Annotated in this window: 35 protein-coding genes and 2 tRNA genes; 24 read left to right on the top strand and 13 right to left on the bottom strand. The window is 50.0% G+C overall.

Annotation, left to right across the window (positions count from 1 at the left end):
• Positions 1-111 precede the first annotated feature (111 nt).
• From GX135_01680 to GX135_01640, 9 genes are all read right to left on the bottom strand, one after another.
• Positions 112-1,062, bottom strand: a complete 951-nt coding sequence (locus GX135_01680) for a glycoside hydrolase family 16 protein (protein ID NLN84797.1) — start codon at positions 1,060-1,062, stop codon at positions 112-114.
• 85 nt (positions 1,063-1,147) lie between these two features.
• Positions 1,148-3,991 (bottom strand): hypothetical protein, encoded by a 2,844-nt coding sequence (locus GX135_01675; GenBank protein NLN84796.1) that lies wholly within the window; start codon positions 3,989-3,991, stop codon positions 1,148-1,150.
• Between the two features lie 81 nt (positions 3,992-4,072).
• A complete protein-coding gene (locus tag GX135_01670; GenBank protein NLN84795.1) occupies positions 4,073-4,687 on the bottom strand; it encodes a hypothetical protein in 615 nt (204 codons plus the stop codon).
• 12 nt (positions 4,688-4,699) lie between these two features.
• Positions 4,700-5,893, bottom strand: a complete 1,194-nt coding sequence (locus GX135_01665) for a hypothetical protein (GenBank protein NLN84794.1) — start codon at positions 5,891-5,893, stop codon at positions 4,700-4,702.
• A 2-nt stretch (positions 5,894-5,895) separates the two neighbouring features.
• Positions 5,896-6,522, bottom strand: coding sequence for a hypothetical protein (locus GX135_01660; GenBank protein ID NLN84793.1), 627 nt, complete (start codon positions 6,520-6,522; stop codon positions 5,896-5,898).
• Between the two features lie 12 nt (positions 6,523-6,534).
• Positions 6,535-9,528 (bottom strand): hypothetical protein, encoded by a 2,994-nt coding sequence (locus GX135_01655; GenBank protein ID NLN84792.1) that lies wholly within the window; start codon positions 9,526-9,528, stop codon positions 6,535-6,537.
• A gap of 253 nt (positions 9,529-9,781) precedes the next feature.
• Positions 9,782-9,858 (bottom strand) — tRNA-Val (locus tag GX135_01650).
• A gap of 12 nt (positions 9,859-9,870) precedes the next feature.
• Positions 9,871-9,948 (bottom strand) — tRNA-Val (locus GX135_01645).
• Between the two features lie 532 nt (positions 9,949-10,480).
• Positions 10,481-10,813: a hypothetical protein gene (locus tag GX135_01640; protein ID NLN84791.1), complete on the bottom strand. Its 333-nt coding sequence runs from the start codon at positions 10,811-10,813 to the stop codon at positions 10,481-10,483.
• A gap of 375 nt (positions 10,814-11,188) precedes the next feature.
• Here GX135_01640 and GX135_01635 point away from each other — a divergent pair, with 375 nt between their 5' ends.
• The 11 genes from GX135_01635 to GX135_01585 all read left to right on the top strand — a co-directional run bounded on the left by GX135_01635 (position 11,189) and on the right by GX135_01585 (position 24,012).
• Complete coding sequence (locus GX135_01635; protein NLN84790.1) at positions 11,189-11,842, top strand: FHA domain-containing protein; 654 nt, start codon at positions 11,189-11,191, stop codon at positions 11,840-11,842.
• Positions 11,843-11,850: 8 nt separating this feature from the next.
• Positions 11,851-13,404 carry a VWA domain-containing protein gene (locus GX135_01630; GenBank protein NLN84789.1) on the top strand — a complete coding sequence of 518 codons (1,554 nt, stop codon included), beginning with the start codon at positions 11,851-11,853 and terminating at the stop codon, positions 13,402-13,404.
• 8 nt (positions 13,405-13,412) lie between these two features.
• Positions 13,413-14,477, top strand: a complete 1,065-nt coding sequence (locus GX135_01625) for a Stp1/IreP family PP2C-type Ser/Thr phosphatase (GenBank protein NLN84788.1) — start codon at positions 13,413-13,415, stop codon at positions 14,475-14,477.
• Complete coding sequence (locus GX135_01620; GenBank protein NLN84787.1) at positions 14,474-15,529, top strand: M48 family metalloprotease; 1,056 nt, start codon at positions 14,474-14,476, stop codon at positions 15,527-15,529. Before GX135_01625 ends, GX135_01620 begins: the two co-directional genes overlap by 4 nt.
• Before the next feature lie 20 nt (positions 15,530-15,549).
• Complete coding sequence (locus GX135_01615; protein NLN84786.1) at positions 15,550-16,086, top strand: hypothetical protein; 537 nt, start codon at positions 15,550-15,552, stop codon at positions 16,084-16,086.
• Positions 16,031-18,043: an ATP-binding cassette domain-containing protein gene (locus tag GX135_01610; GenBank protein NLN84785.1), complete on the top strand. Its 2,013-nt coding sequence runs from the start codon at positions 16,031-16,033 to the stop codon at positions 18,041-18,043. Before GX135_01615 ends, GX135_01610 begins: the two co-directional genes overlap by 56 nt.
• Positions 18,044-18,689: 646 nt before the next feature.
• A complete protein-coding gene (locus tag GX135_01605) occupies positions 18,690-19,820 on the top strand; it encodes a CapA family protein (protein ID NLN84784.1) in 1,131 nt (376 codons plus the stop codon).
• A gap of 150 nt (positions 19,821-19,970) precedes the next feature.
• A complete protein-coding gene (locus GX135_01600) occupies positions 19,971-20,885 on the top strand; it encodes a hypothetical protein (GenBank protein ID NLN84783.1) in 915 nt (304 codons plus the stop codon).
• A 68-nt stretch (positions 20,886-20,953) separates the two neighbouring features.
• Positions 20,954-22,210: an ABC transporter permease gene (locus GX135_01595; GenBank protein ID NLN84782.1), complete on the top strand. Its 1,257-nt coding sequence runs from the start codon at positions 20,954-20,956 to the stop codon at positions 22,208-22,210.
• 12 nt (positions 22,211-22,222) lie between these two features.
• Positions 22,223-22,690, top strand: a complete 468-nt coding sequence (locus GX135_01590) for a hypothetical protein (protein NLN84781.1) — start codon at positions 22,223-22,225, stop codon at positions 22,688-22,690.
• 8 nt (positions 22,691-22,698) lie between these two features.
• Complete coding sequence (locus GX135_01585) at positions 22,699-24,012, top strand: replication-associated recombination protein A (protein ID NLN84780.1); 1,314 nt, start codon at positions 22,699-22,701, stop codon at positions 24,010-24,012.
• Positions 24,013-24,023: 11 nt separating this feature from the next.
• Here the strand turns inward: GX135_01585 and mgtE are convergent, their stop codons facing one another.
• Complete coding sequence (gene mgtE, locus GX135_01580; GenBank protein NLN84779.1) at positions 24,024-25,376, bottom strand: magnesium transporter; 1,353 nt, start codon at positions 25,374-25,376, stop codon at positions 24,024-24,026.
• A gap of 534 nt (positions 25,377-25,910) precedes the next feature.
• On the opposite strand from mgtE, the gene GX135_01575 reads away from it, so the two are divergent.
• Genes GX135_01575 through GX135_01560 form a run of 4 tightly spaced genes read left to right on the top strand, consistent with a single transcriptional unit; the run spans position 25,911 to position 32,078 of the window.
• Positions 25,911-26,552: a TetR/AcrR family transcriptional regulator gene (locus GX135_01575; GenBank protein NLN84778.1), complete on the top strand. Its 642-nt coding sequence runs from the start codon at positions 25,911-25,913 to the stop codon at positions 26,550-26,552.
• A 3-nt stretch (positions 26,553-26,555) separates the two neighbouring features.
• Complete coding sequence (locus GX135_01570; protein NLN84777.1) at positions 26,556-27,953, top strand: TolC family protein; 1,398 nt, start codon at positions 26,556-26,558, stop codon at positions 27,951-27,953.
• Positions 27,950-28,975: an efflux RND transporter periplasmic adaptor subunit gene (locus GX135_01565; protein NLN84776.1), complete on the top strand. Its 1,026-nt coding sequence runs from the start codon at positions 27,950-27,952 to the stop codon at positions 28,973-28,975. Before GX135_01570 ends, GX135_01565 begins: the two co-directional genes overlap by 4 nt.
• A 10-nt stretch (positions 28,976-28,985) precedes the next feature.
• Positions 28,986-32,078 (top strand): efflux RND transporter permease subunit, encoded by a 3,093-nt coding sequence (locus tag GX135_01560; protein NLN84775.1) that lies wholly within the window; start codon positions 28,986-28,988, stop codon positions 32,076-32,078.
• 70 nt (positions 32,079-32,148) lie between these two features.
• Here GX135_01560 and GX135_01555 read toward each other — a convergent pair whose 3' ends face one another.
• The gene (locus GX135_01555) at positions 32,149-32,997 is read right to left on the bottom strand and encodes a DUF3078 domain-containing protein (protein NLN84774.1); all 849 of its coding nucleotides are present in this window, start codon (positions 32,995-32,997) and stop codon (positions 32,149-32,151) included.
• Positions 32,998-33,015: 18 nt separating this feature from the next.
• The gene (locus GX135_01550; protein NLN84773.1) at positions 33,016-33,804 is read right to left on the bottom strand and encodes a mechanosensitive ion channel; all 789 of its coding nucleotides are present in this window, start codon (positions 33,802-33,804) and stop codon (positions 33,016-33,018) included.
• A 185-nt stretch (positions 33,805-33,989) separates the two neighbouring features.
• Here GX135_01550 and GX135_01545 point away from each other — a divergent pair, with 185 nt between their 5' ends.
• The 9 genes from GX135_01545 (at position 33,990) to mnmE (ending at position 44,388) form a co-directional block, all read left to right on the top strand.
• Positions 33,990-34,685 (top strand): ATP-binding cassette domain-containing protein, encoded by a 696-nt coding sequence (locus GX135_01545; GenBank protein NLN84772.1) that lies wholly within the window; start codon positions 33,990-33,992, stop codon positions 34,683-34,685.
• 1 nt (position 34,686) lies between these two features.
• Positions 34,687-35,502, top strand: coding sequence for an ABC transporter permease (locus tag GX135_01540; protein NLN84771.1), 816 nt, complete (start codon positions 34,687-34,689; stop codon positions 35,500-35,502).
• Positions 35,503-35,852: 350 nt separating this feature from the next.
• Positions 35,853-36,554 carry a YggS family pyridoxal phosphate-dependent enzyme gene (locus GX135_01535; GenBank protein NLN84770.1) on the top strand — a complete coding sequence of 234 codons (702 nt, stop codon included), beginning with the start codon at positions 35,853-35,855 and terminating at the stop codon, positions 36,552-36,554.
• Positions 36,555-36,558: 4 nt separating this feature from the next.
• Positions 36,559-37,203: a glycerol-3-phosphate acyltransferase gene (locus GX135_01530; protein ID NLN84769.1), complete on the top strand. Its 645-nt coding sequence runs from the start codon at positions 36,559-36,561 to the stop codon at positions 37,201-37,203.
• Positions 37,204-38,139: a hypothetical protein gene (locus tag GX135_01525; GenBank protein NLN84768.1), complete on the top strand. Its 936-nt coding sequence runs from the start codon at positions 37,204-37,206 to the stop codon at positions 38,137-38,139.
• The gene (locus tag GX135_01520) at positions 38,136-39,185 is read left to right on the top strand and encodes a hypothetical protein (protein NLN84767.1); all 1,050 of its coding nucleotides are present in this window, start codon (positions 38,136-38,138) and stop codon (positions 39,183-39,185) included. Before GX135_01525 ends, GX135_01520 begins: the two co-directional genes overlap by 4 nt.
• A 3-nt stretch (positions 39,186-39,188) precedes the next feature.
• A complete protein-coding gene (locus tag GX135_01515; GenBank protein NLN84766.1) occupies positions 39,189-41,159 on the top strand; it encodes a VWA domain-containing protein in 1,971 nt (656 codons plus the stop codon).
• Entirely contained in the window at positions 41,156-43,018 is a 1,863-nt protein-coding gene (locus tag GX135_01510; protein ID NLN84765.1) for a 1-deoxy-D-xylulose-5-phosphate synthase, read from the top strand. The genes GX135_01515 and GX135_01510 overlap by 4 nt, the downstream gene beginning before the upstream one ends.
• Complete coding sequence (gene mnmE, locus GX135_01505) at positions 43,015-44,388, top strand: tRNA uridine-5-carboxymethylaminomethyl(34) synthesis GTPase MnmE (GenBank protein NLN84764.1); 1,374 nt, start codon at positions 43,015-43,017, stop codon at positions 44,386-44,388. Before GX135_01510 ends, mnmE begins: the two co-directional genes overlap by 4 nt.
• 15 nt (positions 44,389-44,403) lie before the next feature.
• On the opposite strand, the gene GX135_01500 is transcribed toward mnmE, so the two are convergent.
• A complete protein-coding gene (locus GX135_01500) occupies positions 44,404-44,847 on the bottom strand; it encodes a hypothetical protein (GenBank protein NLN84763.1) in 444 nt (147 codons plus the stop codon).
• Positions 44,848-44,903 lie beyond the last annotated feature (56 nt).

Below are 44,903 nucleotides of genomic sequence, written 5' to 3'. Positions count from 1 at the left end.
TTCGCGGAGGTCGGGAAGGAATATTATTGTGGAATCTTTAGTGAGTATCGGCTTAAATGGCGGGTTGGAGCCTGTTTTTTGGGCTTGAATCAAGCGCGGTTTTATAAAATGCTATTCCCTGAGAGCGCGGACGTAAAAGAATTTGTTTCTTGCTTGGGAACTGAGTTCGAGGCTGGTGGCGGAAGTGGCAGTCAGTTCCGTCCAACCAAGGCTGGCAGGATTGAGCGGGATATCGGATTGGAAAACCTGGTAGGACAGGGCGTTGGGCACAGGGTCCCAGCTCAGAAGAACGCTTTCGGGATGAAGCTGCTGGATGCGGAGAGCGGGTGGAGTAATCACAACTCCCGGTGTTATAACGAGATGAGAGACAATGAGTTCCGCTTCACTGGCGTCTGTGGGAGACAAGCCGCTCATCAGCCAAAGATTGATGTGCAGAAGCATTTCGGGAGATTCGGCAGGGTTATCCGCTCCGGTGTAGTGCCATTGGTCGATGATGAAGCCGTCATCTGAGGCTTCGGAATAGTGCCCGTGCAGGCTTTGAAAGTCGATATAATCCGGCTGCCAATTGAAGGAATGTGAGGTCCAGGAGCCTTGCAAGTCCATTGCAAAGGCGCGGTTATTTCCTTGATGGTAATAGGGTTGGATGCTGTAGCTGCCGCAGGGATAATCGGGGTCTCCCCAGCGTGAGAATTCGATGTCGATTTCGTGGTCGTCATCCTGATAGAGAAAAAGCCCTGCCACCACGTTGGGGTCATAGAGGTCAACCTGGCTTTCCAGCCAGAAAAGATAGTTTCCCCAGCCGGCGGGCGCGAGGGTCCAAACTTCGGCGCAATGCCACAAACCATCAATCTGACGGATTTTCAGGTGAAGCTTGCCATTTTCATCCACCCAAACGCTTTCGGCGGAGTCTGAAAAATGGTTCGGCCCGGGACCGTAATGGCCGGATTTGACCCACCAATCCATACCCGCGAAGCTGATTACACGCCGGTTTGCAGCGCCAAGCGCCACCGAGAGCAACATTAAAACCAGCAGGAGGCAGAAACCTTTGTCCAAAACTCTCATTTTTCGTTCCTTTGAAACAAGGCCGGAGCTTTGAGGGCTCCGGCCACGCTTCGGGCTTTTTGCCCAGTTTATATTGGTTTTGTTTTTATTCCACAGGCAGGAAATTCAGCAGGAAGTTTACCCCCAGGCTGGAGAGGAGGGTTCCAACCAGCACGCAGACCACGATGAGCAGCTTGAAATAGTCCTGCGCCTTCAGCATGCTCACCAGTTCGATATTTCGGGAGAGGTAGGCCGACGCGGCGTAGAATTCTTCACCGATGAGAGTGTAGTCGCAGGTGGTGATGAAGAAGGGAATCTGGGTGATGGCGTCGGAGGCGGCGATTTGGATGGCGCCGGATTGGTTTCCGGTTTCGGTCATCAGCAGGGCTTCTGCGTTGAAATAGCCCATGTAGAAGATGGTTGCCACCTTTTCGCGCACGGTGATTCCATTCACCGCGGCGCTGAACGCGAACTGGGAATCGGAGACGAAATAGATGTCATCAGGGTTGTAGGCGTCGGAGCGGCCGGCTTCGTTGTAGGCAGTGAGAACCATTTCCTGAGCCAGGGGCAGAACAAGGTAGTCCACATGCGGGGAGATGATGCGGATGTCATATTCAGCGGTCTTTTTGGCAACCTGGTTCAGAATCATCATCGCGGAAATGGTGCAAGGGTCACCCAAAGTTCCCCAGCCGGGCACAAACATCACGGGACGTCCCATCTCGGTGGCGCGGCCAATGGCGTTGTCCAACTCTTCCAAACCCGCGATGGGGCGAATGTAGAGGTCAAAGCGGCGGGCACGGTAAAGCGCCACAACCACCATGATGCCCATCACGATGGAGGCAATGAGGGTTGCCCATTTGCTGGTGTCGAACCATTCGTTTTGGGGGTATAGAAATTCGGGTTTTTTGTTGGGGTCGTGGTCTGGCAGGTCTTCCTCATCGCTCCAAACTCCCTGACCATCGGTCACCAGAAGTTTGTAGGCATAAGAGCGGGAGTTTACATCCAATTCTTTACGCATGATTTTGCGCCAGGCGCGGTCGGATTTGGCATCTTTTCCCGCCAGGTAGGAGGGGTTGGAAAGCACGAATTTCTGTTGTGCCAAAAGAGCTTGAAGTTGCTGAGCGGCTTCCTGGGTTTTGGAGCCTTCACCCTGAGCGTCTTTTTTCAAGGCTTTGATTTGGTCGTTCAACTCAGCCATTTCGGTTTCGGTATCTTCTTTGAAGAGGGAAGGTGCAAACATGGCGCCGGTTTCTTCATCGATTGCCACCAGGAAACTGGGGTCCACCAAAATGAGATTGGTTTTAGGGTCAATCGTGATGAGCTGTAGGGTTTCGGAATTGAGGTAGGAAATGGTGTGGTCATAGGACCTGGAAAGCGCGCCAATGCGCATTCCGGGGCTGAAATCGCCGAGACGGTCGCGGCTGAAGATGTCGTAGTAGATATTATTTAACACCTGACCATGATTGCTGAGATCGCCACCCATAAAGCGGCTGGAAGAGCTGTCCCAAGAGACAATCTGGGATACCGCCACATCGGAGAACTTCTTTTCCCCAACCAGGAGGGCGCTGATTTCAACGCGGAAATCCTTGTGAGGGTCCCGGTCTTTGGGGAAATAAACCCAAATGGTTTTATCCGGATGGGTTTCAATCACTTCCTTGAGCAGAGTGTCATCCGTGTCGAAAAAGCGGAAACGCAGTTTGGAAATGCTTTGGTGTCCGTTTTCGGAGATGTCATAGTTCAGGCGCAGCTTGGTGTTGGCTTTATTTTTCCAAGCGGCTTGGGACACAAAGGCGAAAGGTCTGCCAAAAGAGATGATGATATTGTCGCCCTTGTCGTTGGTTTTATCCAAAATCTGATAGTGGGGAAGCTGGGGCAGTTCAGTGCTTTTTGTTTGCACGAGTTCGTGTCCCACAGCGGCATTCTTAAATCCCATGTTGTCCATGTAAGTGATTACCGGGATGTAGTTTGCCAGGTTTGTTTCCGAGGGAATCTGTCCCAAAAGCTCCTGGGGCCCGGCTTTGGCGTAAATCACCTGTCCGCGGTATGGGTTGGGGATTTGCGCGATGGGGATGGAGGCAGCCTGCCAGGAAGCGTGGAAAACCTCGTCCGGTGCGCTGGCATTGGCTTCTTGGTCCGCGTTGAAATTGGGTAATAATGATTTGGGCATCAGCCAGGTTTGCCAAACAACGATGTCCGTTCCGCCCTGAGGTGGAATCCATTCGAAGCGGAATTCGTTTTTATCCGTCAGATATGAGGAATAGAAAATGGCGGTGGAATCCGGACGATTATTTTTAGCTTTGGCGTGCTTCACCTGGGTGGCGGGCAGGTATTTTCCTGTTTCGGTTACGGGAACCACGCAATAGTAATAGGGTTTTTCGTCCTGGAGGCGGGCAACAATCACATCGAAAGAGGAAAGTCTGTAACCGGCAAAAACCTCGTTTTCATCCTTGCCTTTCATCTCAATCCGCTTGGCTTGATTGTAAAATTTATTGCTGGGGATGGAGCCCAAGACCAGGTAATGGGGCAGAATCTGAGCCAAAAACTTCGGGTCGCGGGGGATGGATTTGAAGAGCGTGGTTTTGTCTGCAACCTGCTGTTTTTCGGCTTTCAGCTTAGCGGGAGCTGTTTCAAATTCGATTAGCAGGCCAAAACCTTGATCTGTGTAGTTCAACGAGCCGCCAACCACGCCCACATCGGGGTCCACTTCGATTTTGCTGAGATAAAAGAGGCTGTCCGGGCTGTGGCCACGATAGATGTTATATTGAATCACGCGCTGGGATTTGTCCAGAGGCGTCCATTTCAATTGTATCCCAGCACCTTCGTCGTTTGGAATGTCCTCCACGGTAAACTCTTGGATTTGGGCTACTTTTTTAGCGTCGTTGCCGCATCCGGATAGGAGCAGCAGCGTTGCCAAAGTGGCCAAAATCAGTGCGAATATATTTCTGCGCATCAGAAGGCTCTCAATATTTTATTGGTTTGAAAAAACTAAAGGGGGGAAGCCATGCTGGTCTTCCCCCAAAAGAGGAAATCATCAGAACCAGGCCTGTTTTATGGCCATGAAAACGTCGTTTACCAGGAACTGGATTCGCCCGATTAACAGCGAAATACGCGCCATCACGGTGAGTCCGAAGGAGGCTCCGAAGCCCACCATCATGAACCATTTTCCGATGTCCACAAACTTTCCATAAACCCCGGTGTGGGCCTTGGAAAAGAAGAAATAGAGCAGCACGGCGATGGTTCCGATGAAGATGAGCGCCAGGTTCACACTTTCCAGCGGCACCATGGCTTGGCGCATCTGCACCAGGATGCTGTTGTGCATCGCCAAAGCCACAGAGGCGCCAACTCCCATCATCGAAAAGGCAATGGGATAGCGCGACAGCCAGCTCAGTTTGCGGGAAAAGCGCAGCAGATAGAACATTCCAATGATGCTGGGAATGATGAGAATCCATTCATGCTTCAGGAAAATGGGCTGCACAAAGAAGGGGATGAAGGTGCGTTCGTAAACCAACACCAGCGAATATCCCAGGGAAATTCCCACCAAAAGCTGTTCGGACATCTGATAGAGCGGGTTATCCTTGTAGAGGAACGAGAAGATGCAGAGGGTGAAAAATGCACCCACCAGATTGCTAAAGAGTTCAAAGGTCATGATATGCTCCCTTTATTTCTTGCCTGTGCGGGCGCGTTGTATGAAGTAGCCGATGTTTCCGATCAGGATGAACGCGATAATCATCATGTGGGCAACTGATTGGGCGTTCATGCCGATGCGGGCGACCTTGAATTTATATGGCGTGTTGCGCGTCATACGGTTCAGCGCGCTCCAGGTGCCGGACTCAAAATCGTCCTCTTTCAGCTTGCTGACATCGATTAATATTTTGCCGTCGGATTCTGTTTTAGCCTGGCGAATCTTTGCCTGGTCGGTCAATGATTGTGTGGTGACGAAGCTTTCAAACTCCGCGGAGGTGAATTTGGCTTCGGTTTGGGTGGTAATCTTAATCAAATCCTGAATATCGGATTTTTCCAGAAGGTCTTCGCTGAAGGGGCGGCCTGGCACGTGTTTTTTACCGCTGGCATCCACGTAGGGGATAAGTGGTTGACCCGGTTCACGGTAGGCGGCAAAGACATCCACCAGTTTTTCATATTCAGCGGCGCCCTTGAGGCCTGCCAGCATGCCAATGAATTGGCCGGTTTGCAGATAGGGATATTCATCCGCTGCCATCACAGCAGTGACGCCCACGGCGATGTTTGTGCCAAATTTGGGACGGGCGTAGGCAAGCCAATAACCACCTGCAACCGAGCCGGAGAATTCAATCACCAAGTTCATCTCGGTGTAGTTTGTGATTCCTTTCATGATGGGCAGGTTTTCCACTTTGCGCCCTTCGGCGTCGGTGGGAACCGCGGTGGCGATGTTATCACCCATTCCAATCACGGTGGCCATAATCAGCGAAGCCGGGATATAGCCAAAGTTGCAATAGTCCGTTCCGCTTTTGATGTGGGGATATTCTTCCTTGACTGTGTTGATGGCCATGTCAATGATGGGCGCACCTTGAGGAAGGAAGGACAGAAAAAAGACCTTCACGTTGCGTTCAAAACAGTGGCGGATGATGGCAACCTGCATGGGATAAAGTTCCGACATGGTGGAAGCATCGTGATAGAAGCTCATCAGGATGGCGCGGTCTTCACGTCCCGCGAAGGAATCAATCATTTGATAGACATTTTCCGTGGGCGGCGAGGTGACGTTGTCGGAGTTGTAGGGAAGCATCAGCGGAATGATAATCGCCAGCGCCACAACGATATAAACCCAGCGGCGGTCAAGCTTTTGGATGCGTTCAAACAGGGTGAGTTTTTCTTCCATGATCAATCTCCTCCCAGATACGAGCGTTCAATTCCCAACAGGATTTTCAGGGTGGTGGCAACGCTGCCAAGACCCACGCCCAACATGATGCCACGTTTTGAGGCAAGGTTTGGAACGTCCAAAATCCACTGCGAAATATCAGGCAGATGGCGGCTAATTTTCACGCCGAGGGGAACCTGGGCCAGCATCACGATGATGGCGGCAATCAGCAGCACTGTGGCTTCAGCCGAGCGGGCTCGGAAAGCCTTGTAGGCCGCTGATGCCATGTAAAACGCCAGAAGCGAGAACATCGTGGAACTCATCGGCATTTGCAGGTTTTCAAACAGCCACATGTACAGGCCGCCTTTTTGGGTGCCTCCGATGAACCCGGCCAGTGAGGTGGCAATGAATCCGGCAAAGAAAAAGAAGCTGTATTGCCATTTTGGAGCCTTGCGGCGGATTTTGCCATAGTGCATCATGGAGAGGCTCATCACGCCCAAAAGCATTCCAAAAGGAGCCATGGCACGAGCCCAGGGCAGGTAGAAATCATAGTAGAAAACATCCTGGAGCAATCTGTGGGGCACAAACACCCAAGCCAACCAGATGAACCCTCCAAGGATTACGACCAATAGCGGTATGGTTTTCTTCATTAGGGACCTCTTTTATTTTAAAGGGAAAAATTGCATCAATCCGGTCATCTGGAAGCTGGCCAGAACGGCACCGGCAATAATGAAAACAAGGATCAGGAACTTGAAATAGTCCTGAGCTTTCAGAGTGCCCAAAAGCATGGGCTCGCGGTTCAGGTATGCCGAAGCGGCATAAAGCTCTTCGCCGATGAGAGTGTAGTCGCAGGTGGTGATGAAAAAGGGAATCTGGGTGATGGCGTCTGAGCCGGCAATCTGCACGGCGCCAACCGCGTTTCCGGTTTCCGTCATCAACAGAGCTTCGGCGGCAAAGTAGCCCATGAAAAAGTTTGTGGCCATACGTTCGCGGATCATGATTCCGTTCACGCCTGCCACATAGGCAAACTGCACGGACGTGAGATAGAAAACGTTGTCCTTCTCATAGCTGTCCGGGCGACCCACCGCGTAGTGGGCATCGCGCACGATTTCCTGGGCGATGGGCATCACAATGTAGTCGTAGCAGGGAACAATCAGTTTGGTATCATATTCCGCCGCTTTTTTGGCGACGAGGCTGAGGATGCCCATGGAGGCCAGAGTGGCGACGTCGGAAAGGCTGCCATTGCCCATGCAATACAGCATTGGACGTCCCATTTCTGTGGCACGGCCGATGGCGTTGTCGATTTCCTCCAATCCCGCAATGGGACGCATGTAGAGATCCTTGCCTTTTTTGGCGAGGTTCACAAAAATGACCACCATGGCACCGAAGATAATCACGGCGAAAAGTGAGATTAATTTGTTCCAGTCGAACCAGTTGGAAATGGGCGCGTAATAGACATAATCTTCATTCAAGGTGTCTGGAGCCGCTTCCGTGAAAAGTCCCTTGCCATTGGTGCGGAACATCGTGTAGTTATGTTTGCGCTGTTCCGGTTCGCGCACTGAAGACACAAGCCTCATCAGCGCGCGGCTGCTTTTGGCTTTCAATGCTTGCGCGAACAGCGGATTCTTTTCGTAGGCTTCGATTTTTGCCTGGAGAGCCTCAATCTGTTTTTCGCCAGCTTCAATCTTTGCCGCCAGTGTCAACGCGCCTTCCGGGTTGGGCATGGCGAGGGCTTTTTGGTCCTCAGCCAGTTCTTTTTTCTTATCCTGCAGATCTTTTTTCAGGTTTGAAACGGTGTTTTTGGCTTCATCCAGATAGATGCTGGAGTACAGCAGGCTTTGGCTGTCATTATCCAGGGTGAAATCTATCTGCGAAGGCAGCAGGGCAAGGTCTTGGGCCTTTTCGCCTGACGCGAGTTTGCGGGAAAAACGCTGGCCGTTCATATATGTGAAAAGTGTATTGTCTTTCACGAAGTTGAAGCCCAGCACTGGCTGACCAACTTTTGCGATGTAATTCACCGCCACGTCCAGGTTGTTTTCGTAGGAAGTGTTGGTCTTCACCTGAGTGAAGGAACTGCCACGGTAGCCTTTGCGATACACCACGTTTTGCATGGTGGAAACATCCTGACCGTTCAGGAAAAGCTGACGCGTGGGCATGTAGGCCACCATCACCGGATCTGGCTTCAGATATTGCACCAGTTCATAATTTTCCACCAGGCGTGTCTTTTCATATACGATGCGCCCGTTTTTGGGGTTAATCTTATAGGGCTGGCTGGCAATGGTGATGCGCACCTTCAGACTGTCCTGGGGAAATTTTTGTCCCTTGAGAGAATACTTTTCGGGGATATTCAGGTGGATGATGTTGTCCTGATGAAATTCGTTTATGGTTGCAAATGGTTTGTCTTTTCCGGGTTCATAGAAGTCAAAATAGATGTTTTTCAGCTTTTGGCTGTCGGTTTTGTTAATCTCATAGTTTATCTTCAGTTTGGTGCCCTTGCCATTTACGGCGGAAGTTTTTGTGATGGATACCACAGGCTCCTGCCAAATGACGGAAATGCGGTCACCTTTATCCATCGGTTTGTCTTCCACACGGAAAACCGGGGTTTGGGGCAGGTCGCGGCTGTGAGCCAAAACAGGCTGTGAGGGTTCACTGAATCCTGATTGATTTCTGCCACCATCGGTAAACTGAATCACAAAATGGGAATCTTTCAAACCTTCCCAACTGCGAGCGATGCCCATGGCTTCAAATTGGGCAAACGGCAGGACACAGTTGTTTTTCAAAGCTCCACCGCCCACGGGGCCTCTCGCCACGGAGATGGTGTTTTCCCGGTTGGGGGTTTCCAAATTACCAAGCATCAGGATTTCATATACTTGGATATCGTCGTGGCTGATGGGATATTCCCATTCAAAGCGGAGTTCCTGCAGGTCTTCGATGGCAGCGCAGTAGAGGCCGGGAGAGGCTTCTGGCGGATCATCATCCGGGGTTCCGAACACGGGTTTGGATATGCCAAGATACTGTCCACGCTCGTTCACAGGGACAACCGTGTAATAGTATTTGATCGGTTCAGGGCTTTCACTCCGGCTTTTTAAGGAAGCCAGAATGGTCTGCTGGTTGAATTGAACCCCGGCATAAATGCTTTCATCCTCCGGATTTGCCGATCTTGTTTTCTTGGTTTTGTAATAATAATCTTTGGCATCCATCTGCGTGAAAAGATTGTAACATTCGCTGAGGCGGGCCATGATTTCGGCATCCCGTGGGACGCCCTGATACAAAACACTGCCCTTTGCTCCGCGCTCGTTTTTCAGCTTGCGGGGTGAATCCAGGCTCACCAATGGATTGTAGCCGCTGTCAGAATAGAACATTTCATCCGTGCCAACGCCGGTTTTGACGTTCACCTGCACCGCGGCGAGGAAAAACAATGTGTCTGGATGGACTCCACGATAGACGCGGTATTCCTGAACTCTGCTTTCCTTGGGTAGTGGTTTCCAACTCAGCATCAGGCCGTCGCCGCCGTCACCGCGAATATCTTCAACCTTGAGGTTGCTAACGGTCTGTTTGCCAAGCTTTTTCTGATCCGCACCAGAGGGTCCGCTACAGCCAAAGGCCAGCAGTCCGAGCAGCACGATCAAAGCTAAAGCACGTATGTGCAACTTCATACGCAAACTCCTATACCATTTTAAACATTATTTTCAGTTTACATTGCATCACCTATAAAACGCCATAATTGTCAAATGCTTTTTTTGTCTAAGGCGGATTTGACTTGATTTATACAGATATATTTTCATCTTTTTGACAAAAATCGCCATCGCAAGAGAGATATTTTGACCGATTGGAAAAAGGATTTTGTCCCCTCCAGATGTTTTTATCCGGAAAAAGAAAAACCCCCTCGAAAGGGGGCGTTAAAGGAGGTGGTGGGTGATACTGGATTCGAACCAGTGACCTCTACGATGTGAACGTAGCGCTCTAACCAGCTGAGCTAATCACCCCAAAAGAAAGGGTGGTGGGTGATACTGGATTCGAACCAGTGACCTCTACGATGTCAACGTAGCGCTCTAACCAAACTGAGCTAATCACCCGCATTGGGAAAACCATCCCAAAAAGCTGCCGATTTTTGTCAATCAGTTTTTCTGGTGGGCTGTTTTTTCTTGCTGTTTGAGAGCTGTGAAAACACTGTGACGAATCAAGTTAAATAAACATGTCGGGATGAGTTATCAACAACACGAAATCAGGAACAATTTATTTTTTATCTGGATTAAGCATCAGGATGGTCTCAGTCTGGCATTGGGAACGGATTTTTGGGGTCGCTCTTGCTTGCCTCCTTATGTCTCCCTTATGTTTCAAAGGATAACCATATGCGACATATAGGTTTAAGCACTTGCGGGGTGTTTTACAACAGACTCGTTCTTATATTTATGGAAGCAGTCGAATGATTTGGTCTTTCCGATATTCCCACCGTGTTGTGGCTCTTGTGTAACCAAATAGCTTCCAACGAAGTTCCCATATAGGGCTTGGGATGATAATGAGAAGCTCTTGAGGCATGAATGAGCCAGGCTCAAGGAGGAAAGCGCGATGGCAGCTCAAAGCTTTAAAAGACGGAGCTTTGTGACATTATTGCAGCCTACCCGTCCAAGCGTGTGATTTTCGCCACTCAGCCTGAGATTTATATTTCACGTAATACACCTTCAAATCTGCCTGGGATTTATATTTAACGAATTTCACCGTGAAGTCGGCACTGCTTTTATAGCGCTCGAAAAACCAGATGCAGTCCTTGTTTTTGGCGGCGGAGCGGTATTCATCCACATACACGCAGATGTCGGCTTCGCTTTTATATTGGCAAACCCAGATATTGAGATCGGCCTTGCCGGTGTCCATCACGTAAACAGAACCGGCAAAGGCGCTTACGGCGAACAAGGCAAGCAAAAGGAACAGCAGTTTTTTCATTTTCATCACCTCCTGATTTGGTTTTCTAAGTTTAGAAGGCTTGCTTTATTTGTCAACCAAAAACTGCCCGGAGAGGAAAAACTCACAGCCAAGGGGGTGCCTATATAATGAATACCAAAAATCAGTTGGGGAGATTTTTCTTGACAGAAAAAAGCACTTGGGGCTTGAGTTAATTTTGGCTTCGGATGCGTCGGAGCCATAATTTAGCGTTCATTTGAGAGCCAAGGAGACGATATGACTACTTGCCTGAAGGCTTGTTTTGATTTCTTTGTTTTGGGAACCATTTCCCCAAGTTTTCTGTGCCTGAAAGGGTCGGACTTCAACACTTTTAAATCCCGGTTAAATAAATAGATAAACATAGATTAGGAGACCAAAATGAAATGCCCCGCTTGCAATGCCATCAATCCAGACCACGCCATTTTTTGCAAATCATGCGGAAAAGCGCTGCGCTCGAACTTGCGCACCTGTCCGAATGGCCACGACTACGATGCCAGCTTGCCTGCCTGTCCACATTGCCCGCCGGCTCGTGATAACCTGGGTTTGCAGCCCACCGCCAGAATGGGTGATGACGTGGATAAAACCCGGTTGGATACCTCCAAAGCACGCCTCCAGCCAGGACACGCCGCTCCTTCTGCCCCAGCGGACGACAAAACTGTGATTCTGGGAGCAGAACCCAGCGAGCCTGAAGCTGAATCAGGCTCTGAAGCCAAACCTCGTCCCCAGGCAAATCGGATGCTCACGGGTTGGCTGGTGACCTTCGACATCGATCCCATGGGACGGGATTACAAGCTCTACCAGGGACGCCACATCATCGGTAGCGCGCAAAACTGCGACATTCGGCTGTCCATACCCGGTGTTTCTGCCGAACATGCTGTTCTGCTCTGTCGTAACGGCAAATATATCATCGAAGACAACCTTTCCTCAAACGGTACTTTCGTGAATGGCGAGATGATTGAGGACAAGGTTTATCTGAATGAAAACGATATTATCCGCATCGCCACGGTGGATTTGAAGCTTAAAACGGTTTGAGGTGCATCATGCGTAAACTGCTGACCCTGCTTCTGCTGTTCGCGCCGCTTTGGGCGCAAAATATCAGCATTCATCACCTGCGAACAAACGCGGATGGTTTTCCCAAAGCCGTGCAAAGCACTGTTTTGACGCTGGACGCGGACGACGAACCCCTGCAAAAACTAAACCCGAAAAACTTCAAAATCAATTTTGGCGGCATCGAGGTGGACAGCATTTATAGTGTGAGCACCTTTGAATCTTCCGGGCAGGGGCTTTCCGTTTTGATAAACGTGGACGTTTCCGGTTCGATGGGTGGAAAACCCTTGAACAGCGTGAAAAGCGGTCTGCTTACTTTTATTGATGAAAAACGGCCTCAAGACGAGATCTGCATCATGGCTTTCAGCGAAAAAGCGGAGGTGGTTTGCGATTTTACCACGGATACAGAGCTCTTGCGTAAGAGCATTAATGATCTGAAGGTCAGAAGCGGAGACACATCGCTGTATTACGCCATCCACAAAGGTTTGGACCATCTGGGCTCAAAAAAACCGAAACACGATGGGCGCTACATGATTCTGTTTTCGGACGGAAAAGAAGAAAATCCAGCCGAAGCCTACACCTTGGAAGAAGCCTTAAAAACATCCAGGGCAAAGCATTTGCCCATTTTTACCGTGGGCTACACCAAGGTGGAAAAACAGTTTTTGCAATATATGGAAAGAATTGCCGACGAAACCGGCGGCAGCTATTACCACGCGCCCAGTCCCGAGAGTTTGAACAAACACTTTTCCAAGGTTCAGCGCCAGATATTGGGTTCCTGGATTCTCAACTATCCTGTTTTCAATCTGGCTGGCGATGGCAAGCTTAAAGATTTGAATATCACTCTGCAGGTGGGCGAAAACAGTGCCAGCCTGCATGAACCTGCTCAGGTATTGGTCCCTGTGGAGGAGGCAATCCAACCGGAAGACTTGGATTCCGATGGCAAAAAAGGCTTTCCACTGGGATGGATTTTGGGCGCGGCAGCTTTCTTGCTGATTGTCGTCGGGCTTTTGATATTCCTTTTAAACAGGCAGAAGAAAATTCGCCAGACCGAGGAAAGACGTCGGCTTGAGGAAGCGGAACGACAGCGCCGTGAAAACCAGGAGCGTGTGGAGAGAGAACATCGGCTTGAGGAAGATCGTATCAGGCAGGAGCAAACCCGCCGCGAAGAAGAAACCCGCAGGATTAAGCCTCCGGAGCCAATGGATCGGGAACGCACCGTGATTCTGGACCCCGGCGGCGCTCCGGTGGGTGGTTTTTCCGAACTGGTTTTGAAAGTGGTTTATGGCACAGAGCAGGGTCGCAGTTTTAGAATTGGAAAAGAGGGAGCCAGCATTGGCCGCTCACCCGGAAACACAATCGTGATGAACGACTCAACCGTGTCTTCCCAACACGCGCGCATTTACTGGGCCGACGGACAATTCTTCATTGAAGACCTGGGCTCGATGAATGGGACGCATGTGAGCGGTCAGAAGGTCAGCATCTGCCGTATTGATCCGGAAGCAACATTCAAGCTGGGCTCGAACGAAGGCCGTTTTTATTTGGTCTGAGGTTTTTTATGAAGCCGAACGCGGTAAACAGATTCACGATCAGCAACCTCACCGATGTGGGTATGAAGCGTGAAAGCAACCAGGACTATTACGGAAAATTCAGCGGCGATTTTGGAGAATTGCTTGTTGTTTGCGACGGTATGGGCGGCTACAGCGGTGGCGAGATTGCTTCCCAGGTGGCGGTGGAGACCATCGCGTCCCACTTTCAGAAATTGGGCACGGATTTTCAAGAAAACGACGAACTTCATCAAGCTCTGAACCTGGCTCAACAAAATATCGCCGCCCACGCGCAGCAAAACCCCGACATGTCTGAAATGGGTACCACGGCGGTTATTTTGCTCATCCGCGGAGAACGCTATTGGATTGCCTGGATTGGAGATAGCCGCATCTATCTCCGGCGCGGTGGTCAAATAAAACTGATCACGCGAGACCACTCCTGGGTGCAGGAGATGGTGGATCACGGGATTATCTCGGAAGTGGACGCCCACAACCATCCCCGCAAAAACATCATCACCCGTTCCTTGAGCGCAAAACCGCATCCGGCTGACGTGAAGGGTCCATTCCCGCTTTATCGGGACGACGTATTTCTGCTTTGTTCGGATGGGCTCACAGATTATCTAACTCCGCGTGAACTGGATGGTTATCTTGTATTGGAACCACAGCAGGCATGCCGCGACCTGGTTGACGAAGCCAACCATCGTGGAGGCAAAGACAACATTACCGTGCAGATTCTAAAAGTCAATAGCGGAAAGGTTTACAAGTCCGAAACACCCAGGGGGTCATATAATCTCCTTACCCTGATTTTGGTGTTTTTAACGGTATTTCTGGGTTTGGCGGCTACGCTGAGCTTAATGAACACTTTCCACATCGGAGTTTTCAAGGGAAAACAGTACGTGGCATCGCAAAGTGAGAAGATTGTTACGCCGGAGCCGGATTCGCTTCTCGCTGATACTCTGAGGGTTCCAGAAGTGAAAGAGGACAAAAAGGAAGAGCAAAACGCGCTAAAACCCGAACCAAACAATAAAGATAACTCCGGGGATAAAAAAGACCTTCGAGGAAACCCAAAAAGATGAGAAAATACATCAGCATACTTGCCTTGCTGGCAGCCTTAATATTGTTGGGTGGATGCGACAAAAACGAGATCAACAAGCTGGCTCGTCTGGAGCGAGACAAACTGGAACTTCAAATCCAGGAGCATCTGGGGCAGGATTATTCTATTGAGGAGTTTTTCATTCAAAACGAAGGCTACAGCAATGGCAAACGCAGGTATGAAATGGACTATCAGGCCCGGCTGAACAAACCAGCCCTGGGTTTTGGACCGCAAATTCTGCCGGGGCATTTGACCTTCGAAAAGAGAAACCGCCAATGGCAATGTGTGGCAAATGAGATTGACCTGATCGAACTTTTGAAGCTTCCTCAAGTGGGAGAGACAAGCCAGGAGAGCGATCTTATGGGTCTAATCGAAGGATTGGCCGGCTTGTCCAGCGAATTGGATAAACGATTGCTGGATATGACGGCGCTCAGCATCGAAGAAGAAAATGAGATTGGTGCCGAGCTCCGGCAAAAAATCCTCCGGGAAGTTGGCAAAGGTGGAACCTCAAAATTCGATGTGCAGGGCGTCTTCCGCAAGATTAGAGCCAAATCATCCCGCCGGGACTTGGCTTGGCAGTGCGACGTGACAGCGGATCGTGATTTTAACGCTTTTGCCGTGGCAGGCGGAAAAACCTTTATCAATATGGGGATGTTGAATGCTTTGGACCGTGAAGACGAGCTCGCTTTTGTGATTGCCCACGAAATCGCGCATAACGACCTGAAGCACTGCGTGGAAAAAATACAACACTCCGTGCGGGCTGGGAAGATTAATCCGTTGTTTGGGGAGGTGGTCGGAATTGCCTACAATATCTATAAACACCCTTATTCCCAAGAAATTGAATACGCCGCGGACAAGCGGGGAGTGGAATTGATGACCGCTGCGGGATATTCCAAACAGGGTGCCATTTCCTTTTTCCGCAAGCTCCAAAAATATGAACCCACTGAGGAAAATCCAAATATCCAGGCCATCAACGATTTCATTTCCACCCATCCCACCGCGCAAAAACGAATCGAACGCATCGAGAAGATGTAGTCCTTTTTGGGATTAGTTTTATGAACGAGAAACGTTTCTATTTTCAATTCTACTGGTGGCACAGCCTCCTGATTCTATTGATTTTAGCCTTTGGTTTTCTGCTTTGGGCCAGCACCTGGGATTTTGAACCGGAGGTGGAACCCTCTCTCACGGTGAATCCAGAAAAATTTCTGACGGATCCTGCGAATGTTCTCGCATTTTCTTTGAAAATCACGAACAAGGCTCGGATTGGATATCAGCTTGAACCTTTCGAGGTTTCTCTCATCGGTGGTGAAGCAACCTTGTTGAAATTCAATTGCCAGCAGGGATATTACGTTGAAGCCCGTTCTGAAAATCAGGAAATTCCGTTGACGCTCGAGCTTGGCAGTTTTCGGAACCTTTTGGGGCTGTCGTTGAATAAGCTGAGAGTTGAAACGCAGGTTACTGCACGCAAGTGGGGTTTTAGTAAAACAGTGAAGTATACAAAGGAACTGCCGCTGCCCTCTGGATTGAGGCAGTTAAATGAAGCGAGAGAAAAAGCAGAAAATGCTGTGTCCGAATTGCCGAAGACAAATTGATTCTGACTCTGTTTTCTGTCCATTTTGCGGTAAAAAACCAGCGGACACACCTGTTCAAACCAGAGATTCCTATGTAATCGGTCGTGCTCCCGGCTGCGATATTATTCTGGACAACATCAGGGTGTCCAGAAACCATGCCAAGCTGTTTTTGGAAGGGGGAAATTGGGTTCTGCAGGATCTGGGCAGCCAAAATGGAACTTTTGTAAACGGTAAAAAAATTAGCTCCAAAACGGTCAGCCCGACAGATACCATTGTGATTGCGGGCATTCCGCTCAGTTTGGAAGATGTGCTCAAGGCGCCTCCGCAACATCTTTGGACTCAAAAACTGCGTTTGGTGGCCCAAAATCTCAGCTACCGTGTTCCCGAAAAAACGCTCATCGACGACGTTTCCCTCTGCTTCGAGCCTGGGCAATTTATCGGTTTGGTGGGGCCTTCCGGCTGCGGTAAAACCACGCTCATGTTGATGTTGAATGGTTATTTGCGTCCCAGTCGTGGCATCGTGAGGCTGAACAGCCTTTCCATCCATCATAATCTTGAGGCCTTTAAAGGTCAGATTGGCTACGTTCCCCAAGATGACATTATCCATCGCGAACTTACTGTGGAGGAATCGCTTGCTTACACCAGCCAGCTTCGTTTGGGCGACAGTCTTTCCGAGAGCGAGCGCAAAACCCAGATTGATGGTATCATCAAGGATTTGGAGCTTTCCCAGAGCCGCAATGTCCTGATCGGTTCCGCTGAACGCCGTGGCATCAGTGGAGGTCAGCGTAAACGTGTGAATATGGCTCAGGAACTCATCACAGAACCGCTGCTTTATTATTTGGATGAACCCACCAGTGGCCTGGATCCGCGCACCGACCGTGAAGTGATGAGCCTGCTGAAAGGTTTGGCAGACAAGGGACACATTGTTGTGCTCACCACGCATAAAATTGACAGCACAAATTTTGGCATCTTCAGCCATGTCATTGTTTTGGGTGAGGGTGGAAAACTGGCATATTACGGCAAGGCACAGGAAGCCGCGGCATATTTCAAGGTTGAGCAGCCGGAGCAAATCTTCGATGTTTTGGAACGACGCGACAGCCGCGAATTGCAAAAAGAATATCTGCGCAGCCCACAATTCAAAGATATGGTTATCAGAGGCATGGACCAGATCCCATCTGAGAAGGCAATGCAAAAATCCCGCTTCGTGGTGAGCCCTTTCAGCCAGTTTTTTACCCTGGTAAAACGCACTTTTCTGATCAAGGCGCGGGATTCAATGAGCACGCTCATTCTGCTGATGCAGGCGCCCATTATCGGGCTCTTTCTACTGCTGGTGTTTGCCAACAATCAAACCCAGCAATATCTTCTGGCCATGCACTTTATGGCACTCGTCGCCGCCATCTGGCTGGGTTGTTCCAATTCCGCCCGCGAGATTGTTTGTGAACAGACCATTTTCCAGCGGGAAAACAAGGCGGCGCTTGGATTGGGCGCATATCTGGCATCAAAAGTGACGGTTTTGGGCATACTTTGTGCTGTCCAATGTCTGATTATCACCGCCTTCGCGCAACTTTCCTTTTACGATTCCGGAGTTCTGGGTGTTGGGTTTTTCCCCCACTATCTTGTTCTGTTGCTTACCTCTTTCACGGCGATGCTGATGGGTTTGGTGGTTTCCGCAGTGGCAAAAACCGGAGAAGCTGCCATGGCAATCGTCCCCATCATCCTCATTCCACAGATAGTTTTGGGTGGTTTGATTGTCTATTTCAAGGACTTGGGAGGTTTTGGGCGAATTTTGGCAGCACCAATAATCAGTCGCTGGGCGTATGAGCTCATCCTGCTGGTGGATGGAACTCAAGCCGCGGACGGGGTTTTAGGGTTTAATTTGGACAATATCGGGGTTGATCTCGCTGTGTTGTTTTTCCTGGCTCTAATTTTTGGCGGAATAGCTTACACTTTTTTGAAACGGAAAACCAGTCTGAAATAGCTCCCTGAAGTCAGGCGTGCAACTAGCGTAATATCAATTAGATAGCAACTAAAAATGTCATAAAAGGGTCTTTTTTTCTTGACATTCTCCCACATGCCCTTATCATGGTGCCTAAATTTTTAACTGACTGTTATAAAAGTGTTTGAGTGCCTATTCATGAACGTTCTTCCATTGCTGTTCTCAAAGAGGCACCACACAAGGAGACCTGATGACAAAGACCATGACCCGGGCGAGAAAAGTCGCCTGTTATATGCGAAAAATTATTTCTGGGAGCTTGTTCCTGCTGTTGTTTTCCCTTGTTTTGGATACCTGGCCAGGGAAAACAGAAGCCGCATACAACCCCAGAACCTATGCCGAAGCCACCAAAAGTATGGTTGAAACCAGCCGTCAATATCTGGGACGGCCCTATAAGTTCCGCAATCCTCAGGGTAACATCATGGATTGCAGTGGATTTGTTCAATATATCTACTCGCTTCATGGTGTGAGCATTCCCCGCACTGCCAGCACCCAATACGCCAGTTGCCGCAGCATTTCCCTCAGTGAGGCCCAGCCTGGTGATCTCATGTTTTTCCGCGGCACGAACCTGAGTTCCAACAAGATTGGTCACGTTGCCATGGTGGTTGAAAACAATGGCAATGGCCTAAAAATGATTCACAGCTCTTCCCGCGGGGTTGTGATTGACGATTATTACAATAGTTCCCACTATCTGAGGCGTTTTCTCTATGCCGGTCGCATGCCCCAGTTGGAGGCAAAATATCCCAGTTTTGTGGCCCCCACGCGAAACGTGACCGTGATCGGAGTGGGAGATATCATGTTGGGAACAAACTATCCCTCTGCAAACTATTTGCCTCCCAATGATGGACGCGACTTGCTGAACCCTGTGAAACACATCCTTTCCTCGGCAGACCTCACTTTTGCCAATCTTGAGGGGGTGATTCTCAGTGGAACCGGGGTGCCAAAAAAGTGTTCCAATCCCTCCACCTGTTTTGCTTTTAAAAGCCCCGACCATTATGGTGGCTACCTGCGCGACGCGGGAATCGACCTCGTTAGTTTGGCAAACAACCACGTCGGGGATTTCGGCGCATCGGGTAAAAGCAACACTGTCAAGATGTTGGATGAGCTTGGCATCAAATTTGCCGGGCTGAAAGAATACCCCAGCGTCACGTTTACCAAGGATGATATCCGTTATGGATTCTGCGCTTTTGCACCGAACAACGGAACCATGCAGATCAACGATTACAAGGAAGTAGCCCGCATCGTGAAGGAACTGAAACAAAAAAGCGACATCGTGATTGTGTCCTTCCATGGTGGCGCCGAAGGTTCAGACAAAACCCGTGTGAATGGCAAAACCGAATTTTTCCTGGGTGAAAACAGGGGAAATCCGCATGAATTTGCCCGCGTAGCCATCGATGCAGGTGCGGACATCGTTTTTGGACATGGCCCCCACGTTACCCGGGCAATCGATATTTACAAAGGCCGTTTCATCGCTTACAGCTTGGGAAATTTCTGCACTTATGGACGTTTCAACCTTTCCGGAAATCTTGGTCTCGCGCCCATCATCAAAGTGACGGTTACCGGTACTGGTGAATTTGTGGACGCGCAAATCACATCCATCCGTCAGCCTGGAAAAGGCGGACCCATCCTTGACGATGGACATTCCGCGCTGAAAGAAATCATCAAACTCACCAATTTGGATTTCCCTGAAAGCGAACTGGTGATCAGTCAAGACGGCAGAGTTACCCGCAAGAGCGATGAACCCGCCGTCAGCCAACGTTAAACCATGTTTCTGGATTAAAACCAGATTGACATTCAAAATTAGAGCCGGTATTTCACCGGCTTTTTTCATGTTCAACCCAAAAAACTGGATTTGGTCTTGACAGATGATCGGATGATATTAACGTGAAAACAAAAAAGAGGAAGTTTAAATATGCGTAAGCTGCTCACACTGGCCCTGCTGATGCTTTTACTGGCTTCCTGCGGCCACGCTCAAAAAGGCAATGCAATCGAGAAAAGCCCCACCGGAAGGGAATGTTCGGTTCCCAAATCTGCCACCCGCGGTGAAGACTTCATGAAAGCCTTTTTTGGCAATTACCAGGAATTGATAGGTGTTTCAGCCCTGGATCCTTTCAAACTCGACGATCCTGAGCTTCGCCAATGGACTTTTGGCGGCGCAATCAGCGACCTGCTATATGATTGGCATGATTTGGATGCAAGACACCAGGCGCAATTTGAAGCGATAATTAATAAGATACCCTTCCGCTTTTTGAAGCTTTATCACTTTCCCAACAATCAGATGTTGCTGGTTTTTGAAGCTGGCGCCTGGGATTTTTATTCCAGTTCCTGGGGTGGAAGCGGAGCCCTCATGAGCCACAACCTTGGCATGGCAGCCTTCAAGCTTAAATCCGGAGTTTGGCAGCTCACGGGATACAATCTCAACCTGGGGCGTTTTGGCTCGTATTGCACCACCAGGCTTCAGGACAAGCCAATCAAAATTGGAAAAAACGACTATGCTGTGTTATCTAAAGACGTCGGCTATGGTGTTTTTGGCATTGTGGACGGAAACCCTGTCGTGCTTTTACGCATTCCGCATTTCCGCAGCTTTGGCCACGGCGATCCGGAAGATTTTGATTCAGAAATCGTTTTTGAGCCCTCACGCGGGAATTTTTATGATATAGTTGTTAAAAGCAGCGGCAAAAACTGGGATACGGAAGAAAAACTGAACCATTTTCGTCGCTGGGTTTGGTCTAAACAATTAAATAGATATGAATTGAAGGAATCCCAGGGGAACATTCAAAATATCCTCATAACCCCCAATTCCTGGCTTTTGGATGAAGAAAGCTGACCCACAACTCAGTTGTAAAAAACGATAAAACCGCTTGACCAAACCAAGCACCCCCTTGAAGTGGTATCATGGAAAAAAATAGAGGAAAACTATGGCTGGCGCTTCGCTATCTGAAGGGCCAAGGCCGAGGTTTAATCCATCGTTCTCACTGGCTCACCATTGCCGGGATTACGCTTGGTGTCACGGCTTTGATCTGCGTTGGCGGTGTGATGAATGGTCTGCGTGCCGATATTCGCAGCCGGGTAACCAACACGCTCAGCGAAATCAGGGTCACAGCCAGGGATGGCGAGGCTGTGTCCGAATATGAAAGCCTCGTGGATAGTTTGAGTGTTTTGGGCTACAAGGCGGCGCCAGTGATTCGAAATGAACTGGTGATAAAAAAAGGCGATCAGATTTTTTCCACCCAATGTTTTGGCATCGACCCTGAACGCCATTCCCAGATTAGTGCGGCACTTGGACCCAGAAATGTCACCCCGGATGGCAACGTTTTGGGCATTTTGAGCGGTGGAATTATGGACCCGTTTTTCGAGGAAGGTGGCATCGCACTGGGAACTTCACTTGCCACAAGCATGGGTGTCAAACTCGGCGACGAGATTCAGCTTCTATCCCCAGTTTTCGATGTTCCCACGGCTTTTGGGCTGTTGCCCCGGGTTCGAACCATGCATGTGGCAGCCACCTTCAGCACCGCCATGCCAGAATATGACTATTCTTTCAGTTTTATATCCCTGGAGACCGCAAGCTTTTTCAAAAACTATGACGAACAAGTCGATTATATTGAAGTAAAAACCCCTGATGCCACTGCGCCGGAACCACACACAAAACGCATCAAAAATATCTTTAAAGACTGGCAGGTGGATGATTGGGGCGCTTACGATGCCAGTCTCTACAGCGCCATTCGCTTCGAAAAATACCTCATGTTTGTCATCATGCTTTTTATGTATGTGATTGCCAGCTTCAATCTTACTGGTTCGATGTTGAAAACCATTGCCCAGAAAAGACGTGAACTGGGACTGTTGAAGGCTTTCGGTTATCGGGATGGCGATCTCAGTGATCTTTTTTTGCAGCAAGCCTTGATTCTTTCCAGCCTGGGTATTATCTTGGGACTGGTTATTTCCACCATTTTGCTGCTCATACAGAAACATTTTGGACTGCTTTCGATGGGTATGGGCGAGAGTGGACCCCTGCCCCTGCCTGTTGTTTTCAGTTGGAAGGATTATCTTAGCGTGGTGTTGGCTTCTTTTGCCATCACCTTTGTCAGCGTGTTGCTGCCTCTGCGCAGGCTGCACCGGATCAACCCCATCGAGCTGATCCGTCAAACCACATAAAGGAAGGAAAAAATGGATAAAAAAGACCTTTATCTCATGGCATTGACCCAGGAGATTCGCTCCCAGAGGCTATATACTGCCTTGTCAAAAAGTTTTAAAAACCCCGAAAACAGCGCTTTTTTCCGCGAATTGGTACAACTGGAGGAAGCCCATGAAGCAAAGCTGCGCCAAAGCTTTGGTCATGAATTCCCAGACGCTCAACCCGAGCCCAGCGCCATTCAAGATAAAGATTTGCAAAACCTTGATCTTAACGATCCTGTCGCGCTTTTGGAATATGCCGCGCAGCGTGAGACCGATGCCCAGAATCATTATCTGAGCTTTGCCGAACAGGTTTCAGACCCCGAGGTGAAAGAAATGCTTTTGGAGCTTGCCGAGGAAGAAGACAAACACCGCAACCTGCTCCTGGCGGAGGTGCAGCGCATTCAAGGAGCCTTGGCTTGGTTTGACCCCAGCGAGCTGGCAGGCTACATGGCTTTTTGAGTCTTTTTGTGAAAGACGAGCAAACCGATTTTCTTAACTCCGGCGAAAACGGAGAGCGCGACGCTCCTCTGGCTGAACGCTTGCGTCCCAAAAGTTTGGACGAACTGCGTGGGCAGGAGAAGCTGGTGGCTCAAAATTCTCTCCTGCGCCAAATGGTGGAAACCGGAGAATATCATTCTTTCATACTTTGGGGGCCACCCGGAACAGGAAAAACCACCATTGCCCGTGTGATTGAACGCCTTTCAGGGCATCGATTTGTGCAATTCAGCGCGGTGCTTTCCGGAATTGGCGATGTGCGCGCTGTGATGAAGGATGCCGAATATGTTCATCGCCGCAACAACGAGCGCACCATCATCTTCATCGACGAAATCCATCGCTTCAACAAATCCCAACAGGACGCGTTTTTACCCTTTGTGGAGAGCGGCGCCGTTATTCTTATCGGTGCCACCACGGAAAACCCTTCTTTTGAAGTAATCCCCGCTCTGCTCTCACGCTGTCACGTTTTTGTGTTGGAAATGCTTTCCGAGAAAGACCTCCAGGAAATATTGGCTAAAGGTATGAGCGAATTAGGTTTGGAGGAAGACGACGAGGTTTTGGGCTGGCTTGCCCAGCAAAGTGGTGGTGACGCTCGCCGCGCTCTGAACCAGCTCGAGCTGCTGGAACCTTGGTTGAGGGAGAATCCACATCCCCAAGTTAAGGAATTGGCAGCGGTTTTGGAAAAGAAAACTTTATTCTACGACAAAAACCGCGAAGAGCATTACAACCTGATCTCGGCACTCCATAAATCGCTGCGTGGTTCCGACCCTCAAGCGGGTTTATATTGGCTGGCACGAATGTTGGAAGCGGGTGAAGACCCACGCTACATCGTGCGCCGGCTCATCCGTTTCGCCTCTGAAGACATCGGTTTGGCAGATCCCAACGCGCTTCTTCAAGCTGCCGCCGCCAAAGAAGCGCTCACATTTTTGGGCATGCCGGAGGCCAACACCGCTTTGGCACAATTGGTTGTTTATCTTGCCACCGCCCCCAAAAGCAACGCGCTTTACAAGGCTTACGGTCTTGCCGCGGAAGATGCCCACAAAACCAGCCATTTTGGCGTGCCTCTGCACATTCGTAACGCGCCCACAAAGCTGATGGAAGAACTGGATTATGGCAAAGGCTATGAATATGACCACGACCACGAACATGGCTATGCCTACCAGAAATATTTTCCGGAGCAGATGGAAGAGAAAAGCTATTATGTGCCCGGGGAATTCGGTTTTGAAAAGGAAATCGCCAAGCGCATCCAGTGGTGGTTGAAATTGCGCCGCGAAAAAGAGGGTTAAGACGCCTCAGCTTACCTGGGTGCGTAAAGTTTCATCGCCACACTGAAATAGACGACTAAAGCCAAAACGTCCACAATCGTAGTGATGACAGGAGCCGCCATGATGGCGGGGTCCAGCTTGAATTTCCGCGCGATGAGAGGCAATGTGCCGCCAACGATATTTGCGATCATCACTGTGAAAAACATGGCAATCGAAACCGAGAGTCCCAACATCAGATCATGATGAAAAATCCAAATCCGCACCAGATTCACAACCGAAAGCCCCAGTCCGACCAGTAAACTCACCCGTATTTCTTTGAACAGCACCTCGAAAAAATCCTTGATGGTGATTTCGCCCAGCGCCATACCGCGAATCACCAGGGTGGCGGATTGCGAGCCGGCGTTTCCGCCAGTATCCATCAACATTGGTATGAACGCCACCAGGATAAGCATACCATCCATCGCCAATGCACTTTCATAGCGCTGGATAACAATACCTGTGAAAGTGGCGGAAATCATCAAAAACAGCAGCCAAAATATGCGCTTGCGTGCCAGGCTGCCCACCGTGCTGTCCAAGTATTCCGTTTCACTGTGGGAAAGCGCGCTCATGCGCTCAAAGTCTTCCGTGCTTTCATCCACCACCACATCCAAAACGTCGTCCGCGGTGATTATTCCCAGCATTTTACGCTCTGCATCAACCACAGGAATGGCTGAAAACCCGTATTTGCGGAAAAGCTGGGCAACATCTTCCTGGTCCATATCGGTGGGAACGCTCACCACATTTGGATTCACCAGCTCAGTCAGCGGCACGTTGAATTCACTCATCACGATATCACGCAGGGAAACAACGCCTTTCAGCCTGTCGTCTGGATCCAGCATATAGAGGTAGTTGATGGTTTCGGCATCCTCACCGTTCTTTTGCAGGTATTCCAATGTATCTTTCACCGTCATTTGGGCATTCACGGGGACGAATTCCGTGGCCATGATTCCACCGGCGGTTTCGGAATCATAGCTCATCAACTGTTTGATTTCCTGCGCTTTTTCGTCATCCAAAATGGAGATCAGCTCGTCAACTTCATCGTCGTCGATGTGTTCCATCATATCGGCAATTTCGTCTGAAGCCATTTCCGAGATGATGTCTTTTTTCTGATCGGTGGGGAAAAGACCCAGCAATTCACCCTTATCTTCTTCCTCGGCTTCCTCCAGGATACCCGCCAAAATATCGGTGGGAATTCGAACCAGGAGGTGGAAGGGATCGCCCTCATAATCTTCCAGGGCATCCAAAATATCAGCGGGATGGATGTATTCCAGTGCCTCTTTCAAGGCGGCTGGGCTGGTGGTTTCCAAAAACTCAATCAATTCTTTTCCAGTCAGTTGCTTATGCATTCTTTCCTCCCGCTCTTTTTGATTCAATCACACAGTTTCTGAATGCCTGACCTGTCAAGCAAATTATTCCAAAGCCAGGCGAGGACTTGATGTAATGAGGTTGCGAAACGACACCCGAGAAAATATCCTATAAAGAATGTGGAACAAAAAGCTGTAGAAGCCTCCATATATAGAACGAGTCTGTTGCAAATCATTGAACTTGACCCTAAACTTTTGTGTCGCTTATGGTTACTTTTGAAACATAAGGAAGACATAAGGGGGCAAGCAGGCAACCCCAAAATTTGTCTGATGAACGCGATACTTTCCACCAGCTTCAACTATCTGAGTTGCAATGTTTTCGCTGTGGGGATGTTCAAGACTGCCAACATTACAGAATTGAATGTAAACTCATGCGATTCTTTTTTTGTGGATCGAAAGATTTTACTTGACTATTCAACCGATTGGTACAGATTGGTCGAAGAATCGAAAATGACCTTTCCAAAAAGGTCTTTATACTTTATCACAAGTAAGTTTTAAGCAAAGAGAGGTGGATAGATGAACTCTGCTAAAGACAAGAGAAAAGAACGTATATTGGAAGTTTCCATAGAGCATTTCACGCGCTGGGGCTACAATAAAACCTCGATGGAAGAGGTGGCCCGGGGCGCGCGAATTGCCAAAGCGACCATATACTACTATTTTCCGAGTAAAGAGCAGCTTTTCATAGCTGCAATACGTACAAAAGCGGAGGAGCTTTTTATAAAGTTGGAAGAAGAAATTAGCTCAGCAAACAATTTTGAAGACAAGTTTTCCAGCTTTCTACGTTTGCCAATGATCTATATATTTGAAAATATGCCCATCCTGATCGAGGCGATGCATCAGAACCCATTCGACGGCTTTGAGAGCCTGGATCAAATTCGCAACGAATACCGCGACCGCATGGGCATGCTTTTATCTGGGATCATCGTGAGCGGGAAAAAGGAAGGTTTGGTGAACGATTGGGTGAATCCACAGCAATTCAGCTTGATGTTCCACGAATGGTTTATGTTGGGGGACAACTGGATTGACCTTGACGACAAAGACAAGATCATCCGTCGCATCGAACGCGACCATGATCTCATTGTGAGGCTGATGCTATTTGGAATCATCAAGCCAGCCCGCAAGGAATCTCTATTTAATGAAAACAAAAAAGAGGAATAGGCCATGAAACGTATCTTTTTTGCACTTATAACGCTTATCTGGGCGCTTGGCCTGTCTGCCATCGGACTCCAGGAAAGTGTTACTATTGCCCTGGACCAAAACAGCTCTCTGTTGATGGCGCGCGAGGAAGTGGCAATCGCAGATCAAAGCCGTGCCCAGGTTCAGGGCGGCTTGTATCCCCAGCTCACACTGCAGGGAAAATATAGCCTGGCTCGCACACATCTGCCAAAAGCCGTGCAACTGCCTCCGGTGAATATTGGCGGCTACCTGAACCCTGAAACCTCCACTGACAACGACTATTTGTTGGCTGCCGCAATTTCGGGCATTGCGAACAATTTGATCCCAAGTTCTCCGATGGACGAAGGTTCACTTGCGGCATCGCTGCAATTGGATCAGGTGCTTTTTGCGGGCGGAAGGCTCGCCAATGGGATGAAAGCCACCGAGCGCTACCGTGAAATCACACGCCTGAACCTGCAAATGAAGGAACAGGATGTGGTGCTTCAAACCGAAAAGCTCTTCTATTCCTGTCTGTTGACGGAAAAGGTGATCGCTGTGCAAGAGGAGGCCTTGGGTCTCGCGCGGCGACATTTGGTTCGAGTGGAAGCCTTTTATCGTGAAGGAATGGTGTCTGAATTCGACCTTTTGCGCGCGCGTTTGGAAGTTGCCAAGCTGGAACCTCAGCTTTTGGAAGCGCAAGGTAATTATGATTTGGCTTTGGCTGCTTTTCGCACTCATCTGGGTCGAGCGGATGAAGATTTGACCCCCGAAGGTGAATTCGAAATGCCTCAGACTCTACAAATCAGCTTGGACGAAGCTTTGACTTTGGGAACGCAAAACAGAGCGGAGCTTGCCATGGCTTCCATGGCTTCTGAGGTGAAAGAACTGCAGTGGAAGGTGGAAAAAGGCGCCCTGATGCCAAGCGTGGGTCTTCAAGCCAGCGCGGCACTCTATACGAAAGCGGAAGAATTTGCCATCCATAAGGACGATTTTGGCACCAACTTCAGCATTGGCCTGGGATTTTCCATTCCCATTTTCGACGGAATGCAAAGCTTGGCAAAAGTTCGGGCAGCAAAACACGACTATATGCTTTCGCGGCTGCAGCAACAGGATTTTGAATCTCTGATCCGGCTGCAGATCACTCAGGATTATAAAAAATTGAATAACGCCCTTCAAAACCACAACGTACAAGAGAAAAATATCGAAATCGCGGAGCGAGGCTTGGAATTGGCTCGCGTCCGCTATGAAAGTCAGACGGGAATACAGTTGGAGGTGTTCGACGCTCAAACCACCCTGTCTGCCATTAAAATGCAATATTACCACTCGATCTATGAAGTGATTTCCGCCACTCGCGAACTTCAAAGATCGCTGGGGCTCACTCTATACAACGGAGACAGATCATGAAAAAAACAGCCATTATCACCATAATCTGCCTGGGTTTGCTCCTGGGCGCCTGCGGCAAAAAAGGCCAGCAGGGTAAAAGCATGGAACAAATTCAAAAAGAAGAGGGAATCCCGGTGCGCGTAGTCACCGTGACCGAAGACAGTATCAGTGAAGAGTTGACCTACAATGCGGTCCTGGGTGGCAGTTCCGATTCCTACGGCATATCCATGCTGGCAGATGTTGTGGCAGGGGTGCATGCCAAGGTGGGGGACAGAGTCTCCGCCGGACAGGTGATTGTATCCTTTCCCAGAACCACGCCCTCCGCGCAATTCGAACAGGCATCCACAGGCTTCAATGCCGCCCGCCAGGCTTATGAAAGAATGAAAAAACTGCACGAAGAAGGCGCGATTTCGCAACAGGATTTGGACAATGTGGAAACCCAATACAAACTTGCCAAAGCAAATATGGAATCCAGCCGCAAATTGATTAATGTGACCGCGCCTCTTAGCGGAGTTTTAACCAGTGTGGCAGTCGCGCCAGGGGAGATGAGCAATCCCGGGCAAATCCTGTTCCAAGTTTCGGCACCCGCGGGCTACAAGGCAAAATTCAACGTTCCAGACAAAGTGGCGCGAAACCTCAGGGTTGGAACCCCTGCCACGGCAACGGTTGGTGATCTCAGCCTCGAAGGCAGGGTCAGCAAGGTTTCCCTGGCTTTGGACCCTCAAACGCAGGGTGTGCCAGTTGAAGTCAGTTTTCCCGCCGGAGGTCAGCGCGTGAGCTATGGTGTCACAGCCCGGGTTAAGTTGCAAACCCAATCCCGGACTGGTGTCATTGTTGTCAATCGTGAACAAATCGTGCTCGAAAACGGCAAGAAATTTGTTTGGGTGGTTGAAAAAGGCCATGCCATCAAACGTGAAATCGAAACGGGAATGGACAACCAAGTTCGCTTTGAAGTAATTTCCGGTTTGGAGCCTGGAGATATTCTCATCACGGAAGGGATCAGCCTGCTTTCGGATAACGACCTCATCAAAGTGATAGAATAAGGACGCCGCCATGTTTCTCTCAGATTTATCGATAAAACGACCCATCCTGGTGTCGATGGTGCTGTTGGTGTTCATCGTGTTCGGCGCTCTTGCCTATTTTGTTTTGCCGCTGAACCTGATGCCAGACATCAACTTACCCTTCGTTATCATCCAAACTGTGTATCCCGGGGCGGGACCTTCCGAGGTCGAAACCCAGGTCACAAAAAGGATTGAAGATGCCCTCGCCACCGTTAGCTTGGTGGATTACACCCAATCTTATTCGATGGAGAATGCCAGCGTGGTCCTGGTTGCTTTCAAAACCAAAAAGAACGTGGATATAGCCAACCAGGAAGTGAAAGACAAGGTGGATGCCATCCTGCGTGATTTGCCAGAACAGGTGGAAAAGCCTGTGGTGATGAAGCTTAATATGAATACCCGACCATTTATGGACATCATTTTGAGCGGAAAACTGGATGCGCGCGAGTTGCACGAACTGGCGGATACCAAACTGAAGGACCGCTTTGGCCAAATCCCCGGGGTGGGCGAAGTTACCATCACCGGTGGAGCAAAGCGACAGATTGATGTAACCCTCAAAGACCAAGTTGTTTATGAGAATAGGCTGTCCATGACGCAACTGCTTCAAATCTTGGCAGCCCAAAACCTGGATATGCCGGCGGGAAACCTCAAACGTGGAACCCAAGAATATTCTGTGCGCCTGAAAGGTCAATATCAGGGGCTGGATGAGATTGCGGACGCGGATATTCCCACGGCTTATGGAGTTAAAAAGCTGCGCGACCTGGCGGATATCACAGACAGTTCTGAAGAAGTGCGCTCCAGGGCCATCTTCCATAATATGGACGATAAGGTCTTGCAGGACAACGTGGTGCGCATTTCCTTGACCAACGCTTCAGATGGAAACGTGGTCGATATCTCCAAGGAAGTGAAAAAAATCCTGCCTGAGATCCAGGCCGATCTGCCCGAAGGGGTGAGCCTGGACATCGTGCAGGACGGCTCCACCTTCATCCGCGGCACCGTGGAAGATACATTTGTGAATATTGGCTTGGGAATACTTTTGACAGGCTTGGTGTTGTTGCTGTTTTTGCATGATTGGCGTTCCACCTTCATCGTGGCTCTTTCCATGCCCATTGCCATCATTTCCACCTTCGTGTTCCTGCAGGTTGCTGGCTATAGCTTTAACCTGCTCACTTTGATCGGGATTTCGGTTTCAGTTGGAATTCTGGTAACAAACTCAGTGGTTGTGATAGAAAACATCTTCCGTCATAAATCTCTGGGTTTGAACAATCGGGATGCTGCAGCGAAAGGCGCGTCCGAGATCGCCGTGGCTGTTTTGGCAAGCACACTCACAAACGTTGTCGTGTTTTTGCCAATCGCATCCATGAGCAGCTTGGCAGGCCAGTTTTTCCGCGAATTCGCGCTCACAGTCACCTTTGCCACCATGATGTCTTTGTTGACGGCTTTCACAGTCACACCCATGCTGGCTGCCCGCATTTTGCCGGAGAAGCCCAAGCCAAACCGCTTCGGTGAGAAGTTCGACAATATCTTCAATAAATTCGCCACCTGGTACAGAAAGTTTCTGGGCGGCGTGCTCAGCAGTAAAAAACGCAGCCGTACCATCATTTTTGTCACCCTGGGCATCCTGGTTGCCAGCCTGGCCCTCATCCCGGTGGTGGGTTTGGAGTTCATTCCGGAAATGGACCAGGGTGAAATGTCCATCACAGTGGAACTTCCGCAGGGTTATAACATCGAGCAGACAGCCCAAACTCTCACCGAGATCCACAAACGCCTGGAAAAACACAAGGAGATCGACCATGTGATTACAAACCTGGGATCCTCAGGCACGATGAGCACCGGTACAAACCTGGCTTCCAGCACCATCAAGCTGGTGGACACAAAACACCGCAAGCTCAATTCCAGACAGGTGGCAGACTTGGTGACCCGCGATCTGGCAGATATCCCGAACGCGCTGATTAAGGTTAGCGCGGTCAGCTCCGGTTTTGGAGAAGCCACCGGCTTGGAATTCTATCTGCAGGGACAGGATAATGCCCGCCTGGAGCAGCTGAAACACAAGGTGACCGCACTGATTAAAGACACGCCCGGCCTCATCAATCTGGATACCAGCACCCGGGGTGGCAGGGCTGATATCACCATCAGACCAAAACGCGCTGAAATGGCTGCGGTGAATGCCACCACCTATGAACTGGCGCTCGCTGTGCGCGGAGCCATCGAAGGCTTGGTTTCCACGCAATATCATGAAGGCGACAATCAATATGACATCAAGCTTTCATTGGAAGATGAATCCGTGGATTCTCCTGAAAAGCTTGAAAACCTGAGCGTTACCATCAACTGGCAGCCTTATCCGCTCTCCCAGCTTGCCGATATTACTTTCGAAGAAGGCACAAACATCATCACCCATCGCGACCGTCATAAAACGGTGGTTTTCACAGCTGACGTGGCAGAAGGCGCGCGCATGGGCGACGTGATGAAGAGTGTAAATAAACGCCTGGACGGATTGGAATTGCCCAAGGGTTATGGCATCATCTGGGGCGGAAACGCCGAAATGATGACCGACATGATTTCCGAAATGATAAAAACCTTGATTTTGGCGGTGTTGCTCACCTATATGCTGCTGGCGGCAATTTTGGAAAACTTGCTGCAGCCCTTGCTGATTCTGGGGACGGTGCCGCTGGCCATCATCGGGGTCATTTTGTCGCTCCTGATAACTGGACAGACCTTCAACCTGGTATCACTGATGAGCATTGTGATGCTGGTTGGAATTGTGGTGAACAACGCCATTTTGATGTTGGATCATGCAAACGGTCGCCGCAAGGAAGGAGCCGACATCCGGGAAGCCCTGATGGAAGCGGGTGAAGTGAAGCTTAAACCCATCATCATGAGCACCTTGGCCATCGCCATTGGCATGCTGCCCATGGCTTTGGGAATCGGTCCCGCTGGTCTTGAACTGCGCAAATCCATGGGTATCGTGATGATTGGCGGACTAATCGTCTCCGCGTTTTTGACCCTGGTGATTATCCCCGCGTTCTACTACCTTGCCATAAAACAGCAGAAAACGAAAGTTGAGGTGGTTCCAGACGGCAATGTTTAGACCCACATAAAAGTCATGTAAACAAAAAAGAGGGCGCGAAGCCCTCTTTTTGTTTTGTTAATAGTGTATCTTAGAACAACACATAGCTGAAGCCAAGCCCCAGCACTTCACGCCACTGGATGTCCGGACTCTGTTCTTTTTCGTAAATCAGATCCAGGTTCAGATTCATGCTCAACAGCTTCCAAAGCTTGAAGCTCAGCATGTTTTCCCACTTCACATCCAGCGCTTTCCAGTTGTCAAAGCCTTCCACTTTGTCGGATTTGAACAAAGCTTGGTAGGCAGTGAGTTTTGAATTATAGCTGGCATTCATCGCGCTGATAATCTGTTTGTATTCCACAATCCCTTCCACACCGCCATCGATGGGAAGTTTGTCGTTACGACGATTCCAGGTTTCACGCACAGCACCACCAACGCGCACGTTCAGCTTGCTTTTATCTGTGTTCAAAATGCTGCGCATGATACCAGCACTTTCCGTAAAAACGATGGGGTTCACTATATAGGTGTCCTGTCCGGTTTGTTGATCCAAAAACTGAGAATCCATGCGCAGTGACACGTATGGGTCCACAAAAGATTTCAGGGTGAATTGCAGCAGTGACTCGTATGCAATCTGGTCGGTGGATTTCTGGGGTTTATCCCATTCCAAGTTGCCGGCTGCATCTCTCTTCTGCATATGCGTTTGCCCAAAAGCCAGCTTCAGGCTGTTTTTGTTGTTGAGCCATTCTTTCACTTGTTTTTGAGCCACGGTATTCGAGGTGGCGGTCCAGGTGATGTTGCTCAGTTCACTGCCATGCCAGTTATCACTAAATTGGCTCTGCGTAAGGTTCACCAGAATATCGGAATCGATGTCCCAGCCTTTGGCTGCCAGAATGCTCAAGCTCATCAGAGCCATGATAATCAGTATCAATTTGGGGGATTTCACGTTTATTATTCTCCTTTTTTAAGCCCAAATACCGGCTTCGGTGAGGGCTTTTTTCAAATTTTCCAAAAGGTCGGACTGCACGGCGCCCATTTCAGGGTTGTTCACGTGAACTGCCAAACCATACTTGATTTCGCCGGCGTTGGCGTCTTCTATCGCGATTGACGGCGCGGGATCTCTCAGGATGCGGCTTTCGGCATTCACCACGCCCATAATCACATCGCGGCCCTTGCTGAGATCAACCGTTCCCGGCACAACCAGGCTCAGTTCAATCTTGCGGGTGGGCATGGCGCTGAAGTTTGTGATGGCGCCACCGGAAATGGCACTGTTGGGAACGATAATCTTTTTGTTGTCGCTGGTTAAAATGGTGGTGCTGAGGATTCCAATATCTTCCACCAATCCGGTTTGACCGCCAGCATTAACTGTGTCGCCCAATTTGAAGGGGCGCAAGCCGATAAGCATCACGCCGGAAGCCAGGTTGCTCAGTGAACCCTGCATCGCCACACCAATGGCCAGAACCGCGGCGCTGACAATCATCATGAAGGATGAAGTCTTCACGCCTATGACGTTCAGCGCACTCAAAACAATAATCAAAAGCAGGATGGCATACAACACATTACCCAAAAAATTTGCCAGGGTCTTATCCGCCTTCCTTTTAATCATGAACCCGCTGATACCCTTGCTGATGGCTTTGGCAATGGCGTTTCCAATGATGAATATCAGAATCGCGATGGCCAGCTTGATGCCAAAATTGGCAAGCTTGCCGGGCATCTTCAGCCAATTAATGTTCAAAAAATCGATTTTAGGCATTTTTTTCTCCTCGTTTTAAGGTTGCACATTATTTTCATTTTATACTGCCAATATAAACCGGAACCTGGTCTTTGCCAAGATATATTTGGATGAAATGTGACAGTTTTGTTCGAATATGGGTCTGAAATCCGTTTATACGGATTCTTTCTTGACAGCGCGCGTTCCCCATAATCTTTGTTGTTTATATGAAACACACAGATGAAAACCTACCCGAACCAGAACAAGACCTGCTTCACATTCGCATAAAAAAGTTGTTTTATGAAGACTTGGAACTTGTCTCAAATATCGATTTAAAGGTGTCTCAGGGCGAAAAGATTTTGCTGACCGGCAGCACTGGCAGCGGCAAAAGTTCCTTGCTCAACACCCTGAATTTGATGAACCAGAGCTATGAGGGCGAAGTCCTCTTTTTGGGAAAACCCGTCACAGAATACACGCCTGAGATCCTGCGCAGCCAAATTGTGATGGTGATGCAGGAACCCTGGCTGGGAGAAGGCAGCGTGAGCGAAGTGCTGGATGAAGCGCTTTCTTTTTGTGCCAATCGCAAACGTCAGAGCCAGGCTCAAAAACACCTCATCGTCGAGCTTTTTAAGACGTTTCAACTGCCCGAGGATTATCTTTTGAAAAAAGCGGAACAGCTTTCAGGAGGGGAAAAACAAAGGGTGGCGCTGATTCGCGCCATGATGCTTCAACCCCAGATTTTGCTTTTGGACGAGGTTTCTTCCGCCTTGGATCAAACCACCTCCGGCATCATTTCGGATTTTATTTTCGGAGTCTGCGGCAGCACGGTGATTGCCATTTCCCACGATCCACTCTGGCAAAGCCGCTGGCAGCGCAGATGGCGGATTCAGGATGGCAGAATTCACGATAATGGAGGCAATTGACATGGATATCAGCTATTGGGGACTCTTCTTTTCGATGTTGCTTCTGCTTTTTCCGCTGGCCATCTTTCATCAATTGAAGCTGAAACTCACCAAACAGCTTCTCACCGCCTTCGGGCGCATGATTGCGCAGCTTGCTCTCATCGGGATTTGGCTGCAACTGCTTTTTGAAAAAGACAATGTTTGGCTCACCCTCTTTTGGGTGCTCATCATGCTCAGCAACGCGGTCATCACCCTGCGCGGCAGGATTAAATTCCAGCGGCGCATCCTGGTCTCCATCTTTTTTATGGCGCTGGGAGTGGCTTCCTTGATTGTGATGCCCTGGCTGCTTTTTGTGGTGATTCGTCCCCAGCCTTTTTTCGCCGCCACCATCGTTATTCCCATCTACGGCATGGTTTTAGGTAACACCATGAACAGTTGCGCCCTGGCGATGGAACGTTTTGAAGGAAAGCTCAGCGACAACTGGAAAGCCTATTACACTCGCATCAGCCTGGGAGCCAGCCACTGGGAAGCCGCTTTGCCCGCCTTCCAGCAGGCCATGCATATTTCACTCTTGCCCAGGCTTTTATCGATTGCCTCCATGGGCGTGGTGAGCCTGCCCGGAATGATGTCGGGTCAAATTTTGGGTGGAGCTTCGGCTTTGGTGGCCATAAAATATCAAATGATGATCATGGCGGCGATTTTCAGCTCGGTTAGCATCGCGGACTATCTGGCTATCCGGCTGTATCTTAAACGTCGTTTCGATCAATTTTATCTGCCCAGGGCGGAGCCGAAAAAAAAGCCTCGTGCCGGGGCTAAAATGTCCGCGCAGACTGGATAAACCTGCCGTTTTCGGTATCGCCCCCTTATGTCTTCCTTATGTTGCAAAAGCAAACTTAAGCGACACATAGACTTAGGGCTTAGATAACCCGTTTTCAGCAGACTCGTTCCATATATGGGAGCCTTGTGTTGATTTCAAAACACACAGCTTCATCCGGGATAAATTGAATGAATGGCGGGGACAAACTCTGATATCAGGTCGAGCCCTTTGGGAAACGAGATTTTTCTTGACATAGAATCACCCCGACAAAAATGGATGAGTTATGCTGGAAACGTTTGCGTTTGGCTAATCCTTGGTCAATCAGGCAAATCCAGCTTCAAAAAACACAATATTTTAACAAGGGAGCCTTGATGAGCCAAATTGCGGAAAACCTGAAGAAAGTGCAGGAAAGAATTGCCCAAACCTTGCGGCAATGTGGGCGCGATGGTGAAAAAGTCACTTTGGTGGCTGTCACCAAAACCCATCCTGTGGAATTTGTTGATGAAGTCCTGCGTCTTGGCGTCACGCATATCGCGGAAAACAAGGTGCAGGAAGCCGAACGCAAAATCCCGCTTTTAAGCGCTCCCTACGAAGGCTTCCATTTCATCGGCCGCCTGCAGACCAATAAGATTAACAAACTCTTGAGCCTCAATCCCATGCTCATCCAATCCATCGGCAGCTTGAACCTGGCGCGGGAGCTTAATAAATCCCTGGGCAGAAAGAACCTCACCCAGGATATCCTGGTTCAGATAAACACCACCGCCGAGGAATCCAAAAGTGGAATAAGCTTGGAAAATGCCGAGGACATGATTTGGCAAATAGCTTCACTTTCCTGCCTGCGGGTGCGTGGTTTGATGACCATGGGTGTGATGAGCCTGGACCCCGAAAAGACGCGACCATTTTTCAAACAGTTGCACGCGCTGAAAGAAAAGCTGGAAAGCCAAAATATCCCAGGAGTCAGTTGGGACCACCTTTCCATGGGCATGAGCGGCGATTTTGAAGTGGCGTTGCAGGAAGGGGCGAACATGCTGCGCCTGGGTTCCGTCATTTTCGGCCAAAGGAATTACGGGTGAAGCTTTGAACATCATCATTATACTGCTCATCATAGTGGCGGCCTATTTCTATGGCTGTTTTTCCACCGCGCGCATAGTGGCGCGCACTTTCCGTTCCTTAAATATTGAGAAAGTGGGCACCGGGTTGGCAGATACGGAAAACATCTATCGCAACGTCAGCAAATCCATGGGCATCGTGGTGGGCGCGCTGGACATGATGAAAGCCCTGCTGTTTCTTCAGGTTGTGGAATTCCTGATGAGACTGCTTGCATTCCACGGCTCCATTGCCGGAGCTGAAATTCTTTACCACAAAAACGTGATGCTGATCTATGGAACAGCCATGTTGGTTGGTCATTGCCTCCCAGTTACACACAAATTCCGTGGAGGACGCGGCGTTTTCACCTACACTGGCTATCTGCTTTATTTTATGCCACTTCCGATGGTGATAACCCTGTTCGTGGCGTGGCTGATTGTGGTTTTGTGGAAGCAGTTCCGCTTCGCACAATATGTGATTGTAATTCTGCCCGTGTTGCTTTCCCATTTCTTTTTTGCCTTCATCCCCAGTTTCAGAGTGGATTTACCTCGCTTTTTTGTTGCCATCGTCTGGAGCAATGCCATTTTAATGGGGATATTGAATTTTGCCGTCTCTAAAAAACTGGGGGAATTGTAGATGCCAGAACAGCTTGTGGTTCGCAAAAAGAAAACAGCCGGCTTTTCGTTTTCATTCAGCGCCATAGATAAAATCACCCTGGCATATTGCGCCTGGATTGTTGTTTACATGACCATTGGCATTTTTTTGGGCAGGGTGGAGCATGCGGAAAAACATCTGCCGGGTCATTTGCTGGTGGCTGGGTTGGTTTTGGTGATGGCATGGGCTGAAAAGAATCTGGATTTAAGCAATAAACCCATATTAAATCAAGCTTTGCGGTTCATACACGAGGTTTACCCAATTGTGCTTTTCGCATATTTTTACGGTTCCCTTCATGCCGTTGCCCGCATCATTTTTCCCGATTGGTTGGATCCCTGGTTCATGGAACTGGATCATAAAATCTTCGGTTATTACCCCTCCCTGGTTTGGGGACAAAAATTAAACCATTGGCTGACCCAGGAAGTCTTCCATTTTGCCTACTTTTGCTATTATCCCATGATTGCCGGTCTGCCCGTCTATTTTTACTTGAAAAACAAGCCCGCCTTCAAAGAACTGATCTTCAATCTGACCTTTGTATTCTATTGCTGTTATATCTTTTATAGCCTCATCCCGGTGGTGGGGGCACGCATCCACACCGATGCTCTCACGCTTTCCCAAACCTATAGGGGTGGGGTTTTTACCCGCATTATGGCTCTGATTTACAACCGCAGCAACCATTGGGGCGGCGCTTTCCCCAGCTCTCATATCGCCATCGCGCTTGTGCTCACCATCGCGGCGCTAAAACACACCCCCAAAATGGGATACGTGTTCGCGTTCATCACCTTTTTTCTCTCCATTGCCACTGTTTATTGTCATTACCACTGGTTTGTGGATGCCTTGGCTGGCGTTTTCACGGGCATCAGCGGCTGGTTTGTTGGCTCTTGGGCCCGCTTAAAACTGGAAAGGAGCGTGGCTTGAAAAGCTTGGTGGTATTAATTTTATGTTTGCTCATCCTGCCCCTGAACGCGTGGTGGGATAAGCCAGATCTTCCCATCACTTCCTTCGATTATGGCAGCCCGCAAGGCAATGTCTCGCCCATCGCCATTGGGATGGGTGGCTTGAACCTGACCAACGCCGCGGATTTTTATGCCAGCTATTCCAATCCCGCGCTGTTGGGGACGAACCAATACAGTCTGCTGGCTGCGAGTTTCAGGGTGAAGGGTGATGACGACATGAGCATCGCCGAAGCTGCCCAATTCAGCAACGTCCTGCGCCCCAGCCAATTCAAATACGTAACGCTTTTGGCAAAACAGACAGCCTGGACCTATCAACCCATGTCCGCAATTTATATCATGGAAAGCCCGGATTCGCTTTTTGGTTATGACGGCAGCTTCCGCTATCTGGATTATCAGTTGGATAAATGGCAGGTAACTCTGGCTGGCAGCGACAATTCCTGGCAAAACCTGCGCTTTGGATTGAACGCTAAATATCTCACCGGCAGGCTGGTATATCTGCGCTCCGAACGTCCCGACACCACTTTTATCGACACCAAGGTCAAAGGTTTTTCCAGCGATTTGGGCGTCACGCTGCAAACCGGGGATTTCACCTTCGGCTTGGCAGCCACGGATATTCTCTCAAGGCTTTATTGGGATTGGGGTTACGACTCTGTGCCCCTGCAAAGCCACCTTGCCTTGGGCGCGCAATATGGAACCCAGAACATGACCCTGAGCCTGGGAACCCAGGGCAAGATTTCCCAAACCCCCGAGCCCACCTATCATCTTGGTTTCCAATATCTTTGGGGCTGGGAATCCTCCGCTTTCAGCTCCGGGCAAAATGTGTCCCAGGCCTTCACACTGCGTGCGGGGCTTTACAGCTCTGATTTCTATGGGATTCAAAATATCAACTATACCCTTGGCGCGGGCTATAATTACAATGTCTTTCGTTTCGATTTTGCCATAAACAACAAGGGTTTACGCTTGCGGGACAGCGAATATCTCTTTTCCCTAGGGCTGGGACTGCCCTAAACCATGAACGGCTTCAGTTTCCTGAATTCTGGCCTGCTTTTCTTCACCGCGGCCACGATTCTGCCTCTTTTAATCTGGCTTTTGGCAAAAAAGAAGCCCAAACGCGTGGTTTTTCCCACCCTGCGCTTCATCAAAGCCGGACAGCAGGAGGAAAAAAAGCGCACCAAGCTGAAAAACATCATTCTGCTCATCATCCGCATGCTGATAATCCTTCTGGTGACGCTGGCTGCCACGCGGCCGCTGCTGAATTACAAAAAACTGAAACCTTCCAAAAAACACCCACCCACAGCGATGGCAATTCTGCTGGATACATCCTACAGCATGGATTACGTAACCGAATCACGCAGCAGCCTCGATCGCGCCAAAGAAGCCCTGGAAAAGATTTCCCAAGCCTGCGACCCGGAAGACCGCTTCATCCTGGTTACCTCGGATGAAAAATGGAACCGTCTGCATTCTCAAATCTACGCGGGCGGCTTGCCGGATGACCTTTTGGGACAAATTTCCACAACCTATAACCCCTTGCCACTGCAGACGATGCTGGAGCTGGCACAGGAAAAACTTGGCGAAACCCAGCTGGCGAACCGGGAACTTTATCTCATAACCGACGCTCAGGAGCAGGAATATCCCACCGCCTTGGATTTGACCCTGAATGTAATCAACGTGGCAGCGGAGAAGGAATTCGATAACCTGAGCTGTTCAAATGCCCGCGTTTTACCGCAATTGGTTGAACGCTCACGCCGCCAAAACATTGAGTTTCAGGTAACTAACCATGGTTCATCCAGCCGGGAGGAAGTGTTGGTGCGCGTGGTTTTGGGCGAAGCCAAGGCCGCGGAAAAATTCATCTCCCTGGCACCGCGGCAAACCGTGAACCAAAGCATCAGCGTGGATTTGCGCGAAGATGGTTGGCAAAGCGGTTATGTGGAAGTTGTGGATGACCGCCTCGAACAGGACAACCGCAGTTATTTTGCCTTTCCGTTCCATTTGACGCCACGGGTCGCGGTGGTCACTTCCAAGCCCGGTTTGCCCTTATTTTTGAAGCCTCTTTTGGATGTCTATGCCGGAAGCGGCAGCGTTGACCGCATCGGACCCGAACAGCTAAGCCTTTCTCTTTTGGATAGATACCAGGTTTTTGTCTTTGCCGGGGCGGGTGCCTGGACTCCCAAATTGCGCGATATCGTTGCCCGTCTGGAAGAAAGCGGGCGTGGCGCTCTTTTCACCCTGGATTCTCAAATCTCACTGGAATACCGCTCCCTGCTGGAAAACCTCTTCGGCACCAAGTTTGGAGCCTGGCAAAACGACTCTGGCTCTGTAACTTACGTCAATCCTCACCATTTCACGACCCAGCTTTTGCGCGGGAAACAGATTCGCTACAACAATCTTGCTGGAAGCTGGAATCTTTCCCCCAGCAGTGGCACCACCTTGTTGAGCGGCGGTGGCAATTCTTACGCCCTGGCAAAAAATAACTTTATCTTGTGGAATTTTGATTTGGAAAACCAAGGTTCCACCTTCTTTTTGGACGCCGCTTTTGCGGTTTTTGCCTATCGCAGCTTGGAACACAGTGGAACAATGGTGGCTTCGGGCGAGCATCTCTCTCTGGGAGATACAGTTAACGCTGCCGAAATTATCCTGCCCAACGCTCAATCTCTGGAGCTTGCCACCCGTTCCTACAAGCTGGAACAGCCTGGCATTCATACACTTGTGCAGCCGGATGGCACCCAAAAAGTTGTGGCGGTGAACGCGCCCCTGGCGGAAAGTGAATTCAAACCCATGGATTACAAGGGTTTAAAAAACACCAAACTCTTGGGCAAAAACTGGTTCGACAGCCTGTTCCACACCCGCCTGGGACACGACCTTTGGAAAATCCTGCTGGCGGCGGCACTTGTTTTGGTGATTCTGGAAATCATCATCGTGAAAAGCGAAGAGCTGCGTCCCGCCACGGCAGCTTCAAACCCCTCAACTGGGAGTGACACATGATTTTGGATGAAATAAAAGACCCTTCTGAGCTCAAGGAAATGAGCCTGCAGAAGCTGGGCGTTTTGGCGCGGGAAATCCGCAAACGCATTGTGGACGTGGTTTCCGTCAATGGCGGCCACATTGCCCCCAGCTTGGGAACGGTGGAACTCACCCTGGCTCTGCTCAGCGTTTTCGACCCCATCAAAGACCGCGTTGTCTGGGATGTGGGACATCAAAGCTATGCCTGGAAGATACTTACCGGACGTAACGACCGTTTTGACACCCTGCGCACTCTGGGCGGCATCAGCGGCTTCACAAACCGCGATGAAAGCCCCAGCGATGCCTTCAGCACAGGCCACAGCAGCACTTCTGTCTCCGCCGCGCTGGGCATCGCCTGCGGACGCGACCTTTTGCGTGAAAAAGGTTTTTCCATCGCTGTAATCGGCGACGGAGCGCTCACCGGCGGCATGAGCTTTGAAGCGCTCAACCACGCCGGCCACCTGCAAAAGAACAAATTCCTGGTGATTTTGAACGATAACGCCATGTCCATCTCTCAAAACGTGGGCGGATTGCAAAAATATATGGCGCGCATGATGGCGAGCCGACCTTACAACACCTTAAAACAGCAGATTTGGGACCTCAGCGGCACCCTTCCCGACAGTCTGCGCCGCCGTTTTATCCTTGGCGCGCAGAAAATTGAGGAATCCATGATGAACATTTTGGTGCCCAACATAATTTTCGAAGATCTCGGCTTCAAATATGTCGGCCCCATCGATGGCCACGACACCAAACTGCTCACCAGCATCATGCGCCGCATCAAACGTCACATGATTGGACCCGTGCTGCTGCACGTTGTCACCCAAAAAGGCAGGGGCTACATCCCCGCTGAAAACGATTCCGCCTCTTTCCACGGCGTGGGACCCTTCGATGCCAACAGCGGAAAGCAAGCCTGCAATGGAAAGGAAGGATGGAACGAGGTTTTTGGTAAAAGCCTGGTGCGCTTGGCGGACGCGAATCCAAAGATTGTTGCCATCACCGCCGCCATGTCTGTGGGAACCGGTTTGGCGGAATTTGAAAAGAAATATCCACGGCGATTTTTTGACGTGGGCATCGCCGAACAGCACGCTGTGACCATGGCTGCGGGCTTGGCATGCAAAGGCATCCGGCCCTTCGTGGCAATTTACAGCACTTTCCTGCAGCGCGCCATCGACCAGGTTATCCACGACGTGGCTCTACCGCGTTTGCCTGTGGTGCTTTGCATTGACCGCGCCGGATTTGTTGGAGAAGACGGCGCCACCCACCACGGCGCTTTCGACGTTTCCCTGCTTTCGGCGGTTCCAAACCTGATGATCCTGTCGCCTTCCACCGCGGAAGAACTGGACGCAATGCTCAGATTTGCAAGCACATACACGGATGGTCCCATCGCCATTCGCTATCCGCGCGGAACCGCGGTTTGCACTCGGGAAGAAGTTCCTGCTTTCGAACCCGGCAATGCCCGCATCGTCAATAAAGGCAAAGATATAGCCCTGGTTTCCGATGGCGGCGCCATGCCCATCGCTCAAAAAACTCTGGAGCTATTAAAAACTGCCGGGCTCAAGCCCTGGCTGGTGGATTTGCGCAGCCTCAAACCCTTGGACGAGAAGCTTTTACGGGAACTGGGCGATAACTGCAGCCACATTTTCACCTTTGAAACCAACGTCATCACAGGCGGAACCGGTTCACGCATCGCTCAGCTTCTTTGCGGAACAGATTGCAGGGTAAGGAATTACGGTTATCCGGATAGCTTCGTTCCCCACGGTAAGGTTTCTGAACTGAACGAGCTGATTGGCTTCACACCTGAGCATTTGGCTCAAGAGATTCAGAACACTCTCAAAGCATGACCAGACCAATCGGCGAGCCCATCTGCGCGCTGATCACACCGCCTGGGCACGCGGCTGTAAGTTTAATCCGGTTAAGCGGTTACGGCTCCCTCGGCATTGTGGCAAAATACTTCAAAAACAGACGTAAACTGCTGCAAGCCCCCACGCACACCGCTGTTTTCGGTGTTTTTCACGACCATTTGGGAAAGCCGCTGGACCAGGTTCTCTGCACCGTGTTCCGCGCTCCCAAAAGCTACACCGGCGAAGACAGCGTGGAAATTTCCTGTCACGGCAATCCACGCATCGCAGCCAGGATATTGGAAAACTTGCTTTTGGAAGCCCGGCTGGCTGAACCGGGGGAATTCACCCTGCGCGCGCTTTTGAACGGAAAGATTGACCTGATGCAGGCGGAAGCGGTGAACGACCTCATCAGCGCCGCTGGCAGCAAAGCCGAAAGCGCCGCTCTGATGCAGGTGCAGGGGCTTCTGTCAAACCGTTTGCGGGCTTTGCTGGATGGCATCAACGATGCACGCCTGCGCTGTGAACTTGCCATCGATTTTGCCGATCAAGACCTGCCTCCTTTGGATGAAAAAGACCTGCAACAACGCGTTTCCAAGCTCCTCAAAGAGGCTCGCGAACTGCTTGGCGAAGGCAGGCTGGGACGCTTTATCCGCGAAGGAATCAAAGTTTGCCTGGCTGGGGCGCCGAATGCCGGTAAGTCCTCTTTGTTCAATGCTTTCCTAAAGCAAAACCGCGCCATCGTGACCCCTCATCCCGGCACCACACGCGACTACCTGGAAGAAAGCGTTTCATTTCACGGCTACAAGCTTGTTTTAATCGACACCGCCGGCTTGCGGGAAAGCGAAAACGACATTGAACTTGAAGGTATCAGCCGCAGTCGCGCGCTGATGCGTGAAGCGGACCTCGTGCTCTACCTGCTCCCAGCGGATGAACCTGTTGAGGCAGAACAGCTTACACCTGAATTGAGAGCCAAAACCCTCTGGCTGACCAGCAAATGGGACTTGCAATCCATTGATTCGCAAGACGAAAAACCAAAGCGGGACGGCTCCGCGCCCGAACGTGGCATTCCGGTTTCCACCCTGGAACCGAAGGGGTTGGAAGCTTTGCAAGACGCCATATTGCAACGCTTTGAGCTGCCGACAGGACATTTGGAACGTCCCTTGGTGACAAACGCGCGCCATTTGGCAGCTTTGGAACGTGCCATGCAAGCCCTGACTCGTGCGCAGCAATCCCTTGAACATCAAGCAGGATATGAATTTACCGCTTTCGATCTCGCGGCGGCGGCGGGAGATATCGGCGAAATTCTGGGCATTTCCGCCGATGGCGATCTCTTGAACGATATTTTTGCCAATTTTTGCATCGGCAAATAAGACCCATTCTTTTTCTCAAAACCTCTCCACAAGTGATTCATAACTCGTTACAGGGGGCAGATATCCTGCTTCCACGGCGTCTTTCACTGTGATGCAGGGCAATGCCTGTTCCGTGATTTGAGCGCGTGTGAGGGTCGCCAAATCGAGCCCCAGCGCGTGCGCCATCGCCCACATCAGCTTCAAATAGGCGTTATGCCAATTCAAAAGCGGCTTTTCCCAGTTATTTACCGCGGAATTATAGACGTCCACATACACTCTCAAATCCATTCTGTAGCCCTCTGAAGGGTTCAAATCCTTCAAGTTTGCGGCAACTTCTGTGAAGCGTTGGTTGTTTTTGTTTGCTCTGGGTTTCACGTATTCGCGGGCTATCACCTTGCCCAGGCGGCGGTTGTAATAATATACCATGCCGTCGGCCTTGCCGCTGAAGCTGTGGAAAAAAGCTCCCAGTTTTGCTTTCATTTCAAACCTCCTTCATTTTTTGTCTCTTTGTCTCTTTGTCTCTTTGTCTCTTTGTC

It is taken from the genome of Candidatus Cloacimonadota bacterium, from assembly GCA_012522635.1.
Lineage (GTDB): Bacteria > Cloacimonadota > Cloacimonadia > Cloacimonadales > Cloacimonadaceae > Syntrophosphaera.
Note: the sequence above shows the minus strand (reverse complement) of the source record. Positions and strands in the feature narration are given on the sequence as shown.

What these genes read in the sequence shown, in the direction of transcription:
- mnmE (NLN84764.1), top strand. Translation starts at nt 43,015, where the DNA reads ATGACCAGACCAATCGGCGAGCCCATCTGCGCGCTGATCACACCGCCT.
- GX135_01560 (NLN84775.1), top strand. Translation starts at nt 28,986, where the DNA reads ATGTTTCTCTCAGATTTATCGATAAAACGACCCATCCTGGTGTCGATG.
- GX135_01610 (NLN84785.1), top strand. Translation starts at nt 16,031, where the DNA reads ATGAAGCGAGAGAAAAAGCAGAAAATGCTGTGTCCGAATTGCCGAAGA.
- GX135_01665 (NLN84794.1), bottom strand. Translation starts at nt 5,893, where the DNA reads ATGGAAGAAAAACTCACCCTGTTTGAACGCATCCAAAAGCTTGACCGC.
- GX135_01510 (NLN84765.1), top strand. Translation starts at nt 41,156, where the DNA reads ATGATTTTGGATGAAATAAAAGACCCTTCTGAGCTCAAGGAAATGAGC.
- GX135_01600 (NLN84783.1), top strand. Translation starts at nt 19,971, where the DNA reads ATGCGTAAGCTGCTCACACTGGCCCTGCTGATGCTTTTACTGGCTTCC.
- GX135_01670 (NLN84795.1), bottom strand. Translation starts at nt 4,687, where the DNA reads ATGACCTTTGAACTCTTTAGCAATCTGGTGGGTGCATTTTTCACCCTC.
- GX135_01655 (NLN84792.1), bottom strand. Translation starts at nt 9,528, where the DNA reads ATGAAGTTGCACATACGTGCTTTAGCTTTGATCGTGCTGCTCGGACTG.
- GX135_01565 (NLN84776.1), top strand. Translation starts at nt 27,950, where the DNA reads ATGAAAAAAACAGCCATTATCACCATAATCTGCCTGGGTTTGCTCCTG.
- GX135_01635 (NLN84790.1), top strand. Translation starts at nt 11,189, where the DNA reads ATGAAATGCCCCGCTTGCAATGCCATCAATCCAGACCACGCCATTTTT.
- GX135_01640 (NLN84791.1), bottom strand. Translation starts at nt 10,813, where the DNA reads ATGAAAAAACTGCTGTTCCTTTTGCTTGCCTTGTTCGCCGTAAGCGCC.
- GX135_01540 (NLN84771.1), top strand. Translation starts at nt 34,687, where the DNA reads ATGGATATCAGCTATTGGGGACTCTTCTTTTCGATGTTGCTTCTGCTT.
- GX135_01615 (NLN84786.1), top strand. Translation starts at nt 15,550, where the DNA reads ATGAACGAGAAACGTTTCTATTTTCAATTCTACTGGTGGCACAGCCTC.
- GX135_01660 (NLN84793.1), bottom strand. Translation starts at nt 6,522, where the DNA reads ATGAAGAAAACCATACCGCTATTGGTCGTAATCCTTGGAGGGTTCATC.
- GX135_01515 (NLN84766.1), top strand. Translation starts at nt 39,189, where the DNA reads ATGAACGGCTTCAGTTTCCTGAATTCTGGCCTGCTTTTCTTCACCGCG.
- GX135_01605 (NLN84784.1), top strand. Translation starts at nt 18,690, where the DNA reads ATGATTCACAGCTCTTCCCGCGGGGTTGTGATTGACGATTATTACAAT.
- GX135_01680 (NLN84797.1), bottom strand. Translation starts at nt 1,062, where the DNA reads ATGAGAGTTTTGGACAAAGGTTTCTGCCTCCTGCTGGTTTTAATGTTG.
- GX135_01570 (NLN84777.1), top strand. Translation starts at nt 26,556, where the DNA reads ATGAAACGTATCTTTTTTGCACTTATAACGCTTATCTGGGCGCTTGGC.
- GX135_01625 (NLN84788.1), top strand. Translation starts at nt 13,413, where the DNA reads ATGAAGCCGAACGCGGTAAACAGATTCACGATCAGCAACCTCACCGAT.
- GX135_01550 (NLN84773.1), bottom strand. Translation starts at nt 33,804, where the DNA reads ATGCCTAAAATCGATTTTTTGAACATTAATTGGCTGAAGATGCCCGGC.
- GX135_01595 (NLN84782.1), top strand. Translation starts at nt 20,954, where the DNA reads ATGGAAAAAAATAGAGGAAAACTATGGCTGGCGCTTCGCTATCTGAAG.
- GX135_01500 (NLN84763.1), bottom strand. Translation starts at nt 44,847, where the DNA reads ATGAAAGCAAAACTGGGAGCTTTTTTCCACAGCTTCAGCGGCAAGGCC.
- mgtE (NLN84779.1), bottom strand. Translation starts at nt 25,376, where the DNA reads ATGCATAAGCAACTGACTGGAAAAGAATTGATTGAGTTTTTGGAAACC.
- GX135_01545 (NLN84772.1), top strand. Translation starts at nt 33,990, where the DNA reads ATGAAACACACAGATGAAAACCTACCCGAACCAGAACAAGACCTGCTT.
- GX135_01630 (NLN84789.1), top strand. Translation starts at nt 11,851, where the DNA reads ATGCGTAAACTGCTGACCCTGCTTCTGCTGTTCGCGCCGCTTTGGGCG.
- GX135_01525 (NLN84768.1), top strand. Translation starts at nt 37,204, where the DNA reads ATGCCAGAACAGCTTGTGGTTCGCAAAAAGAAAACAGCCGGCTTTTCG.
- GX135_01620 (NLN84787.1), top strand. Translation starts at nt 14,474, where the DNA reads ATGAGAAAATACATCAGCATACTTGCCTTGCTGGCAGCCTTAATATTG.
- GX135_01575 (NLN84778.1), top strand. Translation starts at nt 25,911, where the DNA reads ATGAACTCTGCTAAAGACAAGAGAAAAGAACGTATATTGGAAGTTTCC.
- GX135_01535 (NLN84770.1), top strand. Translation starts at nt 35,853, where the DNA reads ATGAGCCAAATTGCGGAAAACCTGAAGAAAGTGCAGGAAAGAATTGCC.
- GX135_01675 (NLN84796.1), bottom strand. Translation starts at nt 3,991, where the DNA reads ATGCGCAGAAATATATTCGCACTGATTTTGGCCACTTTGGCAACGCTG.
- GX135_01590 (NLN84781.1), top strand. Translation starts at nt 22,223, where the DNA reads ATGGATAAAAAAGACCTTTATCTCATGGCATTGACCCAGGAGATTCGC.